57 protein-coding genes and 5 pseudogenes (1 of these 62 only partly in view) are annotated in these 55,734 nt (G+C 59.9%); 25 read left to right on the top strand and 37 right to left on the bottom strand.

Annotated elements, in window-relative coordinates; all coding sequences use genetic code 11:
• Nucleotides 1–271: the final stretch of a hypothetical protein gene (locus H096_RS10105; RefSeq protein WP_241495491.1), read on the top strand. 737 nt of this gene lie to the left of the window's left edge; 271 of the gene's 1,008 nt are visible here — the last part of the coding sequence; its start codon lies off the left edge, out of view; its stop codon occupies nt 269–271.
• Between the two features lie 85 nt (nt 272–356).
• Entirely contained in the window at nt 357–830 is a 474-nt protein-coding gene (locus H096_RS10100; RefSeq protein ID WP_033897987.1) for a hypothetical protein, read from the top strand.
• Nucleotides 831–1,372: 542 nt separating this feature from the next.
• On the opposite strand, the gene H096_RS10095 is transcribed toward H096_RS10100, so the two are convergent.
• Nucleotides 1,373–2,293 (bottom strand): LysR family transcriptional regulator, encoded by a 921-nt coding sequence (locus H096_RS10095; RefSeq protein ID WP_033897986.1) that lies wholly within the window; start codon nt 2,291–2,293, stop codon nt 1,373–1,375.
• 101 nt (nt 2,294–2,394) lie between these two features.
• Here H096_RS10095 and tam point away from each other — a divergent pair, with 101 nt between their 5' ends.
• Complete coding sequence (gene tam, locus H096_RS10090; protein WP_033897985.1) at nt 2,395–3,156, top strand: trans-aconitate 2-methyltransferase; 762 nt, start codon at nt 2,395–2,397, stop codon at nt 3,154–3,156.
• A 21-nt stretch (nt 3,157–3,177) separates the two neighbouring features.
• On the opposite strand, the gene H096_RS10085 is transcribed toward tam, so the two are convergent.
• The gene (locus tag H096_RS10085; RefSeq protein WP_033897983.1) at nt 3,178–3,738 is read right to left on the bottom strand and encodes a cysteine hydrolase family protein; all 561 of its coding nucleotides are present in this window, start codon (nt 3,736–3,738) and stop codon (nt 3,178–3,180) included.
• Between the two features lie 96 nt (nt 3,739–3,834).
• On the opposite strand from H096_RS10085, the gene H096_RS10080 reads away from it, so the two are divergent.
• The 3 genes from H096_RS10080 to H096_RS10070 all read left to right on the top strand — a co-directional run bounded on the left by H096_RS10080 (nt 3,835) and on the right by H096_RS10070 (nt 6,820).
• Nucleotides 3,835–4,794, top strand: a complete 960-nt coding sequence (locus H096_RS10080; protein ID WP_033897981.1) for a GlxA family transcriptional regulator — start codon at nt 3,835–3,837, stop codon at nt 4,792–4,794.
• 171 nt (nt 4,795–4,965) lie between these two features.
• Nucleotides 4,966–6,075: a DUF3182 family protein gene (locus H096_RS10075; RefSeq protein WP_033897980.1), complete on the top strand. Its 1,110-nt coding sequence runs from the start codon at nt 4,966–4,968 to the stop codon at nt 6,073–6,075.
• Nucleotides 6,065–6,820, top strand: a complete 756-nt coding sequence (locus H096_RS10070) for an alpha/beta fold hydrolase (RefSeq protein ID WP_033897979.1) — start codon at nt 6,065–6,067, stop codon at nt 6,818–6,820. The genes H096_RS10075 and H096_RS10070 overlap by 11 nt, the downstream gene beginning before the upstream one ends.
• A gap of 5 nt (nt 6,821–6,825) precedes the next feature.
• Here the strand turns inward: H096_RS10070 and H096_RS10065 are convergent, their stop codons facing one another.
• Genes H096_RS10065 through H096_RS10055 form a run of 3 tightly spaced genes read right to left on the bottom strand, consistent with a single transcriptional unit; the run spans nt 6,826 to nt 9,801 of the window.
• Nucleotides 6,826–7,773 (bottom strand): lysylphosphatidylglycerol synthase domain-containing protein, encoded by a 948-nt coding sequence (locus tag H096_RS10065; protein WP_033897977.1) that lies wholly within the window; start codon nt 7,771–7,773, stop codon nt 6,826–6,828.
• Nucleotides 7,763–9,025: a cardiolipin synthase ClsB gene (clsB, locus tag H096_RS10060; protein ID WP_033897976.1), complete on the bottom strand. Its 1,263-nt coding sequence runs from the start codon at nt 9,023–9,025 to the stop codon at nt 7,763–7,765. Before clsB ends, H096_RS10065 begins: the two co-directional genes overlap by 11 nt.
• Complete coding sequence (locus H096_RS10055; protein WP_033897975.1) at nt 9,022–9,801, bottom strand: endonuclease/exonuclease/phosphatase family protein; 780 nt, start codon at nt 9,799–9,801, stop codon at nt 9,022–9,024. The genes clsB and H096_RS10055 overlap by 4 nt, the downstream gene beginning before the upstream one ends.
• A 170-nt stretch (nt 9,802–9,971) precedes the next feature.
• Here H096_RS10055 and H096_RS10050 point away from each other — a divergent pair, with 170 nt between their 5' ends.
• Both H096_RS10050 and H096_RS10045 read left to right on the top strand, forming a co-directional pair.
• Complete coding sequence (locus tag H096_RS10050; protein ID WP_033897973.1) at nt 9,972–12,056, top strand: mechanosensitive ion channel domain-containing protein; 2,085 nt, start codon at nt 9,972–9,974, stop codon at nt 12,054–12,056.
• A gap of 86 nt (nt 12,057–12,142) precedes the next feature.
• Nucleotides 12,143–13,030, top strand: coding sequence for a sugar nucleotide-binding protein (locus tag H096_RS10045; protein ID WP_082461511.1), 888 nt, complete (start codon nt 12,143–12,145; stop codon nt 13,028–13,030).
• A gap of 42 nt (nt 13,031–13,072) precedes the next feature.
• Here H096_RS10045 and H096_RS10040 read toward each other — a convergent pair whose 3' ends face one another.
• From H096_RS10040 to H096_RS10020, 5 genes are all read right to left on the bottom strand, one after another.
• Nucleotides 13,073–13,771 carry an OmpW family outer membrane protein gene (locus H096_RS10040; protein WP_016978527.1) on the bottom strand — a complete coding sequence of 233 codons (699 nt, stop codon included), beginning with the start codon at nt 13,769–13,771 and terminating at the stop codon, nt 13,073–13,075.
• Between the two features lie 94 nt (nt 13,772–13,865).
• Nucleotides 13,866–14,387, bottom strand: a complete 522-nt coding sequence (locus H096_RS10035) for a DUF3299 domain-containing protein (protein WP_033897971.1) — start codon at nt 14,385–14,387, stop codon at nt 13,866–13,868.
• Between the two features lie 11 nt (nt 14,388–14,398).
• Nucleotides 14,399–15,664 carry an ABC transporter permease gene (locus H096_RS10030; protein ID WP_033897970.1) on the bottom strand — a complete coding sequence of 422 codons (1,266 nt, stop codon included), beginning with the start codon at nt 15,662–15,664 and terminating at the stop codon, nt 14,399–14,401.
• A gap of 1 nt (nt 15,665) precedes the next feature.
• Nucleotides 15,666–16,376 carry an ABC transporter ATP-binding protein gene (locus tag H096_RS10025; protein ID WP_033897969.1) on the bottom strand — a complete coding sequence of 237 codons (711 nt, stop codon included), beginning with the start codon at nt 16,374–16,376 and terminating at the stop codon, nt 15,666–15,668.
• Nucleotides 16,377–16,382: 6 nt separating this feature from the next.
• Complete coding sequence (locus H096_RS10020) at nt 16,383–16,982, bottom strand: DUF2796 domain-containing protein (protein WP_033897968.1); 600 nt, start codon at nt 16,980–16,982, stop codon at nt 16,383–16,385.
• Nucleotides 16,983–17,113: 131 nt separating this feature from the next.
• Between H096_RS10020 and H096_RS10015 the strand changes: the two genes are divergently transcribed.
• Entirely contained in the window at nt 17,114–17,455 is a 342-nt protein-coding gene (locus tag H096_RS10015; protein ID WP_033897967.1) for a hypothetical protein, read from the top strand.
• On the opposite strand, the gene trxA is transcribed toward H096_RS10015, so the two are convergent.
• The 3 genes from trxA to H096_RS10000 form a co-directional block, all read right to left on the bottom strand.
• Nucleotides 17,452–18,324 carry a thioredoxin gene (trxA, locus tag H096_RS10010; protein ID WP_033897966.1) on the bottom strand — a complete coding sequence of 291 codons (873 nt, stop codon included), beginning with the start codon at nt 18,322–18,324 and terminating at the stop codon, nt 17,452–17,454. The genes H096_RS10015 and trxA overlap by 4 nt on opposite strands.
• A 149-nt stretch (nt 18,325–18,473) precedes the next feature.
• Nucleotides 18,474–19,130, bottom strand: a complete 657-nt coding sequence (locus H096_RS10005) for a 50S ribosomal protein L11 methyltransferase (protein WP_033897965.1) — start codon at nt 19,128–19,130, stop codon at nt 18,474–18,476.
• Nucleotides 19,127–19,582, bottom strand: a complete 456-nt coding sequence (locus H096_RS10000) for a YbaY family lipoprotein (protein ID WP_033897963.1) — start codon at nt 19,580–19,582, stop codon at nt 19,127–19,129. Before H096_RS10000 ends, H096_RS10005 begins: the two co-directional genes overlap by 4 nt.
• A 140-nt stretch (nt 19,583–19,722) precedes the next feature.
• On the opposite strand from H096_RS10000, the gene nrdR reads away from it, so the two are divergent.
• The 11 genes and pseudogenes from nrdR to H096_RS09945 all read left to right on the top strand — a co-directional run bounded on the left by nrdR (nt 19,723) and on the right by H096_RS09945 (nt 27,906).
• Nucleotides 19,723–20,187 carry a transcriptional regulator NrdR gene (gene nrdR, locus H096_RS09995; protein ID WP_010206843.1) on the top strand — a complete coding sequence of 155 codons (465 nt, stop codon included), beginning with the start codon at nt 19,723–19,725 and terminating at the stop codon, nt 20,185–20,187.
• Nucleotides 20,184–21,320, top strand: coding sequence for a bifunctional diaminohydroxyphosphoribosylaminopyrimidine deaminase/5-amino-6-(5-phosphoribosylamino)uracil reductase RibD (gene ribD, locus H096_RS09990; protein ID WP_033897962.1), 1,137 nt, complete (start codon nt 20,184–20,186; stop codon nt 21,318–21,320). The genes nrdR and ribD overlap by 4 nt, the downstream gene beginning before the upstream one ends.
• 48 nt (nt 21,321–21,368) lie before the next feature.
• Complete coding sequence (locus tag H096_RS09985) at nt 21,369–22,031, top strand: riboflavin synthase (protein WP_033897961.1); 663 nt, start codon at nt 21,369–21,371, stop codon at nt 22,029–22,031.
• Nucleotides 22,032–22,046: 15 nt separating this feature from the next.
• Entirely contained in the window at nt 22,047–23,138 is a 1,092-nt protein-coding gene (ribBA, locus tag H096_RS09980; RefSeq protein WP_033897960.1) for a bifunctional 3,4-dihydroxy-2-butanone-4-phosphate synthase/GTP cyclohydrolase II, read from the top strand.
• A gap of 90 nt (nt 23,139–23,228) precedes the next feature.
• Entirely contained in the window at nt 23,229–23,705 is a 477-nt protein-coding gene (gene ribE / locus H096_RS09975; RefSeq protein ID WP_003176356.1) for a 6,7-dimethyl-8-ribityllumazine synthase, read from the top strand.
• Nucleotides 23,702–24,202 carry a transcription antitermination factor NusB gene (gene nusB / locus H096_RS09970; protein ID WP_010206836.1) on the top strand — a complete coding sequence of 167 codons (501 nt, stop codon included), beginning with the start codon at nt 23,702–23,704 and terminating at the stop codon, nt 24,200–24,202. Before ribE ends, nusB begins: the two co-directional genes overlap by 4 nt.
• A gap of 18 nt (nt 24,203–24,220) precedes the next feature.
• Nucleotides 24,221–25,186, top strand: a complete 966-nt coding sequence (gene thiL / locus H096_RS09965; protein ID WP_033897958.1) for a thiamine-phosphate kinase — start codon at nt 24,221–24,223, stop codon at nt 25,184–25,186.
• Nucleotides 25,187–25,252: 66 nt separating this feature from the next.
• A pseudogene (locus H096_RS09960) lies at nt 25,253–25,961 on the top strand (transporter substrate-binding domain-containing protein).
• Nucleotides 25,962–26,090: 129 nt separating this feature from the next.
• The gene (ribA, locus tag H096_RS09955) at nt 26,091–26,708 is read left to right on the top strand and encodes a GTP cyclohydrolase II (protein WP_016978544.1); all 618 of its coding nucleotides are present in this window, start codon (nt 26,091–26,093) and stop codon (nt 26,706–26,708) included.
• Nucleotides 26,705–27,124, top strand: coding sequence for a nuclear FMR1 interacting 1 family protein (locus tag H096_RS09950; protein ID WP_033897956.1), 420 nt, complete (start codon nt 26,705–26,707; stop codon nt 27,122–27,124). The genes ribA and H096_RS09950 overlap by 4 nt, the downstream gene beginning before the upstream one ends.
• Complete coding sequence (locus H096_RS09945) at nt 27,121–27,906, top strand: cobalamin-binding protein (RefSeq protein WP_033897955.1); 786 nt, start codon at nt 27,121–27,123, stop codon at nt 27,904–27,906. Before H096_RS09950 ends, H096_RS09945 begins: the two co-directional genes overlap by 4 nt.
• Here H096_RS09945 and H096_RS09940 read toward each other — a convergent pair.
• The 9 genes from H096_RS09940 to H096_RS09900 form a co-directional block, all read right to left on the bottom strand.
• Nucleotides 27,903–29,798 carry a TonB-dependent receptor gene (locus H096_RS09940; protein WP_033897952.1) on the bottom strand — a complete coding sequence of 632 codons (1,896 nt, stop codon included), beginning with the start codon at nt 29,796–29,798 and terminating at the stop codon, nt 27,903–27,905. The genes H096_RS09945 and H096_RS09940 overlap by 4 nt on opposite strands.
• A 45-nt stretch (nt 29,799–29,843) precedes the next feature.
• The gene (gene dxs, locus H096_RS09935) at nt 29,844–31,742 is read right to left on the bottom strand and encodes a 1-deoxy-D-xylulose-5-phosphate synthase (protein ID WP_033897951.1); all 1,899 of its coding nucleotides are present in this window, start codon (nt 31,740–31,742) and stop codon (nt 29,844–29,846) included.
• 110 nt (nt 31,743–31,852) lie between these two features.
• Complete coding sequence (ispA, locus tag H096_RS09930) at nt 31,853–32,740, bottom strand: (2E,6E)-farnesyl diphosphate synthase (RefSeq protein WP_016978549.1); 888 nt, start codon at nt 32,738–32,740, stop codon at nt 31,853–31,855.
• A complete protein-coding gene (locus tag H096_RS09925; protein ID WP_003176346.1) occupies nt 32,737–32,979 on the bottom strand; it encodes an exodeoxyribonuclease VII small subunit in 243 nt (80 codons plus the stop codon). Before H096_RS09925 ends, ispA begins: the two co-directional genes overlap by 4 nt.
• Nucleotides 32,980–33,162: 183 nt before the next feature.
• Nucleotides 33,163–35,592, bottom strand: coding sequence for a TonB-dependent receptor (locus tag H096_RS09920; protein ID WP_033897950.1), 2,430 nt, complete (start codon nt 35,590–35,592; stop codon nt 33,163–33,165).
• Between the two features lie 103 nt (nt 35,593–35,695).
• Nucleotides 35,696–36,628: a FecR family protein gene (locus tag H096_RS09915; RefSeq protein WP_033897949.1), complete on the bottom strand. Its 933-nt coding sequence runs from the start codon at nt 36,626–36,628 to the stop codon at nt 35,696–35,698.
• Complete coding sequence (locus H096_RS09910; protein WP_051421997.1) at nt 36,625–37,134, bottom strand: RNA polymerase sigma factor; 510 nt, start codon at nt 37,132–37,134, stop codon at nt 36,625–36,627. The genes H096_RS09915 and H096_RS09910 overlap by 4 nt, the downstream gene beginning before the upstream one ends.
• A gap of 70 nt (nt 37,135–37,204) precedes the next feature.
• Nucleotides 37,205–37,573, bottom strand: coding sequence for a MerR family transcriptional regulator (locus tag H096_RS09905; protein WP_033897948.1), 369 nt, complete (start codon nt 37,571–37,573; stop codon nt 37,205–37,207).
• Nucleotides 37,512–38,156 (bottom strand): NAD(P)H-dependent oxidoreductase, encoded by a 645-nt coding sequence (locus H096_RS09900; protein WP_033897947.1) that lies wholly within the window; start codon nt 38,154–38,156, stop codon nt 37,512–37,514. Before H096_RS09900 ends, H096_RS09905 begins: the two co-directional genes overlap by 62 nt.
• A gap of 187 nt (nt 38,157–38,343) precedes the next feature.
• Here H096_RS09900 and H096_RS09895 point away from each other — a divergent pair, with 187 nt between their 5' ends.
• Complete coding sequence (locus tag H096_RS09895) at nt 38,344–39,375, top strand: PDDEXK nuclease domain-containing protein (protein ID WP_033897946.1); 1,032 nt, start codon at nt 38,344–38,346, stop codon at nt 39,373–39,375.
• A 15-nt stretch (nt 39,376–39,390) separates the two neighbouring features.
• On the opposite strand, the gene H096_RS09890 is transcribed toward H096_RS09895, so the two are convergent.
• The 9 genes from H096_RS09890 to H096_RS09850 all read right to left on the bottom strand — a co-directional run bounded on the left by H096_RS09890 (nt 39,391) and on the right by H096_RS09850 (nt 48,379).
• Nucleotides 39,391–39,825, bottom strand: a complete 435-nt coding sequence (locus H096_RS09890; protein ID WP_033897945.1) for a hypothetical protein — start codon at nt 39,823–39,825, stop codon at nt 39,391–39,393.
• Nucleotides 39,826–39,854: 29 nt separating this feature from the next.
• Complete coding sequence (locus H096_RS09885; RefSeq protein ID WP_033897944.1) at nt 39,855–40,421, bottom strand: hypothetical protein; 567 nt, start codon at nt 40,419–40,421, stop codon at nt 39,855–39,857.
• Between the two features lie 149 nt (nt 40,422–40,570).
• A complete protein-coding gene (ycaC, locus tag H096_RS09880) occupies nt 40,571–41,203 on the bottom strand; it encodes an isochorismate family cysteine hydrolase YcaC (protein ID WP_016978556.1) in 633 nt (210 codons plus the stop codon).
• A 110-nt stretch (nt 41,204–41,313) separates the two neighbouring features.
• Nucleotides 41,314–41,694, bottom strand: coding sequence for an OB-fold domain-containing protein (locus H096_RS09875; RefSeq protein WP_033897943.1), 381 nt, complete (start codon nt 41,692–41,694; stop codon nt 41,314–41,316).
• Nucleotide 41,695: 1 nt separating this feature from the next.
• On the bottom strand, nt 41,696–42,874 hold the full coding sequence (locus H096_RS09870; protein WP_033897942.1) for a thiolase domain-containing protein: 1,179 nt from the start codon (nt 42,872–42,874) through the stop codon (nt 41,696–41,698).
• Nucleotides 42,871–44,868, bottom strand: coding sequence for an acetoacetate--CoA ligase (locus H096_RS09865; protein ID WP_033897939.1), 1,998 nt, complete (start codon nt 44,866–44,868; stop codon nt 42,871–42,873). The genes H096_RS09870 and H096_RS09865 overlap by 4 nt, the downstream gene beginning before the upstream one ends.
• A 118-nt stretch (nt 44,869–44,986) precedes the next feature.
• Nucleotides 44,987–45,715, bottom strand: a complete 729-nt coding sequence (locus tag H096_RS09860) for a TetR/AcrR family transcriptional regulator C-terminal domain-containing protein (RefSeq protein ID WP_033897937.1) — start codon at nt 45,713–45,715, stop codon at nt 44,987–44,989.
• 74 nt (nt 45,716–45,789) lie between these two features.
• Entirely contained in the window at nt 45,790–47,052 is a 1,263-nt protein-coding gene (locus H096_RS09855; protein WP_237142531.1) for an aminotransferase class III-fold pyridoxal phosphate-dependent enzyme, read from the bottom strand.
• Nucleotides 47,045–48,379, bottom strand: coding sequence for an amino acid permease (locus H096_RS09850; protein ID WP_237142530.1), 1,335 nt, complete (start codon nt 48,377–48,379; stop codon nt 47,045–47,047). Before H096_RS09850 ends, H096_RS09855 begins: the two co-directional genes overlap by 8 nt.
• Before the next feature lie 502 nt (nt 48,380–48,881).
• Here H096_RS09850 and H096_RS34490 point away from each other — a divergent pair.
• Complete coding sequence (locus tag H096_RS34490) at nt 48,882–49,112, top strand: hypothetical protein (protein ID WP_033897935.1); 231 nt, start codon at nt 48,882–48,884, stop codon at nt 49,110–49,112.
• Nucleotides 49,113–49,289: 177 nt separating this feature from the next.
• On the opposite strand, the gene H096_RS09840 is transcribed toward H096_RS34490, so the two are convergent.
• Both H096_RS09840 and H096_RS34485 read right to left on the bottom strand, forming a co-directional pair.
• Complete coding sequence (locus H096_RS09840) at nt 49,290–50,360, bottom strand: Abi family protein (protein WP_033897933.1); 1,071 nt, start codon at nt 50,358–50,360, stop codon at nt 49,290–49,292.
• 722 nt (nt 50,361–51,082) lie between these two features.
• Nucleotides 51,083–51,274 (bottom strand): annotated as a pseudogene (locus tag H096_RS34485) (site-specific integrase); the annotation flags it as partial.
• A 156-nt stretch (nt 51,275–51,430) separates the two neighbouring features.
• Here H096_RS34485 and H096_RS09835 point away from each other — a divergent pair.
• Nucleotides 51,431–52,678 carry a PD-(D/E)XK nuclease family protein gene (locus H096_RS09835; protein WP_051421994.1) on the top strand — a complete coding sequence of 416 codons (1,248 nt, stop codon included), beginning with the start codon at nt 51,431–51,433 and terminating at the stop codon, nt 52,676–52,678.
• Nucleotides 52,679–53,376: 698 nt separating this feature from the next.
• Here H096_RS09835 and H096_RS09830 read toward each other — a convergent pair.
• Nucleotides 53,377–53,778, bottom strand: coding sequence for a hypothetical protein (locus H096_RS09830; protein WP_033897991.1), 402 nt, complete (start codon nt 53,776–53,778; stop codon nt 53,377–53,379).
• On the opposite strand from H096_RS09830, the pseudogene H096_RS33040 reads away from it, so the two are divergent.
• A pseudogene (locus H096_RS33040) lies at nt 53,779–54,195 on the top strand (helix-turn-helix domain-containing protein); the annotation flags it as partial.
• A 59-nt stretch (nt 54,196–54,254) separates the two neighbouring features.
• Here H096_RS33040 and H096_RS09825 read toward each other — a convergent pair.
• Nucleotides 54,255–54,622, bottom strand: a pseudogene (locus H096_RS09825) (hypothetical protein); the annotation flags it as partial.
• Here H096_RS09825 and H096_RS33035 point away from each other — a divergent pair.
• Nucleotides 54,623–54,928, top strand: a pseudogene (locus tag H096_RS33035) (potassium transporter Kup); the annotation flags it as partial.
• 43 nt (nt 54,929–54,971) lie between these two features.
• Here H096_RS33035 and H096_RS34725 read toward each other — a convergent pair.
• Both H096_RS34725 and H096_RS09815 read right to left on the bottom strand, forming a co-directional pair.
• Nucleotides 54,972–55,100 carry a hypothetical protein gene (locus tag H096_RS34725; protein WP_256675350.1) on the bottom strand — a complete coding sequence of 43 codons (129 nt, stop codon included), beginning with the start codon at nt 55,098–55,100 and terminating at the stop codon, nt 54,972–54,974.
• A 92-nt stretch (nt 55,101–55,192) separates the two neighbouring features.
• On the bottom strand, nt 55,193–55,734 hold a 542-nt coding region (locus tag H096_RS09815; RefSeq protein WP_051421998.1), incomplete at its 5' end, for a hypothetical protein.

Below are 55,734 nucleotides of genomic sequence, written 5' to 3'. Positions count from 1 at the left end.
CCCCTTTGTAGAGCAGATCGGCGGTGATGTGGATATCGGGCAGGTTTGGGCGGGCAACATGCCGTTGTACATTTCTGAATCCAGGCCTAACGGTATCAGTCCCGTTTATCCTCGAAGCCCCTCTGGTAACCCCTTCTATCATGTCGCGAGTACGCCTGCTAATTCCTATCAACAAATGGGCGCTGACAAAATCATCATGTTTTATGAACCTGTCGAACAACTGGTTCTGTTTACCTTTCATTGGGAGCAGTTTCCCGATATATATCCCTGAGTTTTCCAATTGCCTAGCTTCACCGTCAGCTGATTGGAGTTAAATTATACTCTCCACATTGGTGTACTTTTTTGTGGAGAGCGTTATGGCCCGTAAAGTCCAGCCAAAATCTAAAGCAGGACGAGGTCGCCCTCGACTTGAAGCGCAGCGAGTGATCTATCAAATCAAGTTGGCCGGGTGGGATCTTACGTGGTCGTTCAGCCTAGCCCTGCCTAATAATTCGAGAGCTAACGAAGGTCACTATCATGAACATATGATCCTGACGCTGAAGGGCGAAGTTCTCTACCCGGAGAGTTTTAAATACCCAGAGGTCGAGTGCCAGCTCTACGCAGATCCTCGATTGACGCAATACATAGACCCACCCAAAGGAATAGGGTCTATGACAGCAAGCGGGACACGGTTGGTTGTGTATATAGCAGTGCCCCGCGAGCGGATTGACGCCCTGGTTGGTGCCGCCGACCGACTACTGTCCCTCGAGTTGAACGCGACCCCGTTGCATTACCGCCGTGCGCTGGTGATGTCCATTCATTTGGGTACAGAGCCAGAGCCGGATTGGTGATCTGCTCCCGGTTTAGCGAGGCTACCTCTGTGCTGAGAAGAAGTGGCGCGGAGCTCCAGAGCGATACCAGATCCTTGCGCCGGCTTGAGGCAAACACTGCTGAGAATGCCCAGCGGTTGCTGCTGTGGCCCGATCCACTCCAGAGAAAAGCTGATTACTTATATTCGGCCTCTTAAGTGAGCTCGCGGCATTGAGAACGCACCAGTGAGGCGCGGGCCGTTTTCAATAGATGGCTGTTTTCGTAATCTGCGCCGAGTGGTGGCTACCGTTCGTCTGGATTTAGGCGCGGCTTCGACGATCCTGCTGAGAGAGTAGCGTAATTGATTTTTGTAAAGTTTAGAGGGCGATTTGAGTCATAAATTAACAAATAACCTTACGATAATTTTTGTTGTTTGTGGATTGGCGCCATTTTTAGCCAGTAAAAATAGGGCATTCACTCACTCACGCGCTAGATCAGATGGCTTTCTGGTGTTTATAACCTTTTTAGGATTCTAAAATCCGGAACACGCAAACCCCCGTTTGACTCAGGTCTCGGGGGTTTTTTATTGGCCGTGATCAGCTTCAGTCGACGCGGCGATGACAACCATGTCCTTGAACCGGCGTAACACCGCCGAACCGTCATCAATCCGCGTCGCCAAATGCAGCGGTGCCACCAGGCTGCGGCACTCCGTCAATTCCCGATACACGATGCCGTCCCCGCGCAACCGCTGCATCGACGCCGGCACGATGGACACGCCAAGTCCCGCCGCCACCAGGCTCAATGTCGCGGTCATGCGCGGGGCTTCCTGCACCACTTGCGGGCTGAACCCAGCTTCGCGGCACGCCACCAGGATCGCGTCATACAATCCCAGCCCCACGCGCCGGCGATAAAGCACGAAGGATTCGGTCGCCAGTGCCTTCAAGGGCAGGGGAGAGCCTGCATCAAGCGCCAGCGGGTGATCGGTGGGCAGCGCCAGCAGCATCGGTTCCACCAGGATGGGTTCGTCTTGCAGCGACTGTGTCCCGCTGAGAGGCGAGCGGATAAACGCCGCGTCGAGTTTTTCGTGCACCAACGCATCCAGCAGCTCGCCGGTGCCGGCTTCCTCTAGCACGACGGTTACGCCGACAAAGGTTTCGCGAAACAGCCGCAGCACACTCGGTACAAAAGGATGCAAGGCAGCCGAACTCGTAAAGCCGATGGCCAGCCGGCCACGTTCACCGCGTGCGGCACGGCGGACTACATCCGCGACGCCTTCAGCCTGTGCGAGGATTTCCCGCGCCTCGTCCAGCAACGCGAGCCCGGCGGTGGTGGGGCGAACGCCACGGGGCAGGCGCTCCATCAACACCACGCCCAATTCGGCCTCAAGGCTTTGCAACATCCGCGTCAACGGTGGCTGTTGCATGCCCAGGCGTTCAGCCGCGCGGGTGATGTAGCCTTCTTCTGCGATGGCAACGAAGGCCTTGAGTTGGCGAAGCTCCAGCATAGGAATACTTTTCAGGTATGGGAGGGCTTCAATCCTGGCATTTGTTCTCATGGCTCACAAGATTTAGGCTGTGGCCAACCTCAAAAAGAAGGAAAGCCGTGATGACCTGGTCAGCCAAGCAATACACGATGTTCGAACAGCAGCGCACCCGTCCCGTCCGTGACCTGGTCGCGGCCATTGCGAATACCGAGGTACGCAACGCCGTCGACCTGGGCTGCGGCCCCGGCAACTCCACTGAAGTGCTGGCCGAGCGCTTCCCGCAGGCACACGTCACCGGCATGGACAGCTCCGATGACATGTTGGTGGACGCCCGCAAACGGCTGCCGGTGCTGAACTTTGAACTGGCGGATATCGGTGACTGGAAACCTGCGCAAACCTTCGATGTGATCCTGGCCAATGCATCCCTGCAATGGTTGCCCGACCACGCCAGGCTATATCCGCACTTGGTCCAACAACTGACGCCCGGTGGCACGCTGGCGGTGCAAACCCCGGACAATCTCGATGAGCCCGCCCACCGGCTTGCCCGCGAAGTCGCGGCAGCGGGGCCGTGGTCGGGCAAGATCGCTGCGGTCAAACATAATGAGCGCCACACTGCGAGCTACTACTACGAACTGCTGAGCAAACATTGCAGCACCGTCGATGTGTGGCGCACCACCTATCAGCACCCGCTGGCGGATCACGCGGCGGTGGTGGAGTGGTTCAAGGCGTCGGCGCTGAGGCCGTTCCTCGCGCCTTTGACCGACAGCGAAAAAGCCGCTTTCCTACAGGAATACCAGGCGCGAATTATTAAGGCCTATCCCGCCTTGGCTGATGGCACGGTGTTGCTGCCGTTTCCGCGCCTGTTCATCATCGCGACTCGCTAACGTTAAAGAACCAAGTGGCGGTCAAGCCGCCGCTTGTGCCTTCAAGTACTCATCCGCCGACACCACACCCGCATACCCAAACGCCAGCGAGGCCATGTACGCCCCGTGCACCTGCGCCGCTGGAATCACCTGCCCATTGAATTCCAGATCCCGCGTGGCACACGCGTCATGAATCACCGTGACCTTGTAGCCCAGATCCGCCGCCGCCCGCACCACAGCGTCGATACACATATGACTCATGCTGCCCACCACCACCAGGTCGGTGATGCTGCGTTGTTCCAGCAGTTCGCGTAGCCGGGTTTCGCGAAACGCATTCACAAAGTGTTTAAGCACCACCGGCTCATTGCCTTCGTTCAACACTTTGCTGTGCAGATGCGCACCCTCGGAGCCCGGTGTGAAGAACGGCGCGTCCTCGGAGGTGAACTCATGACGCACATGAATCACCGCATCGCCCGCCTGGCGAAACGCCTGCAGCACTTGCGCGGCCTTGTCTGCCGCGGCGTCGACGCCGTCGAGTGGCCACTTGCCCTGAGGGAAGTAGTCGTTCTGGATATCGATTAGGATGAGCGCTTGCTTGGCCATGTGTGTTGCCTCGTGATGGGTTGATGGGCCCAGTATCTTAGCTGGCGCCTTCACCGGGGATTGGCTGCACCGACAATAACAGGGGGAAAACTGACAATGGTGGTCGTCGAGCTGGGCGTGTTGATCTACCAAGGTGCGCAGTTGGCGGCCGTGCATGGCTTGACCGACCTGTTCGGCGTGGCCAACCGCATCGCCGCCGAGCATCAGTCCGCGCAATTGCCGTTGCTGCGGGTCAGCCATTGGCAGGTGGATGTTACCGGTAAACCGGCGCGTGTATTCAGCAGCCACCCTGGCTCCGAGCAACCGATGATGGCTGTGCTGGTGCCACCGTCGATTGGTGAGTTTACCGAGGAGCAGGCGCCCCCTGCGCTATTGGAGTGGATTCGCCAGCAACACGCGGCAGGTACTGTGCTGGGCGGTGTATGCATTGGCTCAATCATGCTGGCGCGCAGCGGGTTGCTCGACGGGCGCAGTGCCACCACCCATTGGTCTTCCGCCAAATCCTTCGCGGCCCGTTACCCGGCAGTGCGCCTGGAGGCGGATAAACCCATCGTCGATGACGGCGACTTGATCACCACCGCCGGCCTGATGGCCTGGTCCGAACTCGGCCTGCGCCTGGTCGACCGCCTGATGGGCCCGAGCATCTCGGCCGATACCGCGCGTTTCCTGGTGATCGAGCACAGTGACAGCGCCAGCCAATGTGGCAGTAACTTCGCGCCGATTCTCGGCCACGGTGACGCGGCCATCCTCAAGGTTCAGCACGGGTTGCAGGCCAGCGGCGCGGTGGATGTGTCCTTGGCGGCGATGGCTCGGGAAGCGGGCTTGGAGGAGCGTACCTTCCTACGGCGCTTTCGCACCGCCACCGGCTTGAAACCCACCGAGTACTGCCAGCATTTGCGTGTGGGCAAGGCACGGCAGATGCTCGAATTCACTAATGGCACCATCGACCATATCGCCTGGACCGTCGGCTACCAAGACCCGAGTGCCTTTCGCGCCATCTTCAAGAAGATCACCGGCCTGACGCCCAGCGATTATCGCAGCCGTTTCGGCGTGTGAATCGTGCAGAACGCCGCCGCGTTATCGGGTCGTCGTGCAGAATAAAACAGGCCATCTGCCATCGATTTTCCGGCAACCGATTGATTTGAATGCAATCCCGTCCGAATGCGCCTTGGCCTGATCTCTGCAACGTTCCGTCTACACACATGGCGGGATGGCCAAGGGGGACGCATGACCCCGACTCAACGCAAGAAGCTGGTGGTTGCTCACTCCACACGTGAGGGTGCGCCGCTGCATGAGGTCGAAACCAACCGCGCTCTGGCGCGCTGGCTGGCGCAGATCCTCGGGCTCAAGTTCGGCGGCAGCTACGACACTGATCTGCACGCGGGGCGGGCGTTGTACCTGCTGCCCACACAGACCCTGGTCGGCCCGGCCCAGGCCCGAGCGCTGAATATCAAGGGGCCTGAGGATTTGTGGGGCGGTTATGTCGACCACGACTTCATCTGCACCAAAGCCATCAGTCATGGCTTGCTCGGCCCTGAAGCCAAAGCGCCGCAAGGTTGGTCGGCGTTGTTTTGCGAGCGTGTACGAAAAGTCGTGCTGGACGGTCTGAGCGTCTTTGCACTGGAAGACGCGCGGCCCGCCGCCACGCGCTTGCTCTACAGCGGCCCCATCCGCTTGAAACCCGTGCACGCCTGCGCAGGCCGAGGCCAGGAAGTTATCCACAGCCTGGACGAATTCGAAGCGGTGCTGGCGCGACCGGATGCCGCGAAACTCTTCAACGAAGGCGTGGTGCTGGAGCAGGACCTGCACGATGTGGTCACCCACAGCGTTGGCCAAAGCTTTATCGGCGATCACGTGTTCAGCTACTGCGGCGAGCAATACCTGACGAAAGACGGGCAGGGCGAAGAGGTCTACGGCGGCTCCAACTTGTTGGTAGTGCCCGGTGACTACGATGACCTGTTGCAACTCGAACTGCCCGACGACGTACGCGAAGCCATCGAACAAGCCCAGGTCTTCGATGCGGCCGCCGATGAGGCCTACCCCGGTTTCTACGCATCACGGCGCAACTACGACATCGCTCAGGGCTTGGACAGCAACGGCCAACGCCGCAGCGGTGTACTCGAACAATCCTGGCGCATGGGCGGGGCCAGCAGCGCGGAAGTCGCGGCGCTGCAAAGTTTTATCAACAACCCTGGCCTGCGTGCGATCCATGTGTCCTCGGTGGAAACCTACGTGGACCAACCGCTGCCAGCCAATGCCATCGAGGTGTATCGCGGCCCGGCGGAAAACAGCGAGTTTCTTCTCAAGTACGTGACGGTTAAGGCTTATGACGGCTAAAAGCGAAAGCATTGCGATCGATATCGACGACGAACAGATGAGCGGCACCTTCCTCAGCCCTAAATCCAAAGTCCCCGGCGTGTTGTTTGTGCACGGTTGGGGCGGCAGCCAGGAGCGCGACCTGGAACGCGCCAAAGGCATCGCCGGCTTGGGTTGCGTGTGCCTGACCTTCGACCTGCGCGGGCACGCCGGCACGGGCATTCCATTGTCCCGCGTCACCCGCGAAGACAACCTGCGCGACCTGCTGGCGGCCTATGACCGTCTGCTGTCGCACCCGGCCATCGACACCTCGGCGGTGGCGGTGGTGGGCACCAGTTACGGCGGTTACCTTGCGGCGATTCTCACCTCGTTGCGCCCGGTGCGCTGGCTGGCGCTGCGCGTACCGGCGTTGTACCGCGATCAGGAATGGCTCAAACCCAAGCGTGATCTGGATAAGGCCGACCTGATGGATTACCGCAGCACCTTGGTCCACGCCGAAACCAATCGCGCCTTGCACGCGTGTTCGGCGTTTACCGGTGATGTGTTGATCGTCGAATCGGAAACCGATGACCACGTGCCCCACGCCACCATCATGAGCTACCGCGCGGCGTGCCAGCAGACCCACTCACTGACCCATCGCATCATCGACGGCGCCGACCATTCCCTCAGCGATCCGGTGTCCCAACAGGCCTACACCTCAATCCTGGTGGACTGGATCACCGAGATGGTGGTGGGCGAACGGTTGAGCATCATTCAGTCCCAGTAAAGCGTTCAAGCGGGTGTTTTCTTCACCCGCAACGCCTTCGCCTTGGCCTCCACACCGAGGTACATCACCAGCGCGATCAGCAGCGGCAAGATGAAGTAAATCGCCCGATACGCGATCAACCCGGCAAGCAAGCTGCCCCGCGACGCCTCATGCTGCAACAGCGCAATAAACACCGCCTCCAGCACGCCCAGCCCGGCCGGAATATGGGTGAGCACTCCGGCAATCGCGCTGATCAACAGCACGCCCAACACCAGCGGATAGTCCAACTTGGCCGGCAGCAGGGTAAAGATCACCGCTGCCATCAGCGACCAGTTCAGCGCGCCGAGCAGCAATTGCAAGCACGCCATGCGCACGGACGGCAGGTTGATTTCCATGCCGCGAATCGTCCACGCACGCTTTTTCGAAAACTGGCAGGCCACCAGATAGCCGAGGCTGGCCAGTACCAACAACGCACCAATGCCTTGCAAGGCTGTGGTGCTGACCTTCCACCCCGGCGGCATGGTCACCAGACCGCTGCTGAACACCACCCCGGCTATCGCCATGTAGCCAAACCAATTGGTGGCCAGGCTCAGGCCGAGGATCTTGGCGATATTGCCGGTGCTCACGCCCAAGCGCGAATACAGGCGATAACGCATGGCGATGCCGCCGACCCACGCGCTCAGGTTGAGGTTGAACGCGTAGCTGATGATGCCCACCGGCAGGATCTGCTTCCACACCAGGTTCTGGCGAATGTAAGTGCGGCCGATCAAGTCGAAGCTGGCGTACACCAAAAAGCTGCACAGTGTCAGTGCGCCCGCGATCACCAGGGTGCGGGCTTTGAAGTCGCCCAGGGTCTGCACCACTTCGCTCCAATCGATGCGCCGCGCGAGCAGGGTGAACAGCACGATCAACACCAGGAAAAAGGCGATGGTCAGCGGTTTCTTCCAGCGTTTGAACCGGGATTCAGCGGTCATTGGCCTGGCTCTCGATGGGTTTCAACCGTGGCTTGTGTGCCGGTAACCAACCGGTCAAGGCCGGGAAGTGGCGCATCACATGAAACACCAGGAAGCCCACCGTCAATCGCCAGAGCCACAGGCGCGGCTTGCGGTTTTCCGGCATGGTCTGGCAGTGGTCGCGGGCGAGTATTTCCAGGCGTTCATACAGCTGTTGATTGAACGCGCGGTCACGAATCAACACGTTGGCTTCCAGGTTCAGCGACAGGCTCAACGGGTCCAGATTGCTCGACCCCACGGTGCTCCATTCGTCATCCACCAACGCCACCTTGCCGTGCAGCGGGCGCTGGCAGTATTCGTGGATGACCACGCCGTCCTTGAGCAAATAGTCGTAGAGCATTCGCGCCGCCAGCTTGGCCAGCAGCACGTCGGGCTGGCCCTGCATAATCAGTTGCACCTGCACGCCACGGCGCGCGGCATTGCGGATTTCCCGCAGCAGGCGGTAGCCGGGGAAGAAGTAGGCGTTGGCGATCACCACGCGCTGTTGCGCCTTGCTCAGCGCGTGGATGTACGCCTCTTCAATGTCATCGCGATGCTGCACGTTGTCGCGGTAAATCAGGCGCACCAGGCCATCGCCCTGGTCGGTGGACCACAACGAAGGCCGTTGCTGGCGCCGCCGCCAGCCACGTCGCGTGCGCACCTGGCGACCACTTTGCGCCAGGGCGAAATGATGCAGGTCCGCCACCGCCGGGCCCACCACCTGCACCGCGTAATCCTGCTTGGCTTCGGGGCCGAAATCGCCCAAGTGGTCGGCAGAAAAGTTGATCCCACCGATAAACGCCACTTCTGCATCCACCACCACAATCTTGCGGTGCAGGCGACGAAACCAGTTGGTGCGAAACCCCAGGGTCTTGGACGCCGGGTCGAACATCTGCACCGTCACACCGGCGTCCGCCAGTTCGCCTAGAAACGACGGGCTCAGTTCGCCGCAGCCAAAACCGTCCAGGCTCACCACCACCTTCACACCACGCTGCGCAGCCTCGATCAGGATGCTGTGCAGTTCATGGCCTACCTTGTCTTCGAAAAGAATGAAGGTCTCCAGCAGAATCTCCCGTCGGGCCGCGCGCAGGGCTTCGAACACCTTGGGGAAATACGCCTCGCCGTTTTCCAGCAATTGGACCTGGTTGCCACTTTGCCAGCCGTAATCCAGGTCGCGGGGCTTGGCTTCGTCCGGCGGCTGGTCGGTGGAGATATGTTCCACGGCCACGTTCATAGCTCGACCTCCACCGACAGCGGCACATGGTCAGACAAGTGAGACCACGGCCGCGTGGTCAGCACGCGAGGGTTATGCACTTTCAGATTGCGCACATAAATCCGGTCCAGCGGCAGTAAGGGCAAACGCGCCGGAAAGGTACGCGCGGGTTTACCCATGGATTCAATAAACACTTCCTTCAAGCCCGCCTTGCTTAGGTCGGCCTTCTGGCGCCAGTCGTTGAAATCACCGGCCACGATCAGCGGAGCGTCGGCCGGAATCTCGCCGATGCGCTGCTCAATCAAGCGCAATTGCTGCTGGCGGTGCACTTCGCGCAAGCCCAGATGGATGCAGATCGCATGGATCTCCTGGCCGGTGCCTGGCAGGCGCAGCACGCAATGCAGCAGACCCCGGTTTTCATGGCCGCTTTGGGAGATATCGAGATTGTCGTAGCGCACGATCTGGAATTTCGACAGCAGCGCGTTGCCATGGTCGCCATGGGGGTAGACCGCGTTGCGGCCATAGGCGAACTGCGGCCAGATGCTGTCGGCGAGGAATTCGTACTGCGGCATGTTTGGCCAGTCGCTGAAGCGCTGTGGATGGCGCTCGTGGGTGCCATGGATTTCCTGCAGGAACACCATATCGGCGCCCACGCTGCGCACCGCTTCACGCAGTTCGGGCAGGATGAAACGTCGATTCAGGGCGGTAAAGCCCTTGTGGATATTGACCGTCAGCACCGTGAAGCGAGTGATGGCGACGCTGGGGGTGATGGGCACCCAGTCGGGGATCGCAGCCATGATTGCTCCTGTGAAAGAAGTGGGGGCCTGGCCCCCGTTTATGGCTGACTGTGATTTTTAACGGAAAGTTTCCAGCGTCCTACAGACGGCATAAAGATGCCGCTGAAGGGGAACGATCAACGTTCAAACCCGTCAGTTCCTTACAGACCCTTCTGAAGGAGCTCGGTGTTTTGCTGAATCTCAAGACTGCATTACTGCTCGGCGCGCTGCTGTTTTGCGGCAGTGGCGCACTGCAAGCGGCGGCCACCGCGCCGGAACCTGAAGCGCCGGCCAAGCCGGAGTTGCTGGTGGAGGGCGGGTTGCTGGGGGCGATCAGTTCCAGCATTGATGACGTACAGCAAAAGCTCGATCTCAATCAGAACCTGATCGATGAGTGGCGCCTGCGCGCGGACCGAGCGGCCGACGAGGTTGGGCGGCTGGTCAACCAAACCGCTGCGCGCTCACCCTGGAGCGTGGCGGGGGATTTCCTGCTGCTGTCCGGCGTGTGGGTAGGCGCTTTTGTGGCGCTGACGTTGTTGGGGCGATTTATCGTAAAGCGCCTGGGACGCCGTGCCTTCTTCGAGCGGCGCGAACGCCTGCTGGCGGTGCTCGGGTATGTGATTCCCTACACGATTCCCGCGCTTGTCTGTCTGCCGCTGACGCTTTACGTCAGTCACTTTCTGCCCACCTCCGTAGGCCGCGCGCTGGCGCTGTGTTTTGCCTACGCCACCAGCAGCGGTATCTTTTCCACCTCGATGCTGCTGTGCGTGATTGTGATGTTCAATGTCGGGCACAAGCGCCCGGCGGTTCGGATCATTCGCAGCTACTGCCCCAAGCCGTTGTTCCTGATCGGCTTCCTCGCCGCCCTCAGCGACGCGCTGACCAGCCCACAGATCGCCCGCCAGCTCGGTGGCAATATCACCAGCAGCATCGCGGTGTTTACCGGGCTGTTTGCGGCGGTGATTTTCGGCATGCTGGTGGTCCGCCTGCGCCGCCCGGTGGCCCACCTGATCCGCAACCGGCCATTGGCTCAACGTCTTAAACATCCGGCGCTGCAACAATCGCTGCGGATATTTTCTGGCCTGTGGTATTGGCCGATCCTGTTGATGGTGCTGGTGTCGGCGATCAACCTGATTGGTGCTGGTGACGACAACCAGAAAGTCCTGCGTTGCGCGCTGTTCAGCACAATCCTGCTGATCGGCACGGTGTTCCTCAGCACGGTGCTGCAACACCTGTTCAAGTCCCGCAGCCAAGTGGCGATCCAGCGCAGCAGCGCGTACAAGGAACGCTTCCTCAGCCTGTTGCACGCGATCCTGCGCATTGTCATGGCCATCGCGTTTATCGAAATCCTCGGGCGGATCTGGGGCGTGTCGCTGTTCGAGTTCGCCCAGCGCAACTCGGTGGGCCGGGCGATCAGTGATTCCCTCAGCAGCATCGGCCTGATCCTGCTGATGACCTGGCTGTTCTGGGTGGTGCTCGACACGGCGATCCAGGAAGCGCTGAAACCGCCGGTCAACAAGCGCTCCAGTCGCCAACCGAGCACGCGGGTGAAAACCATCCTGCCGCTGCTGCGTAATGCGGTGAAGATCATCCTGGTGGTGATCTGCGCGATCACCACCATGGCCAACCTCGGGATCAACGTCGCACCGCTGCTGGCCGGTGCCGGCGTGGTCGGCCTGGCCATTGGTTTTGGCTCGCAGCAGTTGGTGCAAGATGTGATTACCGGGCTGTTCATCATCATCGAAGACACGCTGTCCATCGGCGACTGGGTGGTACTCGACTCCGGCCACGCCGGCACTGTCGAAGGCCTGACCATCCGCACCCTGCGCCTGCGCGATGGTAAGGGCTTTGTGCATTCGGTGCCGTTCGGGCAGATCAAGGCGGTCACCAACCAATCGCGGCAATTTGCCTACGCGTTCTTCTCGGTGCAGTTCACCTACGACACGGACGTGGACAAGGCGGTGGAGCTGATCCGCGAGGCGGGGCAGTCGATCCGGGATGACGTGTTCCTCAAATACAACCTGCAAGGCCCGCTGGAAGTCTTCGGCGTCGACAAGATGGACCTCAACGGCGTGGTACTCACGGCGCAGTTCCGCACGGTGTCGGGCGGGCAATATGCGGTGAGCCGCGCGTTCAACCAGCGCCTGAAAAAGCTTGTGGATAACTGTGACGAAGTGCATTTCGCTCAGACTTATCCACAGCAGGTCATGGTGCCGGCGCGGGCGGCCCTTGAGCATGAACCGACGGAGGCAGGCGCGAAGATAGTTAATCCGTGACGGTTGCGCTACAAACCCGCAAAATGCAACGATTCTGGCCAAGACCAGAAAACCTTCGTTCCAAACAGACCGGGCCTGCTCAATCTATGCGAATGCGCCTTATGTTACTGGGCGGCGGGAATGCCCTCGGGCAGGCGCTGATTCGCCTCGGTGCAGAGGAAGACATCGGTTTCCTCGCACCCAAACCGCCCCAAGACGGCTGGGATGCCGCGAGCCTCACCCAATTGCTCGACGACACCCGTCCCGATGCGTTGATCAACCTCGCCTACTATTTCGACTGGTTCCAGGCCGAAGCGGTCAGCGAAACCCGCCTGGCTGCCCAGGAATTTGCCATCGAGCGGCTGGCCGAGCTGTGTCAGCACCACAACATCACCCTGCTGCAACCGTCCAGCTACCGCGTGTTCGATGGCTCCCGCGCCACCGCCTACAGCGAAAAAGACGAGCCTGTGCCCCTGGGCCTGCGCGGCCAGGCGTTGTGGCGTATCGAGCAGAGTGTGCGCGCCACTTGCCCGCAACATGTGTTGCTGCGGTTTGGCTGGCTGCTGGATGACAGTGTCGACGGCACTCTGGGGCGCTTTTTGGCTCGGGCCGAGAAACCGGATGAATTGCTGATGGCGGACGACCGTCGCGGCAACCCGACGCCGGTGGACGATGCCGCGCGGGTGATCATCTCGGTGCTCAAGCAACTCGATTGTGCGGCGCCGCTGTGGGGCACTTATCACTACGCCGGCCAGGAAGCGACCACACCGTTGGCGCTGGGCCAGGCGATCCTCACCGAAGCGCGCAGCTACCATCCGCTGGCAATCGAATCGCCTACCGCCCAGGCCCACGCGGCCCGGCCGGATGCGAGTGAAGAACCGCAACACGCGGTGCTTGCCTGCAAGAAAATCCTTCACACCTTTGGCATCAAGCCACGGGCATGGCGGGCGGGGTTGCCGGCGTTGCTGGATCGGTTTTACCGCCACGGCCAATAAAAAAAGGCGCCTGAAACAGGCGCCTTTTTTTGTGCGGCGGATTTAGAACTTGTAGCCAATACCCACCATGTAAACCATCGGGTCCACATCAACGTTCACCTTGGCGCGAGTGCCTGGTGCCACGCCGTTGTTTTCCACGGTGGCCTTGGTGCTGATGTCGATGTAGCGCGCCTGGGCGTTGATCATCCACTTGTCGTTGATCATGTAGTCCGCGCCGATCTGTGCGGCCCAGCCCCAGGAGTTTTCAGCCTTGAAGTTGCTGAAGCCTGCGCCCTGGGCACGGCTGCCGACGTGTTCGTCGTAGATCCAGGTGTAGTTGATACCGGCGCCCACGTACGGTTGGAAGGCCGACTTGTTGTCGAGTGGGTAGTACACGACGCTCAAGGTTGGCGGCAGGTGTTTCAGGGTGCCGAGCTTGCCGTTGGCCGGGCTCAGGGCGGTGCCCTTGATCTTCACATCATGTTCGAACGGCGTGGCGGCCAGCAGCTCGATACCGACGTGGTTGGTCAGCATGTAGGCGAAGTTCAGGCCCAGTTGGGTGTCGCTGCTCATGGTCGCCTTGCCGCCCAGGTTGGTGCCGGCCAGCGGGCCCTGGTCAACCTTGACGTGGCCGCTGTCCGCCTTCGGGTTCACGGTGATTGCACCGGCGCGCACCAGAATGTCGCCCGCTTCGTGAGCGTGTGCAACGGGGGCGACGAGGGCGAGCGCGAAGAGGGACGCGCCGAGCAGAGACTTGTTCATGGGAGCTCCAAAGGACGTTTAAAAGTTGTACGTCCAATGGTAAAGATCGTTCCGTCCGGTCTTTTGACTCAGCTCAATGAAAGGGCGATCAGCCTTATTCAGGCAGTTCGTACATGTAAATTTTCTCGGCTTCCATCTGGTAACCGGCATCGGCCAGCTCGCTGGTGGACGGTTTGACCTGCATCGCACCTTCGATCCAGTACGGCTGGTACAGCTCATCGAGCTTCACGCCGATTTCGCTTTTGACATGCACGATCTGGTTCGACGGCGGCGGCGGCACATGGATGCACGCGCCGAAATACGGCACCAGCAAGAACTCCGTCGTGCGGCCTTCCTCACTGACTTCCAGCGGCACGATGTAGCCCGGCAGTCGGATGTGCTGGCCGTCGAGGCTTTGCACCACCGGGGCGTTGTGCAAGTCCTGCTTGGCCGCTGGCGCTGCCTCGACCGACAAGGCATCGGCCATGTTCGACAAGTCGTGCAGCGGTTTCATATTGGGGATTTCCGGCGGTGCATCCGGCGGAATCATCTCCTGCCACGACAAATCCTTGGGCTGCTCATCGGCCCATACGGGCACGGCCACCAGCAGCAACAACGCAAACAGCGCACGACGCATCGAAGCCTTCCTCATAAACGTATGGACAGGCCATCGGCCAGGGATTGCCGATAGGCGCGCCACGCGGGCACGCTGCCCATCAACAGCGCAGCGCCCAGGATACCGGCGAGCAGCGTCCATTCATATTCGCTCGGCCACGACATCGGCAGGTCCAGGCCGTAGTTTGCCTGCAGATACCTGCGCGAGGCGGCGATGCACACATAGAGCAAGCCAACGCCGGCAACCACGCCAGACAACGCCAGGGCGAAGGCTTCGAAGATCAGCAGTGTCGCGATATGCCACGGGCGCGCACCCACCGAACGCAAAATCGCCATTTCGCGACGCCGTTCGTTGAGGCTGGTGAGGATCGCCGTGAGCATGCCGATCAAGCCGGTGAGCACTACGAACAGCGAGATCACGAACAGCGCTTTCTCGGCGGTGCCCATCATGCTCCACAGCTCTTGCAGCGCCACGCCGGGCAGGATCGCCAGCATCGGCTCGCCACGGAATTCGTTGATCTCCCGTTGCAGGGCGAAGGTGGAAATCTTGTTGTTCAGACCGAGCATGAACGCGGTGATGGCCTGCGGCGTGAGGTCCATGTTGCGCGCCTGGTCGGCACTGATGCGGCCTTTGCCTTGGGCTGGCACGCCGTTGTGCCAGTCGATATGGATCGCTTCCATGCCGCCGAGGCTGATGTGCAATGTGCGGTCCACTGGCGTGCCGGTGCGCTTGAGAATGCCGACCACGGTGAAGGGTTTGTCATCGTGTTTCACCAGGCTGACCACCGCCACACCATGGGCCAGCACCAGTTTGTCGCCCAGTTTGTAATGCAGGGCGTCAGCCACTTCTGCACCGAGCACCACTTCAAACGGGTCGGTGGCGAAGGCGCGGCCGCTGGCCAGTTCGAGGTTTTGCTTGCGGCCGTATTGGTAGTGCTCGAAGTAGGATTCGTTGGTGCCCATCACGCGGTAGCCGCGATGGGAGTCACCCAGGGAAATCGGGATGGCCCACCTCACTTGGGGGCTGGCGGCGAAATGCTCGAAGCTGTCCCAACGGATGTTGTTGGTGGCGTTGCCGATGCGGAATACCGAGTACAGCAGCAGGTTTACGGAGCCGGAACGCGCGCCGACAATCAGGTCGGTGCCGCTGATGGTGCTGGCGAAACTGTTGCGCGCCTCGACGCGCACCCGCTCTACCGCGAGCAGCAAGCAGACCGAAAGCGCGATGGCGAACGCGGTGAGGATCGCGGTAAAGCGGCGGTTAGCCAGGCTGGCCATGGCTAGACGGAACAGATACATCTCAAACCTCTGCGGGCGTGGCGGCGCGATTGAGTTCGGCCAGCGACAGGTTGCGGTCGAACAGCGAAGCCAGGCTCTGGTCATGGCTGACAAACAACAGGCTGGCGCCAGCTTCACGGCATTCGGCAAACAACAGCTGTAGGAAGGCTTCGCGGGCGTCGTAGTCCAGGGCCGAAGTGGGCTCGTCGGCGATCACCAGCTCCGGTTGGCCGATCAATGCACGGGCGGCGGCCACCCGTTGTTGCTGGCCGATGGACAGCGAGTCGGCGCGGCGCTCCAGCAGGGCTTTGTCTTTCAACCCAAGGTGTGCGAGCAAAGCGGCGGCGGCCTGGTCGACACTGCCGTGGCGCTGTTTCGCCCGTTGCGCGCGCAATTTGGAAAAGTGGCAGGGCAACTCGACGTTCTCGCGCACCGACAGGAACGGCAGCAGGTTGAACTGCTGGAAGATGTAGCCGGTGTGGTCGACGCGGAAGCGGTCGCGGGCGCCGGCCGAAAGCTCGGTCAGCTCCTGGCCGAGCAGGCGGATGCTGCCCTGGTTGGGTGTCTGCACGCCGCCAAGCAGTCCCAGCAGCGTGGTTTTGCCACTGCCGCTCGGGCCCTTGAGAAACAGGGTTTCCCCCGCGTCCAGGCGGAACGCGGGGATGTCCAGCAACTGCGGGTGACCGGGCCAGTTGAAGCCCAGGTCAGACAGTTCGATCAATGCGTGGGTCATGTGAACTCAGAACTTCAGGGTGGCTGCTGTGGCCGTCGCTTCAACGCCTTGCTGGCCGCTCGGGCCGATCAGTTGTACCTGAATTTTCTGGGTGGCGGGGAAGGTCTTGAAGACCTGGGTCAGGTCGAGGTTGCTCAAGGCCGTCGGCGTGGCACAGGTGAACTGGTAATGGGCGTGAATTTCGCTGTGGTCGTGATGGTGTTCGTGGGCGCCGTCTTTGGCGTCGTGATCGTGGTCATCATCGTCGTCGTGGTCCGCTTCAGGCTTGTCGCCAAACAGCGGGCTATTGAGCTCCTGGCTGCTGACCACGCAACCGGCACCCTTAGGCAGGTTGAACAGGGCGGCTGGGTTTTCCAGCTGTTTGCGCACGGCGGCGACCTTGGCTTTGTCCGACGGGGTGGTGGCCAAGTGTTCGAAACCCACCAGGTTCATCGCCGGGCTGTCCAGCTCCAGCTCCAGCGCCTGGCCGTCGAGCACTGCGTTGAGGCGACCGACGCCATGTTCGTGGGCGCCAAGGCTGCCGTGTTCATGGTCGTGATCATCATGAGCGTGGGCAACCGCCAATGGCAGTAGGGCGAACGGCAAAGCAAGCAACAGACGGCGCATGAGAAGGCTCCAGAACATGAAAGTTTTGTTATGTGATCTTATAACAATAGTGCCAGAGTTTGACCGCCCGCTTGGCGTTGCGCAAGCCGCATGGGAGCATGCCTGTCAGAAAAACTGCAGGAGGATGGACGATGTTGCGAATTCGTGGAACCGTCGGCGACTTGCCGGTGGACTTGACCCTGGAACTGGACGACGGCGATTGGGCACGGCTGGGCGCACAGTTGCAGGCGACGCCTGTACCCGCCGCAGCGACAGCGACACCGGTGAAGCAGAATGACGACCTGTGGCAGAACGCCCAGGACCTGTTGCGCAAGGCCGGGCAGCTCAGCGGCCTGGAGTTGCTGGATCAGTTGGAAGGCTTGGCCGGCGATGCGGCGTCAGGCAAGCGCCTGCTGGTGCGCCTGCGCCACAGTTCGAAGGTGAAAGTGGCCAGCGGCGCCGATACGCCGCTGTACAGCTGGGTCGGCGATTAGTACAGCGCGGCAAACAACTTGCGGCGGTACACGGTCACCAGCGGGTGATCATTGCCCAGCAGTTCGAACACCTGCAGCAAGGTCTTGTGTGGCAGGCCTTCGCTGTAGCTGCGGTTACGGATGAATAGCTTGAGCAGACCTTCCAGCGCTGCGTCGTACTGCTGGCGCGCCAGTTGCTGGATCGCCAGCTGATAGGCCGCTTCGTCATCCTGCGGGTTTTGCGCCAGGCGGCTTTTCAGGTCGGCGGCGTCCGGGAGGTCGGCAGCCTGGCGCAGGAAGGTGATCTGCGCCTTGGCGCCGGCGAGGGCGGCTTTGTGGTCGTCGCTCTTCACGGCGTCCAGCACGGTCTGGGCTTCGCCCAACTCACCACGCTCAGCCAGGCAGCGCGCGTACAGGATTAACGCCGCAGCGTTGGTGTTGTCCTCGCCCAGCAATGCCACCAGCACGGCCTCGGCATCGCTGATGCGACCCTCGGCAAACAACGCTTGGGCCTGCTCCAACGGATCCGCCGCCGCCGGTGGTGGCATCTGTACATGCGGCTCCAGCATCGCGCGCACCGCCGACTCCGGCTGCGCCCCGGCAAAACCGTCCACCGGCTGGCCGTCCTTGAACAACACCACCGTCGGCAGGCTTTGAATGCCAAAGCGCGCAACAATATCCTGCTCGGCCTCGCAATCGACCTTGGCCAGCAGCAACTCACCCTGATAACTCTCGGCAACTTTCGCGAGCATCGGCATCAACGCCTTGCACGGCGCGCACCACTCGGCCCAGAAATCCACCAGTACGGGTTTTTCGAAGGAGTTCTGGATCACTGCCTGGTCAAAATTGGCGGTGGTGACATCGAAGATGTACGGCGTGGGCTCACTCATGGGGCGTCTCGAATAAAGCGGGAATGGCGCAACTATAAGGGCTGGCGAGCCTGGCTGAAAGTGCGGTGATCCGGCACCGCTTTCGCGAGCAAGCCCGCTCCCACAGGGGAATGCGGTCACATGTGGGAGCGGGCTTGCTCGCGAAGGTCTCAAGAGCGCCGCGAATGGTACAGACTCACCTTGCGAAACTCCCAAGGCTCCGCCAGATCCGGCAACGTCAGCGCATCAAGAATCTCCAGCCGCCGATAATCCGGGTGCTGAAAATCCCGTACGCGTGAATCCGCTACCAACGCTTCGCGGCCTCGCGTGAGGAACTGATCCAGCAGCGGCAGGTTCGCCCGGTCGTAGAGCGCATCCGCCACCAGAATCAGGTCGAAGCGGTCGGCCTCGGCGAAGAAGTCTTGCGAATAACCCAGCTCTACGCCGTTGAGTTCGGCATTCGCCCGGCAGGATGCCAGCGCCAACGGGTCGAGGTCGCAGGCCACCACTTCCAGCGCGCCGGCTTTGACCGCCGCAATCCCGGCCACGCCGGAGCCCGCGCCAAAATCCAGCACGCGCTTGCCCGCGACCCACTGCGGGTTCGCCGCCAGGTACCGCGCCAGCGCCAGGCCACTGGCCCAGCAAAAGCTCCAGTAGGGCGGTTCATGCAGGATGCGCCGAGTTTCTTCGGGGCTGAAGGCGCGGTCCATGTTGTCTGCATCCAGAAGCCACAACGACAACGCGGTGCCCGGCAGCGGGCAGGGCACCAGGTGCGCGTCGCCGATCAGTTCGCTCAGTGCGGCTTGCAGGTCCAGCGGTGGCGTCATGGTGCCTTGACGAGTTGCAGGGGGCCGGTGGTCTGGGTGATCGCCTGGGTGATGCGCACGGCGGGCAGGTGCAGGATCAGTTGGCCGGACTGGCTGGCGCGGCCACGCAGTTCAACCCGCGCACCGGCAGGGAACGCCTCGGGGTTGAAGCGCAGGCGGAAGGCCAGGGGCTTGCCGTTGCCGCTCAACACGCTGCTGGCGAGCAGTTGTTGCGGGCGTGAACGGTCATCGATCACCAGCAACGCCATCTCGACTTCGGCGCCCGCCGGAATGTTGGTCAGGCTGCCGCTGATTTCCCGCTGGTAGGCGGGCAGGGGGCCCATGTCTTCAAGGCCGGGGACTTTTTTCTCTTGGGCCGGTGTGGGCTGAGGTGCGGCCGGCTTGGGGGCTTCGCTGCTGCAGGCGACCAGGAAACTGAACAGGGTGAGCAAAACAAGTGGTCGTAACTGCATGTACGGCTCCAGAAAGGACAAAATCCGTGGCTTGAAAAATATGAAACATAATAGTCAGCCTATATACCGTAAAGGCTATGGCTTGTCTTGCCACGGGGATGCGCTACCATGGCCCTCCCTTTATTTGTTGCCTGCCTACCATGCACTGTCCCTTCTGCGGTGCCAACGACACCAAGGTCATTGACTCGCGTCTGGTCGCCGAGGGCGATCAAGTACGTCGCCGGCGCGAATGCCTGGCCTGCGGTGAACGTTTCACCACCTTCGAAACCGCCGAACTGGTATTGCCGCGTCTGATCAAATCCGACGGAAGCCGCCAGCCTTTCGACGAAGAAAAACTGCGCGCCGGTATGCAGCGCGCCCTGGAAAAACGCCCGGTGAGTGTCGAGCGGCTGGAGGCGGCGCTGGTGCACATCAAGCACAAGCTGCGTGCGACCGGCGAGCGCGAGGTCAAGAGCCTGGTGGTTGGAGAACTGGTGATGGGCGAGTTGCAAAAGCTCGACGAAGTTGCCTACATCCGTTTCGCCTCGGTGTATCGACGCTTCCAGGACCTCAATGAGTTCCGCGAAGAGATCGACCGCCTGGCCCGTGAGCCTGCCAAAGAATGAACCCACCGTCTGCCGAACAAGCTGTGCTCGATGCTCATTACATGGCCCGCGCCCTGGAACTGGCGCGCAAGGGCCTGTACACCACCCATCCCAACCCGCGCGTGGGTTGCGTGATTGTGCGTGACGGGCAGATTGTCGGCGAAGGCTGGCATGAGCGTACCGGCGAACCCCACGCCGAACCCAACGCCCTGCGCGCCGCCGGAGCCAAAGCCCGTGGCGCCACGGTGTATGTGACCCTCGAACCGTGCAGTCACCATGGGCGTACGCCGCCTTGCGCGGATGCGTTGGTCACGGCGGGCGTGGCTCGTGTCGTCGCCGGCATGCAGGACCCGAACCCGGAAGTGGCGGGGCGCGGCATGCAGCGCTTGGCTCAAGCCGGTATCGAAGTGCGCAGCGGTGTGTTGGAAGCAGAAGCTCGCGCGTTGAATCCGGGGTTCCTCAAACGCATGGAGCACGGCCTGCCCTTCGTGCGGGTCAAGCTGGCAATGAGTCTGGACGGCCGCACCGCGATGGCCAGTGGCGAAAGCCAATGGATCACCGGCCCGGCTGCCCGTGCCGCCGTGCAGCGCCTGCGCGCCGAGGCCAGCGTGGTGCTGACCGGCGCCGACACGGTGCTGGCCGACGGCGCACGCCTGACCGTGCGCGCCGCCGAACTCGGCCTGGATGAAGCCACCACGGCCCTGGCCATGTCGCGCCCGCCGTTGCGCGTGCTGATCGACGGCCGCCTGCGCGTGCCGCTCAATGCGCCATTCTTCAAGGCCGGCCCGGCGTTGGTCATCACCTGCGTGACCCCGGAAAACCAGTTCCCCCGTGGCCCCGAGTGCCTGGTGGTGCCGGGCGTAGACGGCCAGGTTGACCTGCGCTCGGCGCTGGTTGCGCTGGCGGCCCGTGGCGTCAACGAAGTGCTGGTGGAAGCCGGCCCAAGCCTGGCCGGTGCATTTGCCCAGCAAGGCCTGGTGGATGAATACGTGATTTTCATCGCCGGCAAATTCCTCGGCTCCGCCGCCCGGCCTTTGTTGGACTGGCCGCTTGAGAAACTGGCCGATGCCCCCCAACTCAAGATCACTGAAATGCGCGCTGTAGGCGACGACTGGCGAGTCACTGCCATCCCTGTGCCAGCAGCGAGCGTATAATTCTGACCGGACGCTCAAGTGTCCCGTACCGTTTTCCAGGAGAAGGCCATGTTCACCGGCATCATCGAATCCATCGGCAGCATTCGTGCAATGACCCCAAAAGGCGGCGATGTTCGCTTGTCGGTTGAAACCGGCAAGCTCGACCTGGGCGACGTCAAACTGGGCGACAGCATTGCCATCAATGGTGTGTGCCTGACCGTCATCGAGTTGCCAGGCAACGGTTTTGCCGCCGATGTCAGCCGGGAAACCCTGGACTGCACCGCGATGAACGACCTCAAGGCCGGCAGCCCGGTCAACCTGGAAAAAGCCCTGACCCCGACCACCCGCCTGGGCGGCCACCTGGTCAGCGGCCATGTGGACGGCGTCGGTGAAGTGGTCGCGCGTAGCGAGAACGCCCGTGCGGTCGAATTCCGCATCCGCGCGCCGAAAGAGCTGGCCAAGTACATCGCCCACAAAGGCTCGATCACCGTCGATGGCACCAGCCTGACCGTGAACGCCGTGAACGGCGCCGAATTTGAACTGACCATCATTCCCCACACCCTCAGCGAAACCATCATGGCGTCTTACCAGCCAGGTCGCCGGGTGAACCTGGAAGTGGACTTGCTTGCCCGTTACCTGGAGCGCCTGTTGTTGGGCGATAAGGCCGCAGAGCCAGCCGCCGGGAACATCACTGAAAGTTTTCTGGCCGCTAACGGCTACCTGAAATCCTGACCAAGGGGGTGCCGCGTGGCGCTCAATAGCATCGAAGAACTGGTTGAAGACATCCGCCAAGGCAAGATGGTCATCCTGATGGATGACGAAGACCGCGAAAACGAAGGCGACATCATCATGGCCGCCGAGGCCTGCCTGCCTGAGCACATCAACTTCATGGCCAAGCACGCCCGCGGGCTGATCTGCATGCCCATGAGCCGTGAGCGCTGCGAGTTGCTCAAGCTGCCGTTGATGGCGCCGCGCAATGGTTCGGGTTTTGGTACCAAGTTCACCGTCTCGATTGAAGCCACCACCGGCGTCACCACGGGCATCTCCGCCGCCGACCGCGCACGTACCGTGCAGGCCGCCGCCGCCAAAGACGCCAAGGCCGAAGACATCGTCAGCCCCGGTCACATCTTCCCGTTGATGGCCCAACCGGGCGGCACCCTGGCCCGCGCCGGCCACACCGAAGCCGCCTGCGACCTGGCGCGCATGGCCGGTTTCGAGCCGAGCGGGGTGATCTGCGAAGTGATGAACGACGACGGCACCATGGCCCGTCGCACCGAACTCGAAGCCTTTGCCGCCGAACACAACCTCAAGATCGGCACGATTGCCGACCTGATTCACTACCGCATGATCCACGAACGTACCGTTCAGCGGATTGCCGAGCAGCCACTGGACAGCGAACTGGGCCAATTCAATTTGGTGACCTACCGTGATTCAGTGGAAGGCGACGTGCACATGGCCCTGACCCTGGGCACCATTTGCGCCGAAGAACCCACCCTGGTGCGTGTGCACAACATGGACCCGCTGCGTGACCTGCTGATGGTCAAGCAGCCGGGCCGCTGGAGCCTGCGCGCCGCCATGGCTGCGGTTTCCGAGGCTGGCAGTGGTGTGGTGCTGTTGCTCGGTCACCCGCTGGATGGCGATGTGTTGCTGGCGCATATCCGCGAAACAGCTGACCACGCGCCGGTGAAAAAACCGACCACCTACAGCATCGTCGGTGCCGGTTCGCAGATCCTGCGTGACCTGGGCGTGCGTAAAATGCGCTTGATGAGTGCGCCAATGAAATTTAATGCGATATCCGGTTTCGACCTGGAAGTAGTAGAATACGTGCCCTCCGAATAAAGGCCGGCGATTTTCGCCCCTTGTTCGCGGTTCAAACATCACTAAGGGGCGCGTCATACACGCGTCCCGGCTCTTTAAGAGATTTGTCGAATGACCCTGAAGACCATCGAAGGTACCTTCATCGCCCCCAAAGGCCGCTATGCCCTGGTGGTTGGCCGCTTCAACAGCTTCGTGGTTGAAAGCCTGGTAAGCGGTGCCGTTGACGCCCTGGTTCGCCACGGTGTGAGCGAGAGCGACATCACGATCATCCGCGCGCCTGGCGCCTTCGAAATTCCACTGGTTGCGCAAAAAGTTGCTCAACAGGGTGAATACGCGGCGATCATCGCCCTGGGCGCGGTCATTCGTGGCGGTACTCCGCACTTCGAATACGTGGCTGGCGAATGCACCAAGGGCCTGGCCCAGGTGTCCATGGAGTTTGGCGTGCCAGTCGCTTTCGGCGTGCTGACCGTTGACTCCATCGAGCAAGCCATCGAGCGTTCCGGCACCAAGGCCGGTAACAAAGGCGCTGAAGCTGCCCTGTCCGCCCTGGAAATGGTCAGCCTGCTGTCGCAGTTGGAGGCCAAGTGATTTCCGACGAGAGCGACAACTTCAACCCGCGCGAGCCACGTCCAGCCGATGCTGGCAAGCCGTCCAAGAACGAGAAGCGTCGCGCTGCTCGTCAGTTGGCGACCCAGGCGCTGTACCAGCGTCACCTGGCGGGCGCGTCGTTGAACGAGATCGAAGCACAGTTTCGCGTCGACAACGATTTCACCTTCGCCGACCTGCCGTACTTTCACGACATCCTGCACGGTGTGCATGCGCACCTGACCGAGATCGACACGGCCCTGGCACCTTGCCTGGACCTGACCATCGAAGAGTTGGACCCGGTTGAACTGTGCGTGATGCGCCTGTCTGCCTGGGAACTGCTGTATCGCGTCGACGTGCCATACCGCGTGGTGATCAACGAAGGTATCGAACTGGCGAAAGTCTACGGTTCGACCGACGGTCACAAGTTCGTCAACGGCGTGCTCGACAAGCTGGCACCGCGCCTGCGTGAAGCCGAAGTGAAGGCGTACAAGCGCTAATTGGCGCTTGAGTCCTGAATGGGCGAGTTTGAGCTGATCCGCAATTACTTCGCCGCCGCGCCCTGTGCGCAAGGCGGCGAAGGCATTGCACTTGGGATCGGCGACGACTGCGCCTTGCTGGCGCTCCCTGCCGGGGAGCAGCTGGCGATCTCCACCGATACACTGGTGGCCGGGGTGCATTTTGCCGACCCCTGCGACCCGTTCCTGCTGGGCCAGCGCTCGTTGGCCGTGGCGGTGAGCGACTTGGCCGCCATGGGCGCCAACCCCCTCGCCTTTACCCTTGCTCTCACCACACCGACGGTCGACGCCGATTGGCTGCAACGCTATGCCCAGGGGTTGAACCTGATGGCGCAGAGCTGTGGCGTGGGCCTGGTGGGCGGCGATACCACCCGTGGGCCGTTAAGCCTGACCCTCACCGTATTTGGTCGCGTACCTGCAGGGCAAGCCTTGACCCGCAGCGGGGCGCAGCCGGGTGACTTGCTGTGTGTCGGTGGCGAATTGGGCAATGCGGCTGGCGCGCTGCCGTTGGTATTGGGCCAGCGCAGTGCCGACGCAGCCATCGCCGACCCGCTGCTGGCCCATTACTGGTCGCCGCAACCGCAGTTGGCCCTGGGGCTGGCGTTGCGCGGCAAGGCCACGTCTGCCATGGACATTTCCGATGGGCTCCTGGCCGATTGCGGGCATATCGCCACGGCCTCGGCTGTCAGCCTGTTGATCGAGCGTCAGCGGTTGCCTTTGTCCCAGGCGCTGTTGGCGTTTGTCGGCGATGACGCCGCGCGCGTGGCGGCCCTGAGCGGGGGCGACGATTATGTGCTGGCGTTCACCCTGCCACCCGCCGAGCTGGCGCCGTTGCTGGCCGACGGCTGGCCGGTCCATGTGATCGGCCGGGTTGAGGCGGGGCAGGGCGTGACGCTGCTCGACGCCAGCGGGCAGGACATCACGCCGGTCATTCGTGGCTATCAACATTTTCGCGGGGCGCCCTGAATCGGCGAGCTGCGCTACCCTCTATAGCGTAATCACGGATGCAAGGCCCTGTAGGAGGTCGCCACCATGGATGTGCGCCGCTGGCTGCTGATAGTGCTGTGTGCCTTTACGTCGTTGGTCCAGGCGCAGGACGTGCCCGGCAAGGTCATGCTGGCCAGTGAAGAGTGGAACGACTACACCAACAAAGACGGCAGCGGCCTGGCCTGGGACGTGCTGCGCCAGGTGTTCGAACCCGCCGGAATCACGCTGCAGACCCGCTCCGTACCCTACACACGATCGGTCGGCCTGGCCCAGCGCGGCGAGGTGGATGGCTGGGTCGGTTCCTATCGCGATGAAGCCACGGGTGTGTTGGAACTTCGATTCCGATCATATCTACGCCCTCGGCCTGGCCAGCACGCCGGCGCCGACAGTGGCCACGCTGGGCAATTACCGCCTGGCCTGGGTGCGCGGCTACAAGTACGAGGAGTACTTGCCCAATGTGCACCGCTTCAACCAGATCGAGCGCCGCGACGGTATTTTGCCGATGCTGCAACACGCGCGGGCCGACTTCTACATCGATGCGCTGACCGAGGCCAAGTACGTGCTGAATCAGGCGGATGACCCGTCCAAGTTCACACTGACCCACATCGCCGAACTGCCGCTCTATATCGGGTTTGCCGATAACGAGCGAGGTCGCGCCTTGATGGCCGTGTTCGACCAGCGCATGGCGGCGCTGGTGAAAAGCGGCGAGTTAAAGGCGATTTTCGAGCACTGGAAACAGCCGTATCCGTTCTGACCTGCATAGAACCAAGGCGAAGGCCAATCGAACCTATTGATCTTTATCAGCGATAATTCAGCTTAAGCGTCTGTAGGAACCTGCTGTTACAATGGCCGCCATCGTAAAAACTGAAATCAGGAGCACACGGTGCCCGTCGTTTTCGTCGCCGCTTCCAAGCTGCCTACCCCTTTTGCCACGTTCACCATGAACGGCTTCCTCGAAGAAGCCACCGGGCGCGAGCACGTTGTGCTGAGCCTGGGCGATATCGCGGATGGCGCGCCAGTGCTGGGTCGTGTGCATTCCGAATGCCTGACCGGCGATGCGCTGTTCAGTCAGCGTTGCGACTGCGGTTCGCAACTGGAAGCCGCCATGCGGGCCATCGCCCGTGAAGGCCGTGGCGTGTTGCTGTACCTGCGTCAGGAAGGCCGTGGCATTGGCCTGATGAACAAGATCCGCGCCTACGAGCTGCAAGACGGCGGCGCCGATACCGTCGAGGCCAACGAGCGCCTGGGTTTCGCCGCCGACCAGCGTGACTACGCGATCTGCCTGCCGATGCTGGAGCACCTGGGCGTCAAATCCCTGCGCTTGATGACCAACAACCCACGCAAGGTCAAAGCCTTGACCGAGATGGGCATCACCGTGGCCGAGCGCGTGCCGCTGCACACCGGGCACAACCCGCACAACAAACTCTACCTGGCCACCAAGGCAAGCAAGCTCGACCACATGATGGGCAACGAGCACCAGGGCGAGGTCGACCGCGCGTGACCCGTGGCCAGGTGAAACGGCGACTGTCCTTCAACTGGTGGCAGTACCTGGCCCTGGCGCTGCTGCCCCTGTTTGTGATCAACCTGGTGTTCGGCCAAGCCGAATCCTTGCTGCCAGTGCTGGCCATGCCGTTCTTCATTGCCGGCGTGGCCTCGATGTTTCTCAGCCTGCGTTACTTCAACGGCTATAAACACGCGTTGATCGCTACCTCCAAAGCCCTCGATACCCCCGAAGAACCGGCTGCCTGGATCACCCTGGCGGCCCGTCGGCGTACGGCGTTGCTGGTGGCGGCGGTTCCGGCCTGGATCGGCGCGCTGGCGGTGTTCGTCGGCCTGGAGGCGGTGCCGCTGTTCCTGCTGGCACTGTCGACGCTGGTGCTGTTCTACCTCTACCGCATCCCCCGTCAACTGGGATGAAGCGTGCTTGGCTGGCGGTCCTGCTGCTGGCGTTGAGTGCCCAGGCATTGTCGGCCGAGCGGGTGGTCAGCCTGGCGCCGTCCCTGTCTGAAATCGTTGCTGAACTGGGCGCCGCCGACGTGCTGGTGGGTGTGCTCGATGGTGGCGAGCGCCCTGCTGCCCTGGCGCACGTGGCGTCCGTGGGGCATTACGGCCAATTGGATATGGAACGCCTGCTCAGCCTCAAGCCCGACTTGATCCTGCTGTGGCCCGGCAGCGTCGGCCCAGCCCAGCGTGAGCAGTTGCAGCGCCTGAACATCCCGGTCTACGTCGCTGAACCCCATAGCCTTGAACAACTCACCACCCAGGTCCAGGCCATCGCCGAGCAATTGGGTCGTGCTGAAGCCGGCCGGCAATTGGCCGCGCAATTACGCCAACGCCTGGCCGAGTTGCGTCAGCGCTATCAGCGTGCCGAGCCATTGCGCGTGTTTTACCAAGTGTGGAACCAGCCGCTGTATACCGTGGGCGGCGGGCAGATCATCAGCGATGCGTTGAGTGTGTGCGGCGCGCGTAATGTGTTCGATGACCTCAAGTTGCCCGCGCCGCAGGTGAGCATTGAATCGGTGTTGCAGCGTGATCCCGAATTGATTCTGGTCGGGGATCAAGCGCAGAAGGAGGCCTGGAAGGTCTGGCCGGCGATGGCGGAACGGGTGCGCGTGGTGCCGGATAAAGGCCTGGAGCGTCCGAGCGGGCAGATGTTGGAGGCGGTGGCGCGGTTGTGTGAGGTGATCGCGCCCCGTTAGAGGTCCGGCGTCCACGTCATACCCACCATCAGCGCCCGGCCAGCTTCCCGGTAGCCATATTGCTGGCCTTGATACTGATACAGCGCGCGGCTGTAGGCTTTGTCCAGGAGGTTATCGACCTTCATGTTCAGCACGATTTCACGGTTCACCGCCCAACTGGCGCGCAACCCGAGCAACCCATAGCCTCCCAACGGCTGCTGGTTCTTCGGGTCGTCGTAGCTGCTGCTGACCGCCTGCCAGCTGGCGCCGACGCCGAATTGGTCGAACTGGCGATCCAGGTCCAGGCTCAACGTGCGCCTGGCGCGACGTGCCAACGTACGCCCGGAATCGCGGTCTCGTGGATCAATCATCGCCAGTCCCAGGCTGCTTTGCCAGCCCAACAGCTCCTGCTTGAGTGCGGCCTCGAAACCGTTGATGCGCGCCGAACTGACGTTTTGCGGGCCGTCGCTGCCGAACACGATCGCATCCTGGATATCGGTGCGATACAGCGAAGCTTCCAGGCGGCGGGTGTCGCTGAGTCGGCTGCGCCATTGCATCTCGTAGCTTTTCGAGGTTTCGGGCTTCAGGTCAGGGTTACTGTTCTTGAAACCGTATTCGTCCGGGTAATACAGATCATTGAAGGTCGGGGCGCGGAAGCCCTCGCTGTAGCTCAGCAGCAGTTCATTGTCCGGGTTGACCGGCAGGGTCAGAGTGCCGCTCCAGCTGTTCTGCCCACCGAACTGTTGGTTCTGGTCACGCCGCAGGCCCAGCTCGGTGGAGAACCCTTCGCCGTGGAAGCGATGCTGCACAAAGGCGGCGCGGTTCCAGCGACTGTTCTCGGTAAAGGTGGTAGAGCCATGGAGGCGGTCTTCATACCAGTCGCCGCCGAGTATCAGGCTGTTCTGGTCATTGAGTGTCAGGTCGTTCTGCCAGTTGACCGAGTCGCGGTAGGTGTTGAACACGCTGAAATCGTCACTGAGGGTGTCGCGCTTGGTATCGCGGTTCTCGCTGTGGCCCAGTTCCAGGCGCGACTGCCAGCGCTCGTTGAGTTGGGCATCCACGTAGCCGCTGGCGCTGCTCACGGTGTAGTCGGTGTAGGGCTTTTGCCCACCGGTTTGCCCGGTGGCGACGTCGTAGCGGCCGAAGCTGTTGTCGTACTCCGACTTGCCACGGTTATCCAACAGATTGAAACCCGCTTCCAACTCATCGCTGAAGGCGTGGCTGAGGTTCAGGCTGACGGACTGGTTGCGGTAGGCGTCATGGTCGCCATCGCTGGGGAACGAAGTGTGTGTCGAGTTGATGCCGGCGGTCTCATCCAGGCTCGCGCCGAGGTTGAAACGTGTGCGTTCATCGGCACCGGACAGGCCGACGCTGCGCTCCCACGTTTGGTGGCTGCCAAAGCCCACTTTCAGGCGCGGCTGTAGGCCCTGCTCGGCATTACGCCGGGTAAATACCTGGATCACCCCGCCAATCGCATCGCTGCCATAGATCACCGAGCGGGAGCCGCGCAGCACTTCCACCCGTTCAATCTGGTCGACGTTCAGGTACTGCAGGCCGCTGTCGCCAGAGGTGGTGTTGGCGATGCGCTGGCCGTCCACCAACACCAGGCTTTGTGCGGACTTGGTGCCACGGATATAAATCCCCGGCAGGCTGCCACGCCCGCCAGTCGGCGCGACCTGCACACCCGGGACGCGGCTGAGGAGGTCCGTCACGCTGGTAGGTTGCAGGCGGTCGATATCGTCGCGGGTGAAGACGGTGTTGGCGGCGCTGCTGTCGTTGCGGGCCTGGACCTGACGGTTGGCGCTGATGACTACGTTGGGGAGTTTCAGAGCGTCGTCGCGCTCGAACGTCTCGGCGAGCAAATCAGTAGCGGGCAAAAGCAGCAGGGGCAGGGCGAAGCGCAGGCTTTTCATGGCTATCCATAGCAAAGGTGGGAGCAGGCTCCCACCTTTCGTGGGTTACAGGCCGAGCAAGGCCATGCGTTCGCGAACCGATGTCTCGATACCGGCTTCATCCAGCCCGCATTCGGCCAGCATCTGCGCCGGCTTGGCGTGTTCGACGTACACATCAGGCAGGCCCAGGTGCAGCACCGACTTGAGGATGTTTTCCCGCGCCAGGAACTCGCTGACGGCCGCGCCGGCACCGCCCATGATGGCGTTTTCTTCGACGGTCACCAGCAGCTCATGGCTGCCGGCAATCTCACGCACCAACGCTTCATCCAGGGGTTTGACGAAGCGCATGTCGACCACGGTGGCGTCGATCTTCTCGGCCACCTTCAGCGCTTCGGCCAGCTGCACGCCGAACACCAGGAACGCAGTCTTGCTGCCTTGGCGACGCACGATGCCCTTGCCGATCTCGATAGTCTCAAGGTCCTTCTCGATCACTGCATTCGGGCCATTACCGCGCGGGTAGCGCACGGCGGCCGGGCCGTTGTACAGGTGGCCGGTGCTGAGCATCTTGCGCAGTTCGTTCTCGTCGCTCGGCGTCATCACCAGCATGCCGGGGATGCAGCGCAGGTAGGACAAGTCGAAGCTGCCAGCGTGAGTCGGGCCGTCTTCGCCCACCAGGCCGGCGCGGTCGATGGCGAACAGCACGTCAAGGTTCTGTACCGCGACGTCATGCACCAATTGGTCATAACCGCGCTGCAGGAAGGTGGAGTAGATCGCCACCACCGGCTTGGCGCCTTCACAGGCCATGCCGGCCGCGAAGGTCACCGCGTGCTGTTCGGCAATTGCCACGTCAAAGTAGCGCAGCGGGAAACGCTCGCTGAACGCGACCAGGTCCGAGCCTTCCTTCATCGCCGGGGTAATGCCCACCAGGCGCGGGTCGGCGGCGGCCATGTCGCACAGCCATTCGCCGAACACGCCGGAATACTTCGGCCCGCTGGCCTTTTTCGGCGCGGCGGCAGGCGCGTCCAGCGGTTCCAGCTTGGTGATGGCGTGGTAGCCGATCGGGTCGACTTCCGCCGGGGCGAAGCCTTTGCCTTTCTTGGTGACGATATGCAGGAACTGCGGGCCCTTGAGGTCACGCATGTTGCGCAGCGTGGCGATCAGGGTGGGCAGGTCGTGGCCGTCGATCGGGCCGATGTAGTTCCAGCCCAGCTCTTCGAAGAGGGTGCCGGGTACCAGCATGCCCTTGGCATATTCTTCGGTACGGCGGGCAATTTCCCACGCTCCAGGCAGACGCGAGAGCACCTTCTTGCTGCCTTCGCGCATGCTGGCGTAGGTGCGGCTGGAGAGGATCTTGGCCAGGTAATTGGACAGGCCACCGACATTGCGCGAGATCGACATGTCGTTGTCGTTGAGGATCACCAACATGTTGGCGTCCACTTCCGGCGCATGGTTGAGCGCTTCGAAGGCCATGCCGGCGGTCAGCGCGCCATCACCAATCACCGCAATCGCCTTGCGATCGCTGCCTTGCAGGCGGGCGGCAATCGCCATGCCCAGCGCGGCGCTGATGGAGGTGCTGGAGTGGCCGACGCCAAAGGTGTCGTACTCGCTCTCGGCGCGGCGCGGGAAGGCGGCAATGCCGTCCTTCTGGCGCAGGGTGCCCATCTGCTCGCGGCGACCGGTGAGGATCTTGTGCGGATACGCCTGATGGCCCACGTCCCACACCAGCCGGTCATCCGGGGTGTCGAACACGTAATGCAGGGCGATGGTCAGCTCGATGACGCCCAGCCCGGCACCAAAATGCCCACCGGTCTGGCCGACCGTGTAGAGCAATTCCAGGCGCAACTCATCGGCCAGGGTTTCCAGCTCGGCTTCACCCAGTCGACGCAGGCCGGCCGGCGTGACAGCACGGTCAAGCAGGGGCGTGGACGGGCGCTTGCGGGGAATCTCTTGAAACGTCGTGGGCATCAGGCGAATCGTTATAGGTATAGAAGAGGCGGCAGTTTACCTCAAGCATCGCGAACTGCCCACGCAGAGCGCCGAACTTGGCCGATATGCGGCCGCAATGGCCGCCGTTATCAGTGCCGGCGTTCGACGATATACCGCGCCAAGTCACGCAGTGGCTCGGCTGCCGCGTCGAAAGGTCGCAGGGCGTCCAGGGCCTGGTCACGCAGTTCCAGGGCATAGGCCTTGGCCGCTTCCAGCCCGAGCAACGCAGGGTACGTCGGTTTATCCCGTGCGATATCGGCGCCTTGGCGTTTGCCCAGGGTGGCCGTGTCGCTTTCTACGTCGAGAATGTCGTCCTGCACCTGGAACGCCAGGCCGATGGCCAGCGCGTAGGTCTTCAACGCCGCCAGTTGAGCGGCTTCGGCACGCCCACTGGCCAGCGCGCCCAAGTGCACGGCGGCTTCAATCAAGGCGCCGGTCTTGTGGCGGTGCATATATTCCAATGCTTGTTGATCGAGCTTCTGGCCGACCGAACCCAAGTCGATGGCCTGGCCGCCGACCATGCCAGCCGGGCCTGCCGCCACGGCCAGCGCCGTGACCATGCGCAAGCGGATCTCGGCATTCACGCTGCTCAGCGTCGGGTCCAGCAGTGCGCTGAACGCCAGGCTTTGCAGGCCGTCACCGGCGAGGATCGCGCAGGCTTCATCAAAGGCTTTGTGGGTGGTGGGCTGGCCGCGACGCAGATCGTCGTCGTCCATCGCCGGCAAGTCGTCATGCACCAGGGAATAGGCGTGGATCAACTCCACCGCACAGGCCGCGCCATTCGCCTGCTCGGCGTCTGCGCCCAAGGCCTCGCACGCCGCATACGCCAGCAACGGGCGCACACGCTTGCCGCCATTCATCACGCTATAGCGCATGGCTTCGTAAAGACGCTTGAGTTCGGGGCTTGGCGCAACAAACAAGGGTTCCAACGCCGCATTGACCCGGGCTTGGCTACTGGCCTGATACGCATCGATCATTCCGGCTGTTCCGCATCGAAAGGTTCTTCGGCTAACTCCCCGTCGCGTTCCAGCAGCACTTGTACCTTCTGCTCTGCTTGCGCGAGCGCGCTCTGGCAGTCGCGGGTCAGGCCGATGCCTTGCTCAAACGCTGTCAACGAGTCTTCCAGCGACAACTCGCCGTTCTCCAGACGCTCAACCAGGGTTTGCAGGTCGGCGAGGGATTGTTCGAAATCGAGTGCAACTTTTTTGCGGGCCATGGCGGCTATTCCGGTAGACGGTAAACCGGCGCGACACTAGCAGACATGGGGATTCTGGGCAAATAAGCGGGCAAATGAGTGGGGATGTGCGTGCAAGACGGTGAGCCGAATAAATGGGCTATTCGGCTCACCAAATAAGCCGATTAGCGACTCTATTCGGCTCACACCTCTTTCAGTTCATTATTAGAAGTCGTACTTGAACCCCGTCATCACATTACGCGGCGCCCCATAAACCCCGGCGCTGGTGGTAGTGAAATACTCCTTGTCAAACACGTTGTTGAGGTTCACCGAGGCCGACAGGTTTGGCGTGATCTCATAGCGGGCCATCAGGTTGGCCACGGCGTAGCTGTCCTGTGTGTAGTAACGCAGGTCAAAGCCGGTTTTGCTCTGCCAGTTGAAGCCGCCGCCGACGGTCAGTTTGTCCAGTGGGCCGGACAGGCGGTATGTGGTGAACATCTTCACGCTATGACGGGGGATTTGCGTGGCGATGCGCTTGTCATCCGCGTCGGTGCTGACGCTATAGGTATAGCCGCCGGCAACGTTCCAGCCTTGGGCCAGTTCGCCGTTGAGTTCCAGTTCCACGCCCTGGGTGGTGGTGCCTTGCACGGCTTTGTAGGCCTGAAAACTCGTGGGTGTGAGGTTGTTGCCGTCGGGTTGCGACAGGTTGTCCTGCTCGAGTTTGAACAACGCCAGGCTGGCGTTGAGCATGTCGTCGTTGAAGCTGCCCTTGACCCCCAGTTCATAGCCGGTGCCTTCCAGCGGCGCCAGGTAGGAACCCGTGACGGTCTGGTCGCTTTGCGGGCTGAAGATCTTGGTGTAGCTGGCGTACACCGACCAGCTGTCGCTCAGGTCGTAGACGAGGCCACCATAAGGGATGAACACACCGTTTTCTTCACGATCAAGATGGATGTCGTCGTAGCCGGCGGCGGTGTAGGTTACGTCATCAGTCTGTTTCCAATTGATCAGGCGTCCGCCCAGGATCAGGCTGGTGGCGTCATTCAGATGCCAGCGCGAGGTCAGGTAGGCCGAGTACTGGTTTTCTTTGAAATCCCCTTCGCCTTTCTTCTCGAAATTGGGTTTGGGCGCGCCGCCGTCCCAGTCGTAGATAGGTCCGATGTTGCCGTTGTAGCCGGTCCAGGCGCGCATCCATCCGCCGTAGTCCGGCGCGTTGGTATTGCGGATCTGCGACAACTGCATGCCCGCAATCAGTTCGTGTTCGCGCCCCAGAAATTCGAACGGGCCAGTGACATAGGCGTCGATTGCATTCTGCTTGGGGTTGCCCTGGAATTTGTTGGGGATCACCACGCCGCCCAGGCCAGTGACTGGGTCTGGGTTGCCGGAGAGAAAATCGATGGCCGAGTCGTATTTGTTCTCGGTGCGGGTGAAGTCGAGCTTGGCACTCCAACCGTTATCGAACTGATGTTCCAGAGAGGCGAAATAGCTGGTCTGGTCGTGATCGTAGTAGGACCAATTGGCGGCGGTGTTGTAGGACCGCTTGAAATCCGTACGCCCGCCGGCACTGTCGAACAGTGGGAAACCGCTGCGAGGCGGCGCATTGGTGTGCACAGTCTGGTAGCTGAAACCCAGGGTCAGCAGGGTGCTTTCGTTGAGGTCGAATTCGCTGATGCCATACACCAGGTTGGTGTCCTGTTTATAGCGGTCTACCCAGGAGTGTTGGTTCTTGTAGTCCAGCACCATGCGGCCACGGATGTTGCCGGCGTCGTTGAGCGGGCCGGACACGTCCACCGATGTGCCGTAACGGTCCCAAGTGCCGGCTTCGCCGCTGATACTGGCCTGAGGCGTGGCGGTGGGGCGCTTGCGGATCAGGTTGATGGTGGCGGACGGTTGGCCCATGCCGCTGATCAGGCCAGTGGCGCCGCGCACCACTTCAACCCGGTCGTACATGGCGGTGTTCTGGGTGTAGTTGTCCATCCTCGATGAGGTGGGCACGCCATCGACCTCAAAGTTGGTGATGGCGAAACCGCGCGAGTAGTAAGCGTCGGAATCCGCACCCTGGCCTTCGCGGACCACGGTGATGCCGGACGTAGCCTCCATCGCGTCGGTCAGGTTCGACAGCTTTTGGTCAGCGATACGCTGCTGGGTAATCACCGTGACGGACTGGGGTGTTTCCTTGAGTGCGATGTTCAGGCGGTTGGAGCTACTGGAGGATTGCGTGGTGTAGGAGCCGGTGCCTTCGGTGGTCGAACCAGGCGCCTTGCCAGAAATACTCACAGGCGACAATTGCAAGGTATCGCCGGCGCTGGCCGGGATATCAATGACAAAACTGCTGGCATTGGGCTGGCTGTAACGGGCGTGAGTGCCGTTGGTGAGAATGGCCAGGGCTTGCTGCGGCGTATGTTCGCCGTTCAGTGTCGTGGAGCGCAGACCGGTGGCTTGCGCCGCGTCGTAGATCACCTGATAGCCACTTTGCCGGGCGAACTGGTCCAATGCATCAGTAAGCGATTGCGCGGCGATATTGAAATTCACGCGCTGGCTCGTGGCTTCGCTCGCCGCAGGCGTGGCGGCTTGGGCGTAGGACAAAGGCAAGCCGGCAGCCATCAAGGCGACCGCCAGCGGTAAGTAGTTGAACCCTGTGACCTGTGAATACTGCATAGATTCTCCCCCGAGCTACAAATGATAATGCTTCCTAAGTGCGGGGTGAGACGCAGCAGAAATCCAAATTACCGTGGGCAGCGTAAATAATTTTTCGAAGGCCTCAGCCGCGGACGATCAGGATGCGGCGAGTCAGGGAGGTGGCGCGCAGTTTATGCGTGGTGATCAACGCGTCGAGAGCACTGTCGATTTGCTTGAGATTGAAGCTGGCACTGATAGGGCGTTGCGCGGCCTGGTCGTCGAGCCAGATCACGCGGCCGCCCTGGTAACGCATCAACTCGTCCAGCACCTCGCGCAGCGGCGCATTGCGCACCCGCAGTTGGCCGTCGCGCCAAGCCAGCAGGCGGTCGGCGTCGACAGCAAGAGGCGCTTGGATCTGGCCACTGATGACCTTGAGTTGTTCGCCTGGTTGCAGCGGCTGATGCCTGCCGCCAGCCATCACTTCAACGCGGCCGCGCAGCAGCGTGACCTCGTCCTCGGCCGATCCGTGACTGACGGAGAACGCGGTGCCCAACACCTTCACCCGCGTGTTTCCAGCCCGAACCACAAAGGGGCGACCGTCGTGACTCACGTCCAGAAACACCCGACCGCGCAACAGGTTCACGCGTCGTTCATCGCTGGTCAGCGTGATGTCGACTGCGCTGTCGCTGTCCAGATGCAGTTGTGAGCCGTCAGCCAGTGTAATGTCTTGTTGCTGCCCGGTGGCCGTGGCGTAATCGCTGCCCCAGGTACTCATTGGCGGTGTCATCAACATCACTGTGGCGAACGCGAGTACCAGGCAGGCTGCCGCCGCATAGATCGCCCGTCGCGGCACCGGCTTACGCCGCTCGTGACGCCGAACCGCGTGTGCAGGCTGCTCCAGTAGTTTCCAGAGCGTTTCCACATTCTGATAGGCGTTGGCATTCAACGGGTCCGCACGCCAGAGCTCGAACGTGTTGCGCTGCTGGGCCGTGACGTGGTCGCCACGCAGGCGCGTCCACCAATCCAGCGCTTGCTGATCACGTTCGGACGGCGAGGGGCTTGGCTGATTGTTCATCGCGACTCGTTGGCGTGCAGGACAGCGGCGCAATGCGCCATGGCCTTGTTCAAATGCCGCTCGACCGCACGGGCATCCAGGCCCAGGCGAATGGCGATCTCCTTGTAACTCAACTGCTCGACCCGGGCCAGCAGAAACACTTCCCGTGTGGGCGAGGGTAGCCCATCGATCAAGCGCTGCAAATGTTCCAGAGTATTTCCGGCAATTGCACTGCTTTGCGGATCGGCATCACTCGCCAGATCCTGCAAATCCTGCTCGTCATTGATGCCACGCACACGGTTTCGCCGCGCATGGTCGATGCTCAGGTTGTTGGCAATACGGTACAAAAAGGCGCGCACATTACCAATCTTGGTCACTTCGCTGTTCATCAAGCGGATGAACGCGTCCTGCAGCAGATCGTTGGCGGTTTCGCGACAGTTGACCCGGCGAGCGAGGTAAGCCAGCAGCTCACTACGGTGCCGGCGGTAGAGCGGGCCGAGGTTGCGATTGCCAGGGTCTTCGGACATGGCGGAGGACGCCGCTCTGGGGAGTAGGGGAAGGCGATGTTAGTGCTAATGAGAAATTGTCGCAAGAACGTCAGGTGTTCAAGGCACACTGCCCATGCGCCGTTTTCAACTGCGCCTCAAATGCCTGCAAACCGGCGTGCATCTTCTGCAGTTCGGCTATTTGCATGGCCAGTTGATGTTTCTTGTTGGCAATGGCCTGGTCTGCGCGGTCCCACGGCAATGCATCGCCTTGATGATCCTGCAGAATCGCCTGCAATTCCTTTAGCTTGAAACCCAGTTGCTGCGCGCACTTGATAAACGTCAACAGTTCAACGCTTTGGGCTGAATACACCCGGTACTGCCCTAAACGCTGCGGCGCAGGCAACAGTCCGATGGCTTCATAGTGACGAATCGCCTTGATGGTCGTGCCCGACAACTGCGCGGCTTTGCCGATGTACATGAAAACTCCCTTTTCCCAAGAGTGCGCCGGCTTGCTTCAGCCACTTTTCCCGCTGCTCCGGTGTAGAGCCCAGCACCGGGCCGAACAGCAGCGTCTTGATTGGCTTGATGCCACAAAACGCCAGGGTGGTCTTGCGCATCTGGTGAATGCCCGGCATGCGATAGAACCAGCGGTAATACCATGGCGGCGTGTCCAGGGTCACCAGTAAATGTGCCGTTCGGCCGTGAAGCAGTTTGTCAGGGAATGCCTTGCCCGCGCGGTATTTGAAGGCAAAACCGGGTAGGAAGATTCGGTCGATAAAGCCCTTCATTAACGCCGGGATGCCACCCCACCAGATAGGGAAAACAAAGGTCAGGTGAGTAGCCCAGAGAATGTCGGATTGCGCGTTGAGCAGGTCGGGCTCCAGCGGCTGAATCTGGGTGTAACCATGATGAAGCACGGGGTCGAATGCCAAGTCGCCCAAGCGTACGACACGTACTTCATGGCCGGCGGTTTTTGCGGCCTGGATGTAGGTTTCGGCCAGGGCTGAACAAAAGCTGGAACGGGAGGGGTGGCCTAGGATCACCAGGGTACGCGGGGTCATGGGGGAGGTCCTGAACAGGGCGTTTCAGGTTAAAGGCTGCTGTATAGGGGAGAGTCAAGTCAGTAGTCCGCAATGGCCAGCAGGACGTTTCTGTAGTGATTGAAAGGTCCTTCCTGGAACGCGCTTCGCCCCTTGTGACAGTCAATGCGCCTGACTAGCCTGCCTCAAAACTTCAGAGTGATATGGCATGAGCGAACCCTGTATCGGCTTGACCACACCACCGGCGGGCTACAGTGACTGGCTGACCGACCTGAAAGGCCGTATTCATGCGGCGCAGCAGCGCGCAACACTGGCGGTGAATCGGGAATTGGTGCTGCTCTATTGGCAGATTGGCCACGACATTTTGACCCGCCAGGCGGAGCAGGGCTGGGGCAGCAAAGTCATAGATCGACTTGCCCAGGATTTGCGTGCGGCCTTTCCACGAATGAAGGGTTTTTCACCGCGTAATCTCAAGTACATGCGGGCTTTTGCCGAGGCGTGGCCCAGTTCTGAATTTGTGCAACAGGCTGCTGCACAATTGCCTTGGGGCCATAATGTGGTGTTGCTCGACAAACTCCCCGGCCCCGAAACTCGTCGCTGGTACATCACCCAGGCAATTGAAAACAACTGGTCGCGTAACTCGCTGGTGATGCAAATCGAAAACCGCCTGCTGGAGCGCAGTGGCAAGGCCGTCAGCAACTTCGAGACCCACCTGCCCAAGCCGCAATCTGACCTGGCGCGTGAGTCGCTGAAAGACCCTTACCGTTTTGACTTCCTCAGCCTGGCCCTGGACGCGCAGGAACGCGACATAGAAAACGCCTTGATCAAGCACGTCACCGACTTTTTGTTGGAGCTGGGCGCCGGTTTTGCCTTTGTCGGCCAGCAAGTACTGCTGGATGTCGGAGGCGATGAGTTCTTTGTCGACCTGCTGTTCTATCACGTGAAGCTACGCTGCTACGTGGTCATCGAACTGAAAGCCGGCAAGTTCAAACCCGAGCATCTGGGGAAGCTGAGCTTTTATCTGGCTGCCGTCGATGCCCAGCTTAAACATCCACAAGATGGGCCCACCATCGGCCTGCTGTTGTGCAAGAGCAAGAACGAAGTCGTCGCCGAATATGCGTTGCGCGATAACAACCGACCGATTGGCGTGGCGGAATATCAACTGGTGGAGTCGTTGCCCGCAGAACTGCGAACCAGCCTGCCAAGCATCGAGCAGATCGAGCGGGAGCTGGCGGGTTAAAACCGACTGACAGCCTCAAAACCCCGGCGGAATATACCCAGGCACAAATGGCACATTCAGGCACTTGCCATGCAGGATCCGGCCATCTTCAATCCTGAACAGCACGATCTTCTTCGTTTTATCCACCGTGGCTTCCAGCTTGCAATCCGAACTGTGCCCTACCTGCTGGTAATACTCGGTGTACACCATCCCGTTCCCGGTGTGATTCATTGAAGTCCCGGCGGCTTCAGTGGTCGTCCATGAAGAGGACTTGTGCCAAGTCATCACCACCTGCGTGTCGCCATTGGGCGCATTTTGCTTCTTCATCGAGTCGGGCTTGCCGAATAAATCCAGCGCCTCTTGCACGTCCCGGCCTTCCCATCGCGATTGTGCAATCAGGTGGCACCCACTGATAAACAGTACGGCAGGCAACAAAAGCCCAGCCAGCAACCGCCTTGTCCATGTAGGCATGGTGAATCCTTCTTGTAGGTGAGTGTGGCTCAACGCTTGTTGCCCAGCATGTCGTCGAGGTCATCGATCATCTGGCTTTTTTCCTGAGTCGGCCCCAATTGCTGGAACATCGCTTTGGTGGTCTGGATCATCTGCAAGTGGGTCATCTTGCCCATGGCGATGGTGTCCTTGCTCTTGCCCGGTTCGCAGACATACGCGAGCGTGCGGTCGAGCCAGAACTCCTTCGGCGTCTGCCACGTGTTGGAGACCTTCAAGTGCGTGAGGGTGTAGGAAAACGGCGCGACCGACTGGCCGTTGAGAAAGCGCACCTTGCGCGTGGAGCACTGCACTTCGATGTTGTACACATCGATCATCGGCTTGCCCGGTTCTTCATACACCACCGTGACGGCCACCAGCTTCGCGCCCTTGTTGTGGTTCGAGGGCACCACGGAGGTACGGTCGGCCACATACATCACATTTTTATGGGCTCGGCCGCTGCCGTAGATGATCGACCAGTCGCCGATCGGTGTTTCTTCATCGGCCAATACCGACGTTGTGCTGATCAGCAAGACGGGCAGCAGTGCCAGGCAGCGCCCGACTTTGGTTAAGGTATTCAATAGCGTCCTTCCTTGAGGCTCGAAATAAGCGAAGGACTTTAGTGGTGAGGCGGCGCCGTCACAATTAGGGCGAGTGTGCTAATGGCGCATTGCTAGTTAACCAAAAAAGCCTGCGTTTTAAGGCAGGCTTAGTGTGTGCAGCAGTTGAGTTAGTCCTTACGCGCCGTCAACGCTGAGTAACCGTTCATCAAGTTACGATAGTTGGGAATGCGCTGGGACAACAGGTTCCCCAGCCCTTCGATATCGTTGCGCCAGTCGCGGTGCAACTCACACGCCACCGAGAACCAGTTCATCAACTGCGCACCCGCTTGCGTCATCCGGCTCCACGCCGCCTGCTGCACAGTGGTATTGAACGTGCCCGATGCATCGGTCACCACAAACACCTCAAACCCTTCCGCCAGCGCCGACAGGGTCGGGAACGCTACGCACACATCCGTGACCACGCCGGCAATGATGATCTGCTTACGGCCGGTGGCCTTGATCGCCTTGACGAAGTCTTCGTTGTCCCATGCGTTGATCTGGCCTGGGCGGGCGATGTACGGCGCGTCCGGAAACATCTCTTTCAACTCTGGCACCAGCGGGCCGTTGGGGCCTTGCTCGAAGCTGGTGGTGAGGATGGTCGGTAGGTTGAAGAACTTGGCCAGGTCGGCCAGGGCCAGCACGTTGTTCTTGAACTCGTTGGGCGAGAAGTCCTGCACCAGGGAAATCAGGCCGGTCTGGTGGTCGACCAGCAGAACAATGGCGTCGTCTTTATTGAGGCGGTTGTAGGTTGCAGTGCTCATGGTTGAATCCTTTTTTGTTTAGGTTGGTGGGGCGTTGCGTTCAACATGGGCACAGATTAATGGGTGAGCATGGGGTGATAAATCGTCTGCGGTGTGTCTTACCGTCAACCCTAAGGAGACAATGTGAACACAGGTGTTTTTTGCCCGTTCGGCGTCGGTGCAAAGGCCACTTTGAGCCGTTGGCCGATGCGCAACTGTCGTGGCTCGTCGCACTGGACAACCGATAATATTGTTGGCCCTTCATCGAGCGTTACGTAGGCGATGCAATACGTCTCATGGTTCCGCCCGCTGTAGCTGAAGCTGTACAAGGTGGCGTTGCCGCTGGCGAAGATCCAATCGGTGTGGGCGCTGCCAGTAAACGGGCTGTGGTCGCGGGGGTAGAAATACGGCTTGCCGGTGTCGAGGCAGCGGCGCAGCAGTAGCTGTTCGCGGTTGGCAGCCTCCCAGAACGGTGCGCTTTCGGGGGTGATGTGCGGTGAGGTCAGGTGCATATCAAAGGCGCTCCAGAATAAGCGTCGCACTGCCGTGCCGTGAGCCCAGCAAACCCCCGGTGCCGTGGGCCAGGGCCAGCGCGCAGTCGGGCCGTTGCACCGCCGGGTGAGCTTCTCCACGGAGTTGCCGCACCGCTTCTATCAGCCGGGCCATTCCGCCGCGATTGCCAGGATGGTTGTTGCACAGCCCACCGCCGTCGGTGTTGATTGCCAACGGACCCACGCCGCTGATCAATTTGCCGTCGGCAACAAAGGCGCCGCCCTGACCAGGTGCGCAGAAACCGAGGTTTTCCAGCTGGATCAGGACAGTGATGGTGAAGCTGTCGTACAGCGAGGCGTAGCGGATATCCCCGGGTTTGAGCCGTGCTTCGGCGAACGCATCGGCACCCGACTTCACCGCACCGGAAGACAGCAGGTCGAAATAGCCGCCGTTCAAATGGCTGATCGAATAACCGGCGCCAATCGGTGTAATCAACGGCCGCTTGAGGGCGCGCGCGATGGACGGATGCACCACCACCAGCGCGCCACCGCCATCGCTGATCACGCAGCAATCCAGCCGTCGCAAGGGCGCTGCGATCAGCGGCGAGTTCAACACATCCTCCACCGTCACGACCTTGCGCAACATCGCCTGAGGATTGTGTTGGGCGTGGTGCGACGCCGCGACTTTGATCCAGGCCAGTTGCTCGGCGGTGGTGCCGTGTTCGTACTGATGGCGCATGGCGCACATCGCGTAGAGGTTGGTCACGGCGGCGCCGTAGGGCATTTCAAAGGGCGCTTCGCAGGTGGTTTGCGGTTGATCGAGGTGACTGGTATCCGGTCGCTGGCGCTCGGCGCGTGGGCGGCCGGCCTGGGTGATCAGGGCCACGGTGCAAAGCCCGTCGGCAATGGCGCGGGTGGCCTGGGCGACGTGATGAAGGTAGGAAGAGCCCCAGCTTTCTGTAGTCTCCAGGTGCCGGGGTTGTATGCCTAGGTATTCGACCATGGAGAAAGGTCCTACACCGGGTGCGTCCCAACCGGGTACGTCACCCGCGCAGAAGTAACCGTCCACATCACTGAGGCTAAGCCCCGCATCCGCCAAGGCGCCTCGGGCCACATCCGCATGCAGTTGCGCGAGAGAGCGATCCACCGCATGACGTGTGGGATGTTCATAAGCGCCGACAACAAAGGCTTTGCCCTTCATGATTGGCACCTGCGGTTGGCGTATTCGATAAAAAACGCCAGCGCCTGTGGATCGCGCATGGCGCTGGGGTTGGCGACGCTTTGCGGGTCGTGGCCCATCAGGATTCGGCGCACCGGCACTTCCATTTTTTTACCGGTAAGCGTCAGCGGAATCAGCGACACTGCGATGATCTGGTCCGGCACATGCCGGGGCGTACAAGCCTGCCGCAAGCACTCACACACGCGTTGGCGCAATGCTTCGTCCAGCACGGCACCAGGGTGCAGTTGGATAAATAGCGGCATGAAGAAACCACCCTCGGGCAGATCCAGATTCACGATCAGGGCATCGTCGATTTCCTCTATCGGCTCCAGCGCCCGGTAGATCTCTGCCGTGCCGATCCGCACCCCAAAGCGATTCAGCGTCGCATCCGAACGCCCGAGCACCTGGCAGCCTCCGCGGGCATTGAGCAGGAAAAAATCCCCATGACGCCACACGCCAGGCCAGGGTTGGAAATAGCTGTCGCGGTAACGCTCATCCCCCGGATCATTCCAGAAATACACCGGCATCGACGGCATCGGTGACGTCACCACCAACTCGCCCACTTGATCAATCACCGCCCGGCCCTGTTCATCAAACGCATGGGCATCCACCCCCAAGGCTTGCGCCTGGATCTCCCCGGCATACACCGGCAGCGTGGGCACGCCACTCACCAGGCCGGTGCAAATATCCGTGCCACCGCTGCCCGTGGTCACCCACACATCGGCCTTGAGGTGGCGATAAAACCAGGCGTTGCACTGTGGCGAAACCGGCGAGCCCACGGGCATGACGGTGCGTAGCGCGCCCAGGTCAAAGCGCTCCCGAGGCACCACGTCGTGGCGTTTCATCAATTCGATATAGGTTGGGCTGGTGCCGAAAAAACTGGCGCGACTGTCTTGCAGAATTTGCCACAGCGTATCGATATTCGGCCAAGTGGGATGGCCGTCGTACAGCACCGGCCGCACCCCGCAGAGCAACGCGCTGAACAAGGTGTTCCACATCATCCAGCCCGTGGTGGTGAAGATGAATGCGGCATCACCGGGGCGAAAATCCAGGTGCAGATGCAGGGCCTTCAGCTGCTCCAGCAGAATGCCACCATGGCTCTGCACGATGGCTTTGGGCAGTCCGGTCGTGCCGGAAGAAAACAGCACCCAGAGCGGCTGATCGAAAGGCAGTTGCTCGCAATGGAAATCGGCGGCGGGCACCGTCGGACGTTGCTGCAACGTAGGCCAGTCGATGGCGTTCGCGAGCATCAGCGGGTCATCGGGAAACAGCGCCGGCAGCACAATGACGTGCTCGATACTCTCCAGCTCGCGGGCGATATGCCGCACCTGCTCTCGCCGGTCAAACACCTTGCCGCCATAGCGATACCCATCCACCGCCAACAGCACCTTGGGCGACAATTGCCGCACCCGATCCAACACGCCCTCCGCGCCGAAATCCGGTGAGCAACTGGCCCAGACAGCTCCGATGCAAGCACAGGCACACAGCGCGATCATCGCCTCGGGGATGTTCGGCAGGTAAGCCACAACCCGGTCACCCGGCACGACGCCCGACTCACGTAGATAGGTCGCCAGCTTGCGCACCTGATCGGCGAATTCACTCCAGGGCAAGCCTTGCAGGCCGGTGGTTTCATTCAAGTAGAGCAGCGCGTCGCCGTCCTGCTCATTGCGCAGAATATGCTCGGCAAAGTTCAAGCGTGCGCCGGGAAACCACTGCGCACCGGGCATTGCTCGATCACCCAGCACTGCCAGATGTGGGCTGCTGGCCTGCACCTGAAAGTGATCCCAGATCGACTGCCAGAAGGCTTCCGGTTTATCGACCGACCACTGCCATAGGGCTTGATAGTCGGCAAACCTGAGCCCGCGCTCGCGCCTCAGCCAATCCAGATAATGCGTGAGTCGGGCGTGTTGAAGGTGTTCAGGGGAGGGCAGCCAGAGCAGTTGGCCCTGGACCACGTTGTCGAATGCAGTTGCCACGATAAAAGACCTCTGACGTTTTTGTTATTCGAGTCATGGGTGCTCTTGCGTGGCGGACTGTAGCGATAAGCTGTACATCGTACAATTAGTGGCGTTTCTGGTTTTGTTGTACGAATTTTCAGCAGCGCAAGGCTTGGGTTTCCAGGCCGCAGAGGAGGGTATCGACGTAAAACGTGAAGCTCTCATCGAGCGCCGCATCCACCCCGTTTTGCCAGCGCAGGCTGAAACCGCGATTGCTCAACTGGTCCATATTCTGCGCGAGAGTGGGGTGTTTTTCGGCGTCGACGGCACGCAGGTTTTCCTGCACCTGGTGCTGCCATGCCTCGGTGTTTTCCGGCAATGGCGCGTACTCCAATGTGGTGAAACCGGCAAGCGCGGCAATGAACGTATTGTAGGCACCGACCAGGGAAGGGCCGCTGAAACCCGCCTGTTGCAGAGCCGCCAACACGCCTTCGACCAACTTGAAGTCAGTGCTGGAGTTGGAGACCAATTGCGACCCCAGCAACGGCGCGATATTCGGGTGCTGGTGCACGGCGTCATGGCAGTTGACCATCGCCGCACGCAGGTAGTCCTGCCAACGTTCCTGAGGGGGCGGGGCGACATCTTGCAGGACGTTGGCCAGCACTTCGCTCAACAACAACTCCCGCGACGAGATGTACCAATAGATCGCCGTCGGGTACACCCCAAGGCTGTTGGCCAGGTTGCGCAGGCTGCATTTGTCCAGGCCATCGCGATCGATCAGCGCCAGCGCGGCGGCGATGATGGTGTCCCTGTTCAATGGGCTTTTCGCGTCTTCGCCAGCGGTCTTCTTGCGCCTGCCCCGAGGGTTTGCGGTTTTGCTGGTCATTGTTGTGGGTTCCGGTTGAGCGACGGCGAAAGGATAGCGGTTCACCGATTCGCTGTCGCTCTGCCGGGGCGGGGTCAGCTTCCTCCGTAGCGCTCGACAAATGCCTGTGTGGCCGATATCAGCCTGCTTAGTTCGCGCTCAGTCAGTGGCAAGCTCAGTGCAAACAACCCGCGTCGCGCGCTATAGATCCCAGATTCGAGCAGGTGAAAGAAGAACAGGTCGCGTAGGTCGTTTCGTTCCGTTGGAATGTCCGAGGGCCGACGGATGAGTAAGCCCGTGGGATGCAGATTCATCACCGAACCTTGTCCGGTAAATTGCATCGCCATGGGGGCCAGTGCTTGATTGAGCTGTTCGCGTAGCTTGTTGCCTCGAGCATTCAGGTCCGATGCGGCTTCGCGGGTATACACCTGCTCCAATCCGGCGATACCCGCCGCCATGGTCAGCACATTGTTGTTGAACGTGCCCGCATGGGAGAGGCTCCCGTGACGCGGGTCGAACTGCCCCATGATGTCCCGCCGCCCACCGAGGACACCGCACGGCATGCCGCCGCCGATGTATTTGCCCAGGGTGATCAGGTCGGGCGTGATGCCGAGTTTTTCCTGCAGGCCACCGGGGCCAAGGCGCGAGGTCATCACTTCGTCGAAGATCAGCAGTGAACCGTGGGCTTGGCTCCTTTCCCTTAGGCCTTCGAGAAAACCCGGCTCTGCGCAAATACACCCGCCTGCACCGAGCATCGGCTCTACCAGGATGGCCGAGATGTCGACATGCTCACGCAGCAAACGCTCGACGCTCTCCAGGTCGTTATAGTCAGCCAGGTACACCCGATGCGGCACATTCATCGCTGTGCTCGTCCCGGCAAAACTCAACACGCCACCATGGTAACCGCCGTTGAACGCGATGACGCCGTTGCGCCCCGTGTAGGCTTTTGCCGCCGCCAGTGCGAGCAGATTCGCCTCGGTGCCAGAGTTGGTAAAGCGCACCTGCTCAATGCAACTGAAGCGTTCCACAATCAGCGTCGCCAGTCGCGCTTCCAGTTCTGTGTGTGCGCTCAGGTTCAACCCGTTCGCCATCGCTTCTGACAGCGCATGGATGATCACCGGATGAGAGTGCCCATACAACGCCGCCGTGTATTCGGCCAAAAAGTCGACATAACGGTGCCCGTCCAGATCGTCGAGAAAGCACCCATTGCCGCCCGTCATCACCAACGGAAACGGCTCGTAAAACAGCACCGAGCGGGTGTTACCCCCTGGCATCACCCGCGCCGCCCAATCCAGTTGACGTGCACTGTTGGGATTGGCCTGGATGTACCGTTGAATGCAATGTTCCAGCTCAAGCATTCCAGGCATCACCCACCCCCTTCTTCAGCGCCGCACGTTTCGGATACACCAGCATCAACAACCCGAACCACGCCGCCGCAACATAAAACGCCGCCCGCGTTTCCGGGTCGCGGATCACCAACACCGTCAGCACACCCAGGTAACCCAGCACCAAGACACTGCTGACCTTGGGCCAGGGCAAACGGTAATGCACCTGCTCCAAGCCATTGCGCTGCACCTTGCGGCGATAAGCCATATGCGCGGTGATAATCACCACCCATACCCAAATCAACAGGCCCAGAATGCCGGTGATCAACAGGCTGAAAATGCGCTCCGGAATCAGGTAGTTAAGCAGCACCCCCACCAGCAAAATCGCAGTGGACACCATCAAGCACCGAGCCGGTACCTGGCGCGGGCTCAACACCCGCAACTGACGCGGCGCCTGCTGAATATGTGACAGTGCAAATAACATTCGGCTGGTGGCAAACAGCCCGGTATTACAGGAAGACGCCAACGCGCTGATCACCACAAAATTGATCAGCCCAGCCGCCATCCCCAGCCCGATACTGTCGAACACCATCACAAACGGGCTTTGCGACGTGTCGATCTGATTCCACGGATACAGCGCCATGATCACCGCCGTCGACCCCAGGTAAAAAATCGCCATGCGCCACAAAATGCTATTGATCGCCCGTGGCAACGTGCGCTGCGGCTCCGCCGTTTCCGCCGCGACCAGACCGACCACCTCAATCCCGGCAAAGGTAAAAGCGGCGACAGGCACCGCAAACCAAAACCCACTCCAGCCATTCGGAAAAAACCCACCGTGCTGCCAGAGATTGGCTACCGAGGGTGTCGTCTGCGCCGACGTCTCCAGCCCAAACAGCAGAATCACCAACCCCGCCCCAATCAGCCCGACAATCGTCAACACCTTGATCAACGCCAGCCAGAACTCCACCTCGCCGAAGGTCTTCACCGCAAACAGATTGATCACCATCAACACGCCTACAGTGACCAAGGCCGGAATCCACTGCGGCAACTCCGGAAACCAATACTTCATCAACACCCCGATCCCGGTCACCTCCAGCACCCCCACCAGAATCCAGATCATCCAATACGACCACCCCGTGATAAACGCCACTCGCGGCCCCAAAAACTCTTCCGCATAGGTCGCAAACGACCCACTGCTGGGCCGATACAACGACAACTCCCCCAGCGCCCGCGCAATCAGATAAACCATCCCCCCACACAACGCATACGCCAGCAACAACGCCGGCCCCGCCGTGGCAATCGCCTTGCCCGACCCCAAAAACAAACCGGCCCCGATAATTCCGCCGATTGCGATCAACATCACATGGCGCTCTTTAAGCGATCGCGCCAAGCCATGGTTGGAAGAGTGAAGCGGTGTTGTGGACATCAGCATTCCCCCGTACTGCGTTGCGCAGTGGATGTGGGTGGTGGTCCGGCTTGGGCCGGTTTTATTGTACGGCGTGCAATAAGCAGGTTTTGGGCCATCGAGGAGAGGCCGCGAAGAATTGGGGTTTAAACGACTTGTTTAGATATGCGTGTAAGAAAGTTTTCTTGGTGTTCATTTTGTGTAGGAGAGCGAGGTGAGTGTCACCTGGGAACACAGGTGTGTGGGGGGAACCCAAAGGCGGGAATGACCTGATTTTCAAGGGCCAGCAGGGCACATCCTTTTCATTTGCAGGACGTTTCCGAGAGAATCCCCAGCGCATTGCGCCAGCGGGGATGGGTGACTAGGCTCCGGATCGTCACTGCTTATTCAGTGATCGGGTTTAGTCGCCCGGATTCGATTGGTACACACTTTTAATTGGAGTTGTGCCAAGAAAAAAATGCCCTTTTCGAACTCTCGCTCTGCGCTTGCGCCTAATCCATTTACCGTTAATGAAGAACTCAGCTTTGAGGATGCTTGGCTGCGTGTGGCTGAGTTGCTGCAATGTGCGGTGGCGACGTCGCAGGTGCTCGGGGAACCCCAGGGTGCGCCGCTGAGGGCGGTGATGCATTTGGTGGAGATGGCGAAGATGGTGGCGGATCGGGCGGTGGAGTGTAGGCAGACGAAGTGATGTGATATTTACATTTGGTCAGCGGTGAGGCTGGCCAAATGTCGCTATTTGTCATTTTTGGCGACACGTCGTTTCTTTATGTGGTTACTGGCGACATATCACCATCCGTACCGCACTTGATGATTGCGCTTACCCGTCCTTGAAAAAACGTTGATGCGTGAGAATGAACCTGCTGCCTCAATACTTCCGGTGGGGTTTTGAAATCACGCCTTTGAGCTTCCCAGCTTCCAGCACGAGGGCATAGCAGACAAAGCCCCGAAAAATATGGGTGAGGGCGATAGCGCCCTCGGCACCGTCGACTTTTGCATAGGCGCGCGCAGCATCGGTATGGGCGCATACGTCACCCAAACTGTGCTCGGTTAGATCGATCAGCCCGCTTTCGTCTGCGCAAGAGAACATAAACTCACCTAGCTCAGCAGCTTTGAGTATGCCGACCGTCTCCCCAGACTTGTCATCCAAGCAAACAATGAACTTGGTCTGCGGTTGCTTAGCTTTTAGGTCTGACAATTTTGTAGTGATCGGTAAGGTCGAAAAGTCACTATCGCAGAGGGACGCTAACGTTGGCCCAGCGCCTAGCCCTGACGACGGTCTGGATCGCATAACTTTATGCACAGTTGAGTGACACTTGATCCGGTTTTCGGCTGTTGCTGATCGATACCCCACGACTTGCAGGATTTCTTTGTGCATCAACGAGACGTCTAGCGCGAAAATCGGTTCATGGTGAGCTATGCGATTTCGGAAATTGTTGATACTCATCATCAGAGTCTGAAGCGAAGCTCTAGTGATTGAGGGGTTGAGCGGCATCAATGTCTTGATGTTGGTCTGCCACAGTGGTCGGTCATAGGATGCTCGGAATAGGTTGGACCAGAAGTCAAACGTAAGCCGAGACACCACATCATCCTTTTGCGCAGGAGCGCTACCCTTCGACGCCCGGTCGATTGCCTTTTTCAAGGTTGCTAAGCTTTCCGGTGTGATCATCGACCGGAAAGCCGCATCCAGGTGCCATTGGTTCGTGTACTGCGTGCACAGAATCTCGTCGATTGCATTGCGCACCACAACTTCAGTCACATGCAGTGGAAAGAGGAATGCCTTGGCCAATCTGGCGTTGTAAAGATAGAGCTCGAAAGCAAAGTCATCTTTGTGACCTGCTTTTTTGAGATAAGTGGAGTACCGTTTGCTCGAAATCAGTGCCTCCAGATCCCTCGCGATAGGCGCTCCGTACGAGAACGACTGTTGACTCTCCGCCATGGGCGTGTATATTCCTCATTAACTAGCAGCTGATGTGGCCCCTCTGATCCCTTGGATCAAGCGCCCTCCGCACTAGATCTAGAGCCCCGGGACAGTCAAACTCTCCCGGGGTTTCGCTTTTCTGGGAAACCATTTTGGCCATGGTATCTCGACCCCCTCGATACTCGAAAGCGAATGTGTTTGATTGGGGCAGGTCCGTTCCTCTGACCGCAAAACGAAGGACGTTACCCTAGCCGTCCTTGCTGTATGAGTACACCCGTTGAACTGCCAACCTGTCACAGGCATTGCTTTGTCGGTGGATGTAAATATTTAAGGCATTAAAAAGCCGGCTTGTGGGCGGCTTATTTATTTGCTTAAGCTATTGATTTTAAATTAAATTCTTTAATGAATAAATTTTGTCCCCCCACTTATCCCCCCAGTCTGACTCTGTGTGAAAGCTTGTGCCTTGATGTGTGTTGTCATGCTTTGCCGAGCGCGGTGCATTTACTGAAAATGTTGCAACAGGTTTTGGTCTATACCTCGCAGGGCGATCATGAAAGTGATCAAGTAGCTCTCCTGATTTAAGCACTGGCTGGAAGACATGCCCCGAGTCGGTGGCTACTGACTAACTCCGCTGAAAAAGTCGGTTTTCGATGCAGCACTATTCTGAAGCAAAAAATCGACCTCCTAGAATCGCGTACATGCAACGATCTCCCTCTGGGTAATGCGTCAGTAAGGCCATGCATCATGGTCGCTCCCGCGCGACGCAGGTCATGGTGTGTCCAATCGCGGTTCTGACCGTCTGCTAGAGCCCGGGTGTCGTCGTGTTGTCTGCTTGAGAGGGCCTCACGATTTTTGAACCTGGCCCGGCGATCGCCCAGCTTTTTACTCACCACCTTGTTGTCGAGATGTTCCTCGTTTTGTTTAGCTGGAAAAGTATCACTGAGAATGCTCAGCCAGGATCTTTACCCAAACCAGACGCGGTCGAACCGGCCCGGTATCATGCTGGCCATTTAAGATCTTGTCCGTAACGGCCAGGGTTTTCCTTTTCCAGTGCGCAGCCCCCCTGCGCTGCATGCTTGGAGCAGTCCATGACAGTTAGCCCAGAGGTCGAGCAGGCCGCCAGTCTGCTGCTGGAAGAAGTCCGAATTCGTATCGCCTCGTTGGCACAGGCGAAAAAACGTTACAGCGCGCAATTGGCACCTGATTTTTATTTGCTGGATTTTTTGCGCCGTGATGAAAACGGTTTGTCCCGCTACTTTGCCCTGTTGCTTGATCCGCAGGGTGTACATGGTCAGGGCGCGCTGTTTTTAAAGGCGTTTATTGGCTGTTTAGGTGAGGCAGCGAGTTGGGCCTTGGCTGCTGAGCACTGTCAAGTTGTGACTGAGCAGCAGGCCAATGGACAGCGTCGGATCGATATCTTCTTACGTCTGGACAATGGTCTGATTGCCATTGAAAACAAGCCTTGGGCTGCCGATCAAAAAAATCAGTTGAAAGACTATGCAGCCTATATCCACGAGCAGGCCACTGGGCAGCGCAGCCTGTTGGTCTATTTGGGCAATGAGGAGCCCAATGAGTCCAGCATCAGCTTGGTTGAGCGCCAGGCGCTTGAGTGCGAGCAACGCTTTGTGCAGATCAATTACAGTCAGGCGATTGCTTGGCTGCAAAGTGCCGTAGTGCACTGTCAGGCAGCAAAGGTACGTTTGTTTGTGGAGGAGCTGATTGAATTTATCCGCTGCCACATTAATGGAGAAAGTGAAGTGGTGGAAACGCAAGAGCTCAAAGAACTGATTCTGACCTCCGCAGGTAACATCGATGCGGCGCTTCGCGTGGCAGCTTCGATCTCTGCAGTGAAAAATCAGCTACTGCAGGATTTTGAGCGAGAATTGAAGACGGCTTTGGCTGAGCAAGACATGCCGCTTAGCAAGGTATCTTTAACCGCAGATGCCAAGCGCTATGCGGGCTTTAGTATTGAGCTCCACTCGGCCCATAAATTTTGTCTGCGCTTTGAGTTCGATGGTAGTGGCTTGAGGTGGTTGGCGTGGGGAATCTGTCGTAATGCAGAAACGGTGCTGCATGAATCTGAAAAATGGCAGCAGATCAACCAAGCCATGAGCGAGTACTTTGGTAAGGGGGACTCCAGTGAATGGTGGCCTTGGTATCCGGCTAATGGCGAGCTGGTTGCCGTGTTCCCAGCGAATTACATGGATTGGTCAAGCTCGCCGGAGCCTTGGTTGCTAATGCGCGATAAAACCGAAGAAGGCATGGTTAAGCGAATTGTCAGGCTGGCGGTAAAAGCAAGAGCCGCTTTGGAGTCCGTGCACGAGGTGATGGTTTAACTGCGATAAGCGCTCAAGGTGGAACACCTCGTGCCCACCCAGCATGCAAACGCAATTCCTCCGCTCGCTCGAATTGTACTGATCGTCAAAGGTTGTGTCGGTAAGAGGAAGTGGCACAGCTGATCCTCGCTAAGCGGAGACGATCTGCGGAAGCGTGGCTATAACGATCGGTTTTGGTAGCCGGCTGAATACAACGGCGACACGCTGGGCGTGGATCTGGGAAATGGGAAATCTTGAGTTGCGCTCGGCCTTGCGGGCGGAAAAGGAGCACGTCCAGCAGTTGCAGAGAAAGCTGGAGATTGTGCAAGCGATGGTGCCGATCGCATGAGGGCCAAGAGTCCGAGACTGCTGAAGTGTTGAGTGCGTTCAACGCCATTTGGAGAATTACCATGCCAGTAAAACCCAGGCCGTTCACATTTGTTTGCAATGACTGCGGATGGAAGAAAACCGTTGCGCCACAAAGTGACGTGCTGGGGCAGGGTGAGTGGTTTGCTCACTGCCCCAAGTGTGGAAACCAGAATTTGAGCCATCGGCGTGCAGGATTTATGGATCGAACGCTGGCTGAGTGGCTTTCACGACTGCGCTGCTTTTGAGGCGACGGTTCCTCCATGCGGTGCCTCGCTCCAATCTGGTGTAGCCGCCACTCATTTTCCCCAAACAATGGGTGGCGACGGTACGCAGGTTGGTTCAGTGAGCTGCTATGACAGCTCCGTGGTGGCGCTCCCCTCACTACCCTCTATATGAAGCAAAAACACATCCCGGGCCACGCTACCCACATAGCGAGTCAGCGCATAATTGGCTGCAGTACCGATCACAACACCCACTCCGAATGGAATAGCCTTGGACGCTGCAGCTTTGGTGAAGTTGATCCCCACCTGTTTGAAAAGCTGTTTGATGGTCTGAAGGGTGGCGCCTTTGAGGTACTCACTGACAACCTTCACTGCCGCTTTCGAAGCGACCTTGGTGGCGCCGCTTGAAGCCATCTGCTCCAGCGATCCGCAAAGCGCGATGACGAAGGACATATGTTTGGCGTCTTCATTTGACATTTTGTCGTTGATCGCAATGCCAAGGCACATCGTCATATCGATTTGCAGTTTCATGTGCCACAACTGTCCAGCGAGACTCATCTGTCTGATGTTCTAACGTGGGCCCGTGTGAACCTTTCGAGTGATCTGTCGCTCGACGTGCTGGCGGACAGGGCGAGAATGAGTCGGCGCACATTTACTCGGCGATTCAGGGAAGCCACCGGAAGCACATTCTCAAAATGGTTAAACGCCCAGCGCGTTGTCAGGGCGCAAGAGCTGTTGGAGACGACTGACTTGCCTATTGAGTGTGTGGCGGGTGAGGCAGGGTTCGGAACGCCCTTATCTTTGAGGCAGCAATTCGGCGTTCATCTTGGCACGTCGCCGTCTGAATATCGGCGTACGTTTTTTCGTGAGATGAGTCCGGGCCGAAAAGCAGACGGAAGTGGGCCCACTGCCGAGTCATTTACTGAGTCTCAGGCAAAAGTTTACTGATGCGCATGAGCTCAGGCTGCATTATCCCTGACAACAGCGCGCAGCGCCTGCAGGGGATGCTAGACGGTCACACCATCTTGCCGTTTCACTTGGCTTCGGCAAGAATATCTGTCAGCCAATAACCGGCCAGGGGCACGAGCGGCGCCCAAGACTGCTTGTAGATCACCTCTGAAGTACCGGCGTTTTTTGTCTCATGCCCATAAGTACCAGACATGCCGCAGCACCCGCTCGCTTGAACCTGTAAATTCAGTCCCATGCGCTCATAGACTTGCTGCCAAAGGCCAATGCTGTTTGGCTCATTTGTCTTTTCAGTGCAGTGGGGAAGGAAGTAATACAGGGCAGCATCTTTGACGCTTTGAGTCTGTGGAAGCGCTCCGGCGAGCCACTCCTGAGGTAGTAATACGATGGGGACTTTGTCGCCCAGGGTCGACGGTTTGAGGTTGAAGCTTACGGCGAAGGGTTCTTCCGAGTCAGTCTCCACTTTGGCTTTATCGAGGAGCCTGACGTACCCGCAGCCTTGAGTGTTTGTCATTTGAGTGAGCTGGACTTCAGTCCGATGCGTACGACCTACGTCCTTAGCCGCGAGACCGTTATCCCGACCAAGCGGATCGGTATGGCTCGTTGGCGAGAAGGCTTGTTCGCTTTTCTGCTGAAGAACGCCAACAGCAACCTTAAATATTTCAACTTGCCGCTGAACCGAGTGATCGAACTGGGTACGCAGGTTGAGATGTAGAAACAAACAAGGCCGCAACTGCGGCCTTGTTCTATTCAGGGTGTCACTCGTGTGAGTGTCCGTGTGCAGCGGACTCGGAGGTTTCTCCTTTCTCACCACCGCCGCATGCCGTCATCAGGCCGAAGAAGCAGATCAGGAGCATCGAACGAAACAGGGTGGTTGGGATTTTCATGGAAGGACTCTTCAAAATTTGGATGAAATAAATGGTCTGGTGCTGGCTGAGCGCTGAATTATCGGCAGCAGGACAGCCATCGCTGTTTTGAATTACTGTTTGACGCTCAAGTAATCGCCGTTGGTTTTAAGTGCAATGGTCACGTCGTTGTTGCTGCGATTACGCCAAAACCAACCATGGGTGCCGTCAAAAATGGCCGTAAATTCACCCTTGTCACTTTTGACCTGCTTGCCCTTGCTGTAGCTGTGGAAGTAACCCTTCTCGCCGTTGTAGGGTTCGCCATGGGTATCGAAGTTCACAGGCCCACCAACCGCAGTCCATTCGTAGCTAACAGACTTGCCCTTCAAGACTTCGAGCTTTATTTCCGTCCCTTCACCTGGCTTGAGCGTGACGCTCATTTGATTCGTCTTCAAAGCTGAAGTTGGCGTGGGTGCCGGCTGAGCAACAGGTTTCGCAACAGGCTGGACTTGCGCGACCTGCATAGCTGGAGCTGGAGCTGATGCTTGCGGCGGAGTTGCATCCGCCAAAGCCTCTTGGGCCAGGATGATCTTCAGTTCGCCCATCTGGGTTAGCCCTAATGCTCGGCCTGCGGATTTCGGAGCACTGTGACCGGCCGTTTCGGTTGATCGTGACC

Origin of the sequence: Pseudomonas sp. FH1, from assembly GCF_000510895.2 — a bacterium.
Taxonomy (GTDB): Bacteria; Pseudomonadota; Gammaproteobacteria; order Pseudomonadales; family Pseudomonadaceae; genus Aquipseudomonas; species Aquipseudomonas azotoformans_A.
Note: the sequence above shows the minus strand (reverse complement) of the source record. Positions and strands in the feature narration are given on the sequence as shown.

Bases quoted from the DNA above. Each gene is read 5' to 3' on its own strand.
- H096_RS10005 (WP_033897965.1), bottom strand. From the start codon at position 19,130: ATGACGCCACCGCTGGACCTGCAAGCCGCACTGAGCGAACTGATCGGC.
- ribE (WP_003176356.1), top strand. From the start codon at position 23,229: ATGACCCTGAAGACCATCGAAGGTACCTTCATCGCCCCCAAAGGCCGC.
- H096_RS10075 (WP_033897980.1), top strand. From the start codon at position 4,966: ATGACCCCGACTCAACGCAAGAAGCTGGTGGTTGCTCACTCCACACGT.
- H096_RS09985 (WP_033897961.1), top strand. From the start codon at position 21,369: ATGTTCACCGGCATCATCGAATCCATCGGCAGCATTCGTGCAATGACC.
- H096_RS09850 (WP_237142530.1), bottom strand. From the start codon at position 48,379: ATGTTGATCGCAATCGGCGGAATTATCGGGGCCGGTTTGTTTTTGGGG.
- ribD (WP_033897962.1), top strand. From the start codon at position 20,184: ATGAACCCACCGTCTGCCGAACAAGCTGTGCTCGATGCTCATTACATG.
- H096_RS10070 (WP_033897979.1), top strand. From the start codon at position 6,065: ATGACGGCTAAAAGCGAAAGCATTGCGATCGATATCGACGACGAACAG.
- H096_RS09925 (WP_003176346.1), bottom strand. From the start codon at position 32,979: ATGGCCCGCAAAAAAGTTGCACTCGATTTCGAACAATCCCTCGCCGAC.
- H096_RS10035 (WP_033897971.1), bottom strand. From the start codon at position 14,387: ATGCGTCGTGCGCTGTTTGCGTTGTTGCTGCTGGTGGCCGTGCCCGTA.
- H096_RS09945 (WP_033897955.1), top strand. From the start codon at position 27,121: ATGAAGCGTGCTTGGCTGGCGGTCCTGCTGCTGGCGTTGAGTGCCCAG.
- H096_RS09895 (WP_033897946.1), top strand. From the start codon at position 38,344: ATGAGCGAACCCTGTATCGGCTTGACCACACCACCGGCGGGCTACAGT.
- tam (WP_033897985.1), top strand. From the start codon at position 2,395: ATGACCTGGTCAGCCAAGCAATACACGATGTTCGAACAGCAGCGCACC.
- H096_RS09905 (WP_033897948.1), bottom strand. From the start codon at position 37,573: ATGTACATCGGCAAAGCCGCGCAGTTGTCGGGCACGACCATCAAGGCG.
- H096_RS10080 (WP_033897981.1), top strand. From the start codon at position 3,835: ATGGTGGTCGTCGAGCTGGGCGTGTTGATCTACCAAGGTGCGCAGTTG.
- H096_RS10055 (WP_033897975.1), bottom strand. From the start codon at position 9,801: ATGGCTGCGATCCCCGACTGGGTGCCCATCACCCCCAGCGTCGCCATC.
- H096_RS09910 (WP_051421997.1), bottom strand. From the start codon at position 37,134: ATGTCCGAAGACCCTGGCAATCGCAACCTCGGCCCGCTCTACCGCCGG.
- H096_RS34490 (WP_033897935.1), top strand. From the start codon at position 48,882: ATGCCCTTTTCGAACTCTCGCTCTGCGCTTGCGCCTAATCCATTTACC.
- H096_RS10040 (WP_016978527.1), bottom strand. From the start codon at position 13,771: ATGAACAAGTCTCTGCTCGGCGCGTCCCTCTTCGCGCTCGCCCTCGTC.
- dxs (WP_033897951.1), bottom strand. From the start codon at position 31,742: ATGCCCACGACGTTTCAAGAGATTCCCCGCAAGCGCCCGTCCACGCCC.
- H096_RS10015 (WP_033897967.1), top strand. From the start codon at position 17,114: ATGTTGCGAATTCGTGGAACCGTCGGCGACTTGCCGGTGGACTTGACC.
- H096_RS10065 (WP_033897977.1), bottom strand. From the start codon at position 7,773: ATGACCGCTGAATCCCGGTTCAAACGCTGGAAGAAACCGCTGACCATC.
- H096_RS09875 (WP_033897943.1), bottom strand. From the start codon at position 41,694: ATGCACCTGACCTCACCGCACATCACCCCCGAAAGCGCACCGTTCTGG.
- H096_RS10085 (WP_033897983.1), bottom strand. From the start codon at position 3,738: ATGGCCAAGCAAGCGCTCATCCTAATCGATATCCAGAACGACTACTTC.
- H096_RS10045 (WP_082461511.1), top strand. From the start codon at position 12,143: ATGCGAATGCGCCTTATGTTACTGGGCGGCGGGAATGCCCTCGGGCAG.
- H096_RS10000 (WP_033897963.1), bottom strand. From the start codon at position 19,582: ATGCAGTTACGACCACTTGTTTTGCTCACCCTGTTCAGTTTCCTGGTC.
- H096_RS09840 (WP_033897933.1), bottom strand. From the start codon at position 50,360: ATGGCGGAGAGTCAACAGTCGTTCTCGTACGGAGCGCCTATCGCGAGG.
- ispA (WP_016978549.1), bottom strand. From the start codon at position 32,740: ATGATCGATGCGTATCAGGCCAGTAGCCAAGCCCGGGTCAATGCGGCG.
- H096_RS10100 (WP_033897987.1), top strand. From the start codon at position 357: ATGGCCCGTAAAGTCCAGCCAAAATCTAAAGCAGGACGAGGTCGCCCT.
- H096_RS09870 (WP_033897942.1), bottom strand. From the start codon at position 42,874: ATGAAGGGCAAAGCCTTTGTTGTCGGCGCTTATGAACATCCCACACGT.
- H096_RS09855 (WP_237142531.1), bottom strand. From the start codon at position 47,052: ATGCTTGAGCTGGAACATTGCATTCAACGGTACATCCAGGCCAATCCC.
- ycaC (WP_016978556.1), bottom strand. From the start codon at position 41,203: ATGAGCACTGCAACCTACAACCGCCTCAATAAAGACGACGCCATTGTT.
- thiL (WP_033897958.1), top strand. From the start codon at position 24,221: ATGGGCGAGTTTGAGCTGATCCGCAATTACTTCGCCGCCGCGCCCTGT.
- H096_RS09860 (WP_033897937.1), bottom strand. From the start codon at position 45,715: ATGACCAGCAAAACCGCAAACCCTCGGGGCAGGCGCAAGAAGACCGCT.
- H096_RS34725 (WP_256675350.1), bottom strand. From the start codon at position 55,100: ATGAAAATCCCAACCACCCTGTTTCGTTCGATGCTCCTGATCTGCTTC.
- clsB (WP_033897976.1), bottom strand. From the start codon at position 9,025: ATGAACGTGGCCGTGGAACATATCTCCACCGACCAGCCGCCGGACGAA.
- H096_RS09830 (WP_033897991.1), bottom strand. From the start codon at position 53,778: ATGAAACTGCAAATCGATATGACGATGTGCCTTGGCATTGCGATCAAC.
- trxA (WP_033897966.1), bottom strand. From the start codon at position 18,324: ATGAGTGAGCCCACGCCGTACATCTTCGATGTCACCACCGCCAATTTT.
- H096_RS10095 (WP_033897986.1), bottom strand. From the start codon at position 2,293: ATGCTGGAGCTTCGCCAACTCAAGGCCTTCGTTGCCATCGCAGAAGAA.
- H096_RS09900 (WP_033897947.1), bottom strand. From the start codon at position 38,156: ATGACCCCGCGTACCCTGGTGATCCTAGGCCACCCCTCCCGTTCCAGC.
- H096_RS09915 (WP_033897949.1), bottom strand. From the start codon at position 36,628: ATGAACAATCAGCCAAGCCCCTCGCCGTCCGAACGTGATCAGCAAGCG.
- H096_RS09890 (WP_033897945.1), bottom strand. From the start codon at position 39,825: ATGCCTACATGGACAAGGCGGTTGCTGGCTGGGCTTTTGTTGCCTGCC.
- nrdR (WP_010206843.1), top strand. From the start codon at position 19,723: ATGCACTGTCCCTTCTGCGGTGCCAACGACACCAAGGTCATTGACTCG.
- H096_RS09940 (WP_033897952.1), bottom strand. From the start codon at position 29,798: ATGAAAAGCCTGCGCTTCGCCCTGCCCCTGCTGCTTTTGCCCGCTACT.
- H096_RS09835 (WP_051421994.1), top strand. From the start codon at position 51,431: ATGACAGTTAGCCCAGAGGTCGAGCAGGCCGCCAGTCTGCTGCTGGAA.
- H096_RS10020 (WP_033897968.1), bottom strand. From the start codon at position 16,982: ATGCGCCGTCTGTTGCTTGCTTTGCCGTTCGCCCTACTGCCATTGGCG.
- H096_RS10030 (WP_033897970.1), bottom strand. From the start codon at position 15,664: ATGTATCTGTTCCGTCTAGCCATGGCCAGCCTGGCTAACCGCCGCTTT.
- H096_RS09920 (WP_033897950.1), bottom strand. From the start codon at position 35,592: ATGCAGTATTCACAGGTCACAGGGTTCAACTACTTACCGCTGGCGGTC.
- H096_RS10025 (WP_033897969.1), bottom strand. From the start codon at position 16,376: ATGACCCACGCATTGATCGAACTGTCTGACCTGGGCTTCAACTGGCCC.